At 43.3% G+C, this 57,671-nt stretch carries 51 protein-coding genes (1 of these 51 only partly in view); 22 read left to right on the plus strand and 29 right to left on the minus strand.

All coding sequences use genetic code 11. The features are described from left to right. Positions 1 to 257: 257 nt before the first annotated feature. The 8 genes from rpiB to GO495_RS26310 all read right to left on the minus strand — a co-directional run bounded on the left by rpiB (position 258) and on the right by GO495_RS26310 (position 8,015). Positions 258 to 716 carry a ribose 5-phosphate isomerase B gene (rpiB, locus tag GO495_RS26275; RefSeq protein WP_157302932.1) on the minus strand — a complete coding sequence of 153 codons (459 nt, stop codon included), beginning with the start codon at positions 714 to 716 and terminating at the stop codon, positions 258 to 260. A 24-nt stretch (positions 717 to 740) separates the two neighbouring features. After that, complete coding sequence (gene tatC, locus GO495_RS26280) at positions 741 to 1,598, minus strand: twin-arginine translocase subunit TatC (RefSeq protein WP_157302933.1); 858 nt, start codon at positions 1,596 to 1,598, stop codon at positions 741 to 743. A 684-nt stretch (positions 1,599 to 2,282) separates the two neighbouring features. Continuing rightward, complete coding sequence (locus tag GO495_RS26285; RefSeq protein ID WP_157302934.1) at positions 2,283 to 3,551, minus strand: hemolysin family protein; 1,269 nt, start codon at positions 3,549 to 3,551, stop codon at positions 2,283 to 2,285. Positions 3,552 to 3,629: 78 nt separating this feature from the next. Beyond that, positions 3,630 to 4,196 (minus strand): guanylate kinase, encoded by a 567-nt coding sequence (gene gmk, locus GO495_RS26290; RefSeq protein WP_157302935.1) that lies wholly within the window; start codon positions 4,194 to 4,196, stop codon positions 3,630 to 3,632. 83 nt (positions 4,197 to 4,279) lie between these two features. Continuing rightward, on the minus strand, positions 4,280 to 5,587 hold the full coding sequence (gene murA, locus GO495_RS26295; protein WP_338075467.1) for a UDP-N-acetylglucosamine 1-carboxyvinyltransferase: 1,308 nt from the start codon (positions 5,585 to 5,587) through the stop codon (positions 4,280 to 4,282). Continuing rightward, a complete protein-coding gene (locus GO495_RS26300; protein WP_157302936.1) occupies positions 5,584 to 6,312 on the minus strand; it encodes a DUF4290 domain-containing protein in 729 nt (242 codons plus the stop codon). The genes murA and GO495_RS26300 overlap by 4 nt, the downstream gene beginning before the upstream one ends. Before the next feature lie 229 nt (positions 6,313 to 6,541). Next, positions 6,542 to 7,468 (minus strand): tryptophan 2,3-dioxygenase family protein, encoded by a 927-nt coding sequence (locus GO495_RS26305; protein WP_157302937.1) that lies wholly within the window; start codon positions 7,466 to 7,468, stop codon positions 6,542 to 6,544. A 79-nt stretch (positions 7,469 to 7,547) separates the two neighbouring features. Continuing rightward, a complete protein-coding gene (locus tag GO495_RS26310; protein ID WP_012788686.1) occupies positions 7,548 to 8,015 on the minus strand; it encodes an Lrp/AsnC ligand binding domain-containing protein in 468 nt (155 codons plus the stop codon). Positions 8,016 to 8,422: 407 nt separating this feature from the next. Here GO495_RS26310 and trmB point away from each other — a divergent pair, with 407 nt between their 5' ends. From trmB to GO495_RS26340, 7 genes are all read left to right on the plus strand, one after another. Continuing rightward, positions 8,423 to 9,130, plus strand: a complete 708-nt coding sequence (gene trmB, locus GO495_RS26315; RefSeq protein ID WP_157302938.1) for a tRNA (guanosine(46)-N7)-methyltransferase TrmB — start codon at positions 8,423 to 8,425, stop codon at positions 9,128 to 9,130. Further along, positions 9,102 to 9,296, plus strand: a complete 195-nt coding sequence (locus GO495_RS26320) for a C1orf53 family protein (RefSeq protein ID WP_157302939.1) — start codon at positions 9,102 to 9,104, stop codon at positions 9,294 to 9,296. Before trmB ends, GO495_RS26320 begins: the two co-directional genes overlap by 29 nt. Next, positions 9,232 to 9,369, plus strand: a complete 138-nt coding sequence (locus tag GO495_RS32005) for a hypothetical protein (protein ID WP_170302728.1) — start codon at positions 9,232 to 9,234, stop codon at positions 9,367 to 9,369. Before GO495_RS26320 ends, GO495_RS32005 begins: the two co-directional genes overlap by 65 nt. A 68-nt stretch (positions 9,370 to 9,437) precedes the next feature. Beyond that, complete coding sequence (locus GO495_RS26325) at positions 9,438 to 9,881, plus strand: IPExxxVDY family protein (protein WP_089781952.1); 444 nt, start codon at positions 9,438 to 9,440, stop codon at positions 9,879 to 9,881. An 81-nt stretch (positions 9,882 to 9,962) separates the two neighbouring features. Beyond that, entirely contained in the window at positions 9,963 to 10,193 is a 231-nt protein-coding gene (locus GO495_RS26330) for a 4a-hydroxytetrahydrobiopterin dehydratase (protein WP_157302940.1), read from the plus strand. Positions 10,194 to 10,210: 17 nt separating this feature from the next. Then, entirely contained in the window at positions 10,211 to 12,289 is a 2,079-nt protein-coding gene (locus GO495_RS26335) for a histidine kinase (protein WP_157302941.1), read from the plus strand. Positions 12,290 to 12,316: 27 nt separating this feature from the next. Continuing rightward, a complete protein-coding gene (locus GO495_RS26340; RefSeq protein ID WP_157302942.1) occupies positions 12,317 to 13,072 on the plus strand; it encodes a LytR/AlgR family response regulator transcription factor in 756 nt (251 codons plus the stop codon). A gap of 34 nt (positions 13,073 to 13,106) precedes the next feature. Here the strand turns inward: GO495_RS26340 and rho are convergent, their stop codons facing one another. Next, positions 13,107 to 14,816, minus strand: coding sequence for a transcription termination factor Rho (gene rho, locus GO495_RS26345; RefSeq protein ID WP_157303129.1), 1,710 nt, complete (start codon positions 14,814 to 14,816; stop codon positions 13,107 to 13,109). 477 nt (positions 14,817 to 15,293) lie between these two features. On the opposite strand from rho, the gene asnS reads away from it, so the two are divergent. The 3 genes from asnS (at position 15,294) to GO495_RS26360 (ending at position 18,397) form a co-directional block, all read left to right on the plus strand. Further along, complete coding sequence (gene asnS, locus GO495_RS26350) at positions 15,294 to 16,733, plus strand: asparagine--tRNA ligase (protein ID WP_157302943.1); 1,440 nt, start codon at positions 15,294 to 15,296, stop codon at positions 16,731 to 16,733. Between the two features lie 142 nt (positions 16,734 to 16,875). Then, positions 16,876 to 17,412, plus strand: coding sequence for a biopolymer transporter ExbD (locus GO495_RS26355; RefSeq protein WP_157302944.1), 537 nt, complete (start codon positions 16,876 to 16,878; stop codon positions 17,410 to 17,412). 28 nt (positions 17,413 to 17,440) lie between these two features. Continuing rightward, positions 17,441 to 18,397 (plus strand): isopenicillin N synthase family dioxygenase, encoded by a 957-nt coding sequence (locus GO495_RS26360; protein ID WP_157302945.1) that lies wholly within the window; start codon positions 17,441 to 17,443, stop codon positions 18,395 to 18,397. Positions 18,398 to 18,429: 32 nt separating this feature from the next. Here GO495_RS26360 and GO495_RS26365 read toward each other — a convergent pair whose 3' ends face one another. After that, on the minus strand, positions 18,430 to 18,798 hold the full coding sequence (locus GO495_RS26365) for a hypothetical protein (protein WP_157302946.1): 369 nt from the start codon (positions 18,796 to 18,798) through the stop codon (positions 18,430 to 18,432). A 178-nt stretch (positions 18,799 to 18,976) separates the two neighbouring features. Here GO495_RS26365 and chrA point away from each other — a divergent pair, with 178 nt between their 5' ends. After that, positions 18,977 to 20,131 carry a chromate efflux transporter gene (gene chrA / locus GO495_RS26370; RefSeq protein ID WP_157302947.1) on the plus strand — a complete coding sequence of 385 codons (1,155 nt, stop codon included), beginning with the start codon at positions 18,977 to 18,979 and terminating at the stop codon, positions 20,129 to 20,131. A 2-nt stretch (positions 20,132 to 20,133) separates the two neighbouring features. Here the strand turns inward: chrA and GO495_RS26375 are convergent, their stop codons facing one another. Both GO495_RS26375 and ku read right to left on the minus strand, forming a co-directional pair. Continuing rightward, a complete protein-coding gene (locus GO495_RS26375; RefSeq protein WP_157302948.1) occupies positions 20,134 to 20,571 on the minus strand; it encodes a hypothetical protein in 438 nt (145 codons plus the stop codon). A 45-nt stretch (positions 20,572 to 20,616) separates the two neighbouring features. Further along, positions 20,617 to 21,393 (minus strand): non-homologous end joining protein Ku, encoded by a 777-nt coding sequence (gene ku, locus GO495_RS26380; RefSeq protein WP_157302949.1) that lies wholly within the window; start codon positions 21,391 to 21,393, stop codon positions 20,617 to 20,619. Between the two features lie 88 nt (positions 21,394 to 21,481). On the opposite strand from ku, the gene GO495_RS26385 reads away from it, so the two are divergent. Continuing rightward, positions 21,482 to 21,829 (plus strand): hypothetical protein, encoded by a 348-nt coding sequence (locus GO495_RS26385; protein ID WP_157302950.1) that lies wholly within the window; start codon positions 21,482 to 21,484, stop codon positions 21,827 to 21,829. A 231-nt stretch (positions 21,830 to 22,060) separates the two neighbouring features. Here the strand turns inward: GO495_RS26385 and GO495_RS26390 are convergent, their stop codons facing one another. Both GO495_RS26390 and GO495_RS26395 read right to left on the minus strand, forming a co-directional pair. Continuing rightward, entirely contained in the window at positions 22,061 to 22,693 is a 633-nt protein-coding gene (locus tag GO495_RS26390; RefSeq protein ID WP_157302951.1) for a YciE/YciF ferroxidase family protein, read from the minus strand. A 20-nt stretch (positions 22,694 to 22,713) separates the two neighbouring features. Next, positions 22,714 to 22,992 (minus strand): hypothetical protein, encoded by a 279-nt coding sequence (locus GO495_RS26395; RefSeq protein ID WP_157302952.1) that lies wholly within the window; start codon positions 22,990 to 22,992, stop codon positions 22,714 to 22,716. Between the two features lie 371 nt (positions 22,993 to 23,363). Here GO495_RS26395 and GO495_RS26400 point away from each other — a divergent pair, with 371 nt between their 5' ends. The 3 genes from GO495_RS26400 to GO495_RS26410 all read left to right on the plus strand — a co-directional run bounded on the left by GO495_RS26400 (position 23,364) and on the right by GO495_RS26410 (position 26,697). After that, positions 23,364 to 24,803 (plus strand): sensor histidine kinase, encoded by a 1,440-nt coding sequence (locus tag GO495_RS26400; RefSeq protein WP_157302953.1) that lies wholly within the window; start codon positions 23,364 to 23,366, stop codon positions 24,801 to 24,803. A 74-nt stretch (positions 24,804 to 24,877) separates the two neighbouring features. Further along, positions 24,878 to 25,255, plus strand: a complete 378-nt coding sequence (locus tag GO495_RS26405) for a response regulator (protein WP_240915339.1) — start codon at positions 24,878 to 24,880, stop codon at positions 25,253 to 25,255. A 5-nt stretch (positions 25,256 to 25,260) separates the two neighbouring features. After that, the gene (locus GO495_RS26410; RefSeq protein ID WP_157302954.1) at positions 25,261 to 26,697 is read left to right on the plus strand and encodes a hybrid sensor histidine kinase/response regulator; all 1,437 of its coding nucleotides are present in this window, start codon (positions 25,261 to 25,263) and stop codon (positions 26,695 to 26,697) included. A gap of 228 nt (positions 26,698 to 26,925) precedes the next feature. On the opposite strand, the gene GO495_RS26415 is transcribed toward GO495_RS26410, so the two are convergent. Together GO495_RS26415 and GO495_RS26420 are read right to left on the minus strand one after the other, a co-directional pair. Further along, the gene (locus GO495_RS26415) at positions 26,926 to 28,389 is read right to left on the minus strand and encodes a sigma-54-dependent transcriptional regulator (protein WP_157302955.1); all 1,464 of its coding nucleotides are present in this window, start codon (positions 28,387 to 28,389) and stop codon (positions 26,926 to 26,928) included. A 51-nt stretch (positions 28,390 to 28,440) separates the two neighbouring features. Beyond that, on the minus strand, positions 28,441 to 28,875 hold the full coding sequence (locus GO495_RS26420) for a response regulator transcription factor (protein ID WP_157302956.1): 435 nt from the start codon (positions 28,873 to 28,875) through the stop codon (positions 28,441 to 28,443). Positions 28,876 to 29,397: 522 nt separating this feature from the next. On the opposite strand from GO495_RS26420, the gene GO495_RS26425 reads away from it, so the two are divergent. Next, positions 29,398 to 29,637 (plus strand): hypothetical protein, encoded by a 240-nt coding sequence (locus GO495_RS26425; protein ID WP_157302957.1) that lies wholly within the window; start codon positions 29,398 to 29,400, stop codon positions 29,635 to 29,637. Positions 29,638 to 29,684: 47 nt separating this feature from the next. Continuing rightward, complete coding sequence (locus tag GO495_RS26430; RefSeq protein WP_157302958.1) at positions 29,685 to 31,007, plus strand: DEAD/DEAH box helicase; 1,323 nt, start codon at positions 29,685 to 29,687, stop codon at positions 31,005 to 31,007. Between the two features lie 68 nt (positions 31,008 to 31,075). On the opposite strand, the gene GO495_RS26435 is transcribed toward GO495_RS26430, so the two are convergent. From GO495_RS26435 to GO495_RS26490, 12 genes are all read right to left on the minus strand, one after another. Next, positions 31,076 to 32,605, minus strand: a complete 1,530-nt coding sequence (locus GO495_RS26435) for a SusD/RagB family nutrient-binding outer membrane lipoprotein (RefSeq protein ID WP_157302959.1) — start codon at positions 32,603 to 32,605, stop codon at positions 31,076 to 31,078. A 30-nt stretch (positions 32,606 to 32,635) separates the two neighbouring features. After that, positions 32,636 to 35,908 carry a SusC/RagA family TonB-linked outer membrane protein gene (locus GO495_RS26440; protein WP_157302960.1) on the minus strand — a complete coding sequence of 1,091 codons (3,273 nt, stop codon included), beginning with the start codon at positions 35,906 to 35,908 and terminating at the stop codon, positions 32,636 to 32,638. 98 nt (positions 35,909 to 36,006) lie between these two features. Further along, positions 36,007 to 37,011: an NAD(P)H-dependent glycerol-3-phosphate dehydrogenase gene (locus GO495_RS26445; RefSeq protein ID WP_157302961.1), complete on the minus strand. Its 1,005-nt coding sequence runs from the start codon at positions 37,009 to 37,011 to the stop codon at positions 36,007 to 36,009. 351 nt (positions 37,012 to 37,362) lie between these two features. Then, a complete protein-coding gene (locus tag GO495_RS26450; RefSeq protein ID WP_157302962.1) occupies positions 37,363 to 37,638 on the minus strand; it encodes a hypothetical protein in 276 nt (91 codons plus the stop codon). A gap of 261 nt (positions 37,639 to 37,899) precedes the next feature. After that, the gene (locus GO495_RS26455) at positions 37,900 to 39,273 is read right to left on the minus strand and encodes an efflux RND transporter periplasmic adaptor subunit (protein WP_157302963.1); all 1,374 of its coding nucleotides are present in this window, start codon (positions 39,271 to 39,273) and stop codon (positions 37,900 to 37,902) included. A 28-nt stretch (positions 39,274 to 39,301) separates the two neighbouring features. Then, positions 39,302 to 40,756: a TolC family protein gene (locus GO495_RS26460; RefSeq protein WP_170302729.1), complete on the minus strand. Its 1,455-nt coding sequence runs from the start codon at positions 40,754 to 40,756 to the stop codon at positions 39,302 to 39,304. A gap of 179 nt (positions 40,757 to 40,935) precedes the next feature. Then, the gene (locus GO495_RS26465; protein ID WP_157302965.1) at positions 40,936 to 41,598 is read right to left on the minus strand and encodes an ABC transporter ATP-binding protein; all 663 of its coding nucleotides are present in this window, start codon (positions 41,596 to 41,598) and stop codon (positions 40,936 to 40,938) included. Between the two features lie 4 nt (positions 41,599 to 41,602). Further along, positions 41,603 to 44,014 (minus strand): ABC transporter permease, encoded by a 2,412-nt coding sequence (locus GO495_RS26470; RefSeq protein WP_157302966.1) that lies wholly within the window; start codon positions 44,012 to 44,014, stop codon positions 41,603 to 41,605. A gap of 108 nt (positions 44,015 to 44,122) precedes the next feature. After that, positions 44,123 to 46,519 (minus strand): ABC transporter permease, encoded by a 2,397-nt coding sequence (locus tag GO495_RS26475; RefSeq protein ID WP_157302967.1) that lies wholly within the window; start codon positions 46,517 to 46,519, stop codon positions 44,123 to 44,125. 7 nt (positions 46,520 to 46,526) lie between these two features. After that, the gene (locus tag GO495_RS26480; protein WP_157302968.1) at positions 46,527 to 48,890 is read right to left on the minus strand and encodes an SLC13 family permease; all 2,364 of its coding nucleotides are present in this window, start codon (positions 48,888 to 48,890) and stop codon (positions 46,527 to 46,529) included. A gap of 25 nt (positions 48,891 to 48,915) precedes the next feature. After that, positions 48,916 to 49,605 carry an ABC transporter ATP-binding protein gene (locus GO495_RS26485; RefSeq protein WP_157302969.1) on the minus strand — a complete coding sequence of 230 codons (690 nt, stop codon included), beginning with the start codon at positions 49,603 to 49,605 and terminating at the stop codon, positions 48,916 to 48,918. Between the two features lie 96 nt (positions 49,606 to 49,701). Beyond that, positions 49,702 to 50,949: an efflux RND transporter periplasmic adaptor subunit gene (locus tag GO495_RS26490; RefSeq protein WP_157302970.1), complete on the minus strand. Its 1,248-nt coding sequence runs from the start codon at positions 50,947 to 50,949 to the stop codon at positions 49,702 to 49,704. Positions 50,950 to 51,237: 288 nt separating this feature from the next. Here GO495_RS26490 and GO495_RS26495 point away from each other — a divergent pair, with 288 nt between their 5' ends. Genes GO495_RS26495 through GO495_RS26515 form a run of 5 tightly spaced genes read left to right on the plus strand, consistent with a single transcriptional unit; the run spans position 51,238 to position 57,240 of the window. Further along, on the plus strand, positions 51,238 to 52,590 hold the full coding sequence (locus GO495_RS26495; protein WP_157302971.1) for a sigma-54-dependent transcriptional regulator: 1,353 nt from the start codon (positions 51,238 to 51,240) through the stop codon (positions 52,588 to 52,590). 6 nt (positions 52,591 to 52,596) lie between these two features. After that, positions 52,597 to 53,934 carry a sensor histidine kinase gene (locus GO495_RS26500; RefSeq protein ID WP_157302972.1) on the plus strand — a complete coding sequence of 446 codons (1,338 nt, stop codon included), beginning with the start codon at positions 52,597 to 52,599 and terminating at the stop codon, positions 53,932 to 53,934. A gap of 55 nt (positions 53,935 to 53,989) precedes the next feature. Beyond that, positions 53,990 to 54,700: a lysoplasmalogenase gene (locus tag GO495_RS26505; protein ID WP_157302973.1), complete on the plus strand. Its 711-nt coding sequence runs from the start codon at positions 53,990 to 53,992 to the stop codon at positions 54,698 to 54,700. 30 nt (positions 54,701 to 54,730) lie between these two features. Next, entirely contained in the window at positions 54,731 to 56,329 is a 1,599-nt protein-coding gene (gene nadB, locus GO495_RS26510) for an L-aspartate oxidase (RefSeq protein WP_157302974.1), read from the plus strand. A 14-nt stretch (positions 56,330 to 56,343) separates the two neighbouring features. Continuing rightward, on the plus strand, positions 56,344 to 57,240 hold the full coding sequence (locus tag GO495_RS26515) for a lysophospholipid acyltransferase family protein (RefSeq protein ID WP_157302975.1): 897 nt from the start codon (positions 56,344 to 56,346) through the stop codon (positions 57,238 to 57,240). Between the two features lie 13 nt (positions 57,241 to 57,253). Here the strand turns inward: GO495_RS26515 and GO495_RS26520 are convergent, their stop codons facing one another. After that, positions 57,254 to 57,671, minus strand: partial view of a BON domain-containing protein gene (locus GO495_RS26520; protein WP_157302976.1) — the 3' portion only. It continues 74 nt past the right edge of the window; 418 of the gene's 492 nt are visible here — the last part of the coding sequence; the start codon falls outside the window, past its right edge; the stop codon is at positions 57,254 to 57,256.

Raw genomic sequence — 57,671 nt, forward strand, 5'->3', positions numbered from 1 at the left:
TGGTTACTCAATGATTGGGGGTATGTACCAGTCTGTAATGACTCGCTCAGATTGTAATATGGTTCTTACTTTAAGAAAATATCCTATACTTAAACATGCCATTCACAGACAACATATATATCCGACTTAATGACTCTTAACACAATTTAACAAATTGGATTGTATTCACCAAAAAAAGCTAGTGACAACATCTAAACTAAAAAGCTGATTGTCAGATATATTCCGGCAATCAGCTCTTGCTATGTAAAGTTTCATTTTTATAAACAGGCAATCTTCCTCACCCTGTTCTCATGACGTCCTCCCTCAAAAGGCGTGTCGATAAATACATCTACCATCTGTTTTGTTACATTACCATCTACAAAACGTGCAGGTACACACAGCACATTTGCGTTGTTGTGTGAACGGGCCAGCCTGGCCAGCTCCTCACCCCAGCAGATTGCGGCACGTATACCCTGGTGTTTATTCGCAGTAATAGCTACCCCATTGCCACTTCCACATACCAGGATACCAAAAGCAGCTTGTTCCCTTTCCACCAGTGTGGCTACCGGATGGGCAAAATCCGGGTAATCTGCAGAGTCTTTAGAAAAAGCTCCTACATCTTTTACCTTCAGACCTTTGCTTTCCAGGTAGGAAATGATCTCTTCTTTATATTCAAACCCTGCATGATCAGAGCCGATAGCTACCGGCAGGGTAAGATTGAATAATGCCTGTGACATAACATTAAATTTAAAAACATGAAGTTAGGACCATTCTTCTACTTCCGGTTCATTTTCTTTATCCTCCATGCCCTTCAATGCTCTCTTGGATACATAGATACTGATCTCATACAGCGCATATAACGGTGTAAATACGATCATCTGGTCCACCACATCAGGCGGTGTAACAACAGCAGCCAGTACCAGTATAACAACGATTGCGTGGCGACGGTAAGTACGCAGGAAGGTAGGTGTAACAAAACCGATCTTGGTCAGGAAGAATATCAGGACCGGCAATTCAAACAGAATACCCATACCAAGTACTATCTGCGACAATAAATCGAAATAATCATCAATGAAGAACTGATTAACCACTTTAGTTGTAACAGTATAACCTGCCAGGAAGTTGATGGTAAAGGGCACCATCAGAAAATAACTGAAGCCTATCCCCAAAAAAAACTGGAAAGACACCCAGAATATAACGCCACGTGCTCCTCTCAACTCCCTGTCTTTCAATGCCGGTTTTATAAAACGCCAGAATTCCCAGAAAATATAAGGGAATGCTACAACCAGTCCAAAGATAAATGCCAGCTTGAACTGTAACATTACCTGCCCTATCATCTGGTGGTTCTGGAAATTAAAAACAACAGGCGTAATACACAATTTATCTCCCATGCCTACCAGTTGACTGATCTTGCATAATAACACATAAGAAGGGAAAGTTCTGTTGGTAGGCCCGAAGACTACATTATCCAGTATTTCCTGTGTGTAGATAAACCCTACAGTGCTAAATACAACAATAGCGACAAACGAGCGAACTATATGCCAGCGCAGGTCTTCCAGGTGGTCAAAGAAAGACATCTCCGCTTTCTCTCCGTTATTTGCAAAAAGTTTCTTGAACATATCTGATAGTCGGGCTGAGTTTAATAAGGATCACAAATATAGCGGATGCATACAATAAAATGCAGTGAACAATCGGATAAGTGTAAAGTTTAATGGAATTTAAAGAATAGACGGAGATTCCTTCGTGTAAAACAGATACGGGAAAAAGAGAGAAGAGATTGTGGGTTATTAAACGATTTAGCAGTTGAGGTATGTACAAAAAAAGAGCCAGCCCGAGAAGAATCAAGAGCCGGCCTTTCATCCATTGTTTGTTAACCCCAAAAAAGTTGAATTCGAGAATGTCTTTGTTTCCAGATTCACTAGCTATCCGATTGATGGCAAGCTTTCAAAATAGTTTGTGTTTCTGGTTACTTTAAATTTTCTATCACAAAAATAGAAAGAAATATGTTATTATCAATGTTGTAACAATTTTTTTTACATCCTTTTAACAAAAATCAAATCATTGTGTTACATTAACTATAGCAAATGTATAAAATTCGTGTTAATTCCCTACTACTTTTTTTAAATCGTTTTAGCAGTTGGATGCTTTTTCAACACTGCAAATATATTAAAAAAAACTTAACAATATCAACAATTGATTTCTTTTCTTTTACAGGATTTAGTAAGTTCTCCTAAATAATTGAGATCTAAGCAAATAAAATGCAGGCTTCTACGACTTAAAACGTCAAATTCTCTGTTTATTACTTATCCAAGCACTTTCATCTTCACCATTTCGATCCTTGTCTCCGTTACATTCAATACATCAAACTCGTAATCGTCGATAATTATACGCTCTTTTAACCTTGGAATCGTCTCATGATGATTTATTATATACCCGGAAAGTGTTTCACTCTCGTCCTCAGGAAAGTCAAAACCGTATTTCTCATTCAGATAATCCAGCTCCAGCCTGCCTGAGAAGATATATTCCTTCTCTGCGATCTGCTTCTCTACAAACTCTTCCACATCATGCTCGTCCTTGATCTCTCCGAATATTTCTTCCAATACGTCTTCTATTGTTACAATACCCGCTGTTCCCCCAAATTCATCCACTACCCAGGCAATACTCTTTCTTTCTTTATTAAACTTACTCAACAGATCTATCGCACTCATTGTTTCAGGCACCACCAGTATCGGATGTAAAATTACCTGCATATCTGCCGGGCTCTTAAACATGTCCAGCTGGTGAATATATCCCAGTATATTATCTATTGTATTTTCATATACGATGATCTTAGACAGCTTTGTTTCCATAAACTTACGCTGTGCCATCGCAATAGGGCTCTGAATTTCCAATGCTTCAATTTCTTTCCTGGGAATCAGACATCCTCTTATTTTCACATGCGCCAGTGATAACGCATTCTCAAAAAGTTCTGTATTCAGCTCCTGGTTCTCTGTTGCATGCTGTTGAGACTGCCGTATAAAATGTTCCACATCCACTCTTGGGAAAGAGGTCGCACTCTCTATGATCCGTACATTAAACAGGTATTTCAATATCCATTCAGACACCGATACCAGTAAACTACCTACCACAAACAACGGCTTCGAGATCGCAGAAATCGGTAATGCAAAGAAACTGAGTAGTGCTTCCGGACGGGAGCGGAATATAGCGCGGGGTATAAAAAATCCGAAAGAAAGGAGGATCAATGTTGCCAGCAATACTTCCATTAACAGCAAAAGAGGCTGATAACTGGTGTTTTCCTGGGGAGATAATACCTTGTTCCACATAGGCTGAAAAAAGCCCACAAACAGGATCCCATAGATCACTATTACGCTGGTAAGACCCAAAAGACTGGTCGCCAGGAAACGGGAAGGGTTATCATTGAAACTGGCCAGTATTTTACCTGTGGCACGGCCCTGTTTCTTTTTCAATTCGATGCTTAACTTATTCACATTGGCGAAAGCCGTCTCAAGGCCAGCGAAAAAACCAGCCAGTAATACCAGTATAGCAAGGATAACGAGTGTATAAGTATCCATAAATAAATGACAAAAGTAAGGAATTTCAAATCCACACAATAAGTTCCGACAACCTTATGCAAAGATTGAACCGAACCATTATGTGTTTTGCAGAAAGGCCTGCACCAATGCTTTCACTTCCGCGTATGCCCTTTCAAGTTCATCATTCACAACTATCTCGTCAAACTCGTGGGCAAAAGACAGTTCATATCGGGCTTTCCCCAAACGTTCTTCCAGGGAAGCCTGTGTTTCTGTTCCACGTTCACTGAGGCGTACGCGTAAAGCATCTAATGTAGGGGGGGCAATGAAAATCGTTAATGTAGAATCATGATATTTCTCTTTGATAGATAAAGCGCCCTTTACGTCAATATCGACCATTGGTACCTGGAGATTATTCCAGATCCGCTGTAACTCAGCTTTCAGGGTGCCGTAATACTTACCGGCATACACCATTTCGTATTCGGCAAAAGCATGCGCTTCTATCTTATTGTGAAAATCTTCCGGGGTAAGAAAGTAATAATCTTGTCCATCCACCTCTGTTTCCCTGGCTGCACGGGTAGTGGCTGAAATAGAAAAAGCCAGTTGAGGCATTGCTGCCAGCAACTTTTTTACGATAGTGGTCTTACCTGCTCCGGATGGAGCTGTAATAATGATGATCTTATTCATACTTAAAATAGTGGCAGGCTACTAACCGGGAAAGTCACTAAATATCCTTCCTTCAGCCCGTAGCCTGCGGCTATTAAACTAAACTATACTCTTTTTATATCCGCTCCCAGTTTTCTCAACCGTTCGTCGATGTACTGGTAACCACGGTCAATCTGTTCAATATTCTGAATAGTACTCTTGCCATCCGCACTCAATGCCGCTATCAGCAACGACACTCCCGCACGTATATCAGGCGAAGACATGGTGATACCACGTAAAGAATGCTGACGGTCCATTCCTATTACAACTGCACGGTGAGGATCGCATAATACGATCTGCGCACCCATATCAATCAGCTTGTCCACAAAGAACAAACGGCTTTCAAACATCTTCTGATGGATCATTACACTTCCCCTTGCCTGTGTGGCGACCACCAGTACTATACTCAGCAGGTCCGGTGTAAAACCAGGCCAGGGATGATCGGAAATAGTTAAGATAGAGCCATCCAGGAATGTCTGGATCTCATAAAAATCCTGGGAAGGAATATAAATATCATTTCCCCTGATCTCCAAGCGGATACCCAGCTGACGGAACTTCTCAGGAATAATCCCCAGATGCTCCACGCCTGCATTCTTAATGGTGATCTCACTCTGCGTCATTGCTGCCAGCCCGATGAAAGATCCTATTTCGATCATATCAGGCAGCATGGTATGACTGCATCCGCGTAAAGAACTAACGCCTTCAATAGTTAACAGGTTCGATCCAACCCCGTTAATTTTTGCACCCATACTGATCAGCATCTTACAAAGCTGTTGCAGGTATGGTTCGCAGGCGGCATTGTATATTGTTGTAATTCCTTCCGCCATCACTGCCGCCATTACAATATTGGCTGTACCAGTTACAGACGGTTCATCCAGCAGCATGTAAGCTCCTTTCAGCCCGCTTGTTTCCAGTCGGAAGTAATTATCATCTGTATCATATACGAACTGTACACCCAGTTTCTCGAAACCGATAATATGGGTATCCAGCCGGCGACGGCCTATCTTGTCCCCACCTGGCTTTGGAATGTATGCCTTTCCAAAACGCGCCAGCAATGGGCCGGCTATCATCACAGAGCCTCTTAAACGGCCTGATTTCTTCTTAAAGTCTGCGCTTTCTATATAAGGAAGGTCAATCTGATCGGCCTGAAACTCACAGGTATCACGGCTGGTCCTGTTTATCTTCACGCCCATATCGCCCAGCAATTCTATCAGCAGGTTTACATCCACAATATCCGGGATATTGCTGATGGTCACTTTTTCGGCGGTCAGTAAAACGGCGCTGATAATCTGTAAAGCTTCGTTTTTGGCTCCCTGGGGCACAATTTCCCCCTTAAGGCGGTTGCCTCCTCTTACTTCAAAAGCACTACTCACTTGTTCCTGTTTTTATTGTATTTGTTGTTATTGTTGTTACTGTGCTTATTGCTATTACTCTTGCCGCTGTTGCTTTTGAACTTGTTCTGCTGGAAGCTCTTGCGTTTGTTAGGACTGCTGGCATTGGCAGCAGCTCCGGCAAGGCGCTGGTATTCGCTGTTGGTATTGTAGTTAGGTCCAGCAACCTCTACGACTGGTTTGGAATATCCGGGGTGGTATTCCAGTTGTCCATTGGTAATAGTACTCAGTTCGGTCTTAATAGCATCATCATGCACACTTTCTTTGTGCCAGTTACTATAGGCCAGTTTCATGTAATTACCCACACACTGGGTAAATCCTTCTTTCTTTTCAGGATTTGTTTCACTGATCGCTTTGTCAATGACCATTTCCAGGTTCTTTCCAAAGTGACGGTTACGTGGGTATTTCTTAGGGTAAGGCAGCTTATCCGGCTTTGCCCTTAAGGTTTCACGTGTAGGAATAGGATACGGAGAGTCCACATCCAGTTTAAAGTCGGATATTAAAAAAAGATGATCCCATAATTTATGCCTGAAGTCCTCTACATTGCGCAGATGAGGGTTTAACGTACCCATCAGCTCTATCAGGGACATAGCATTACCCTGGCGAATATCCCTATCCTCAATATTCAGCACATATTCGATCATCTTCTGGATATTTCTTCCATACTCCTTCATTATCAGATGGTTACGGGTGGTATTGTATTCCATATCGCAATTTAAAAAATAATATTTAATGTAATTTTGAAAGGTAAGTCATGCTCTCGCATTTCACAAATGAAAAACAGCTAAAGAAGGACAATTATTGTACTTAGGGTAAGTCTTAATATGTGAAAGCAACCATTCTATGCAAACTTATGAAAAATAGTTTAATTATATGAATAGATAAACCCCCGCTAAAGCAGTTTTCACAAAACTTTACAGCCTTGTTTACAATACTTTACTCAAAAGCTATTTTGCCCCAGTTGTTCATCTCTTCTTCTGTCCATACTTCCGGGAAGAACACGATACGTTTATGCTTTGGAGGAAGATACTGCTGCCAGTTGGTCCCCCCTGTAGCGGCAATGTCTTCCGGTTTCCGGTTCAGGTACCTTACGGCCGACTTATAATGCATCAGTGGCCATCTCACATTAATATTCAGATCATACTCCTTCAGCAATGGTATCAGTTCTGCCTGCTCTTCCGCCTTCAGTTGCTTATAGCGGGCCTGCATATTGTAAGCCTTATAACGGGTAGCCAGTAACAGGAACTCATCCATATATTTAAGCTCAAACTGGCGGAGTGTTAACGTTTTCTTGCCTGTTGCCAGTTCAGTGGCTCCGCTGCGCCAATAGATGTTTTCAAGTATTGTGGCGGTTTCAGCGCTTCTCAATGTTTCCCGCTGTGGCTCATATACCAGGTTCACCAGCTCAGTGGAACAAATCTCTATCTTACGGAATTGTCCGCTCTGAAAGCCGCTTGCAGGCAGCAATGCCATACGGAACTGCAGGAACTGATCTTTATCCATCCCATCTACCATGATCTCAAAAGAGTTGATCAGGTTACGGAAATAGTTATTGATCCTTTTTATCTGCGTTCTGAAAATATCAACCGTTAATACAGGAGCAGTGCAGATTTGCTCTATTGCCTGTAAACTCAGTTTGAAATACAATTCTGTGATCTGATGATAAATAATGAAAATATTCTCATCAGGTATAGGCGTACGGGGATGCTGCAGGTTTAGTAATACATCCAGTTGGATATAATCCCAATAAGTAAGGAAATCCGCATATATAAGCCCGTCCAGGTATGAAGACATATCCTGGCCCATAGCGGCATACTTTTCTTCCAGCCGCTTTATTTTATCGGCAATTTCTGTTGTAACCATAAAGTAAATTAATGAATTGCCTGCTTATAGCATTCCCTGCATTGCAGGAATACTATAAGCAGACCGAAGATAGATAACCTTATTCCACAACGTTAATCGTTCTGTAGAAACTTTCTTCCAGGGATATCAGGGTCTCGGTTCTTTCAATACCTTTTATTTTTTGCAACTCATCATGCAGGATCCTCCTCAACTGGGTTATATCCTTACAAATAATCTCGGCAAACATACTATAGCTGCCCGTTGTATAGTTAAGCCGGACCATCTCCGGTATTTTACGCAGTTCTTTAGCCACAGTGTCGTACATAGAGCTTTTTTCAAGATAAATACCAATAAAGGCAATTACATCGTAGCCGATCATTTTTAAATCTACATGTAATTTTGTACCTTTAACGATACCCAGCTCTTGTAGCTTCTTCATTCTAACGTGGATAGTACCACCGGAAACGAAAAGTTTCTTCCCGAGGTCAGCGTAGGAGATTTCTGCATTATGCATCATTTCACTGATGATCTGCAAATCTAGTTTGTCAATATTCAAATTGTGGCTCATTTTTACAATTTGTTTTTGAATGTATTAAAACTACATGCAAATATTTGAAAAATTTCGAAATTTCAAAAATTTTTCTTGAAAAATTTGCAAGAAAATAGTTATGTCTTTAGATTTGCATCATAATAGTTATTCAAAACAGCGTTTTTGCACAAAGAATAACAAGCTCTTTAAAATTGTGGGGTGATGGAACTGGCAGACATGCCCTCTTGTCTCGAGGGTGGGGATCACAGGATAAACACAGCGTAATGGGTTGACCACTAATCTTATTTGTGCTGCGGCTAACTGCCTCGTGAAGGTTCGACCCCTTCCCCTACAGCTTAATAAACGGCCTGTAAGTGAGTAACTTACAGGCCGTTTTGTTTTAACCCCGGCAAAAAGAATAATCCGAAATAATTACTTTTGCGCCAATGGGACACAAAAAATTAATACGTTTCGCAGAAATCGAAACATTCCCGAATGTACTCATCTACCCGGAAAACATGCCGGGACAATGGTCTGCATTCTACAAAAACAACCACCCGCTTACCCTCGAACTGGCCTGTGGTAAAGGAGATTACACTGTAGCACTCGCCCGCAGATACCCCGGAAGGAATTTCCTCGGCGTAGACCTTAAAGGGAACCGTATCTGGCGCGGCGCCAAAACAGCCCTCGACGAATCCATCAATAACGCGGCTTTTCTCCGCACACAGATAGATAAACTCAACAATTATTTTGCTCCCGGAGAAATTGCAGAGATCTGGATCACCTTTCCGGACCCATTCCTGCGCAACTCCAAAGCAAAAAAAAGGCTCACACACCCGAAATTCCTTCAGTTATACCAGCCTTTACTGGCAACCGGAGGAACTATCAATCTTAAAACAGACTCTCCTGAACTCTACCAGTTCACCCAGGAAGTCATCGCTGCAGCCGGATGCACCCTCATAGAAGATATCCCGGATGTATATGCGCTCCCCGAAGTACCACCTCTCTTACAGATAAAGACCTATTATGAAGGCATGCATCTGGAAGATGGTCGTACCATCAGGTTCCTTAAATTTGCATTGCCAGCTGAACCGCTGGACTGGCGTACCATAAAACTGCCGTCAGATGAAGCAACCGTTGGTGGAGGGGATTGATTTCTATTATAACGAACAGGGATATGTGGTCCTGACAGAAGTATTTCACATCAAACGTGGACATTGTTGTGGAAATGGCTGTAAACATTGTCCATACGCATATGAAAACGTCACATCTCCCAAAAAAGAAGCACTCCTTGCCCGAAGAAGGCAAAACGAAGAATAGTCATAATTCATCTTTTTCCCACTCCTGCCCTTATGCAGGAAATGCCGGAGCGGAAGATATCAGCAAAGGATGATAAAATATTAAATTTTAAAGACGTACTTTGGCTACCGGCCATTGCACGAACTAAAACCACCAAATAATATGTCAGTACTCAAATTAAAGCTGGATCAGGATCAGTTGCTGGAAGATTTCTTTGAGTCTACATTTCTCATAGGTATCGTTTCCTCAGCGCGCGACTATCAGCTTTGCTGGCAGATAAACAACCATATGCATTATAATTTCCGGGTCAACAACTCACTGGAAATAAACTTGTCCAAACATCAGAGGGCCTTCTATTTCAGTGTATTTGACTACGAAGAGCCTACAAAATCAGTATCACACTACTTTTATAATAATCATTGTAAAGCGGAATTCCTGCTCCCCGAGCTAAAGAATATCGATTATCTCTGGCTCATTAAAGGTGACTACTATCAGCAACAGGACGTGAAAAAATTAATAGATCAATTGCGCCGTGTAGAGCTTGTACAATTAGTATCTTTATTAGACATCAGAGATATTAAAAATAAGATGAACCTCATCTTCTAAAACCCGGCACCATGCCGGATCTTCCTCACCGAATCACACCCATGAACAGTAACTATTGTTTCATGTATAAATTCTTTTGTTATGTGGCAGGAAAAAAACAACCAATTGTACCGTGCTTTCGAGTTTATTGATTTTAAAGATGCATTCGGATTTATGACGAAAGTCGCAATGGTAGCAGAAAAAATGGACCATCATCCTTACTGGGTCAACGTTTACAATAAGGTAGAAATATATTTGAATACACATGAAGCCGGCAGTGTGGTCACTGAAAAAGACCATAAACTGGCAAAAGCGATAGATAGTTTGTTATAAAATTTTATTCATAAACAGTGATTCGTATCCACATACTATTACTGTTGTTTTGTTACTCCATTGATGTTTTTGGGGGGATGCCGACAAAAGATACATTGAAGGCAGATTTCGGAAATCTGCCTTCCCGTATTGACTTGAGGCCCTATTTATCAAGCCTTGAGGACAATGGGGGACAGCTAACACTACAACAGGTATTATCATCATCATTTACACGCAACGATCAACTTTTCCACGAGCAGAAAAAGAACAGCGGAAAAGTACACAATTGCTGGCTGAAGCTGCATGTCCGGAATACAGGTACAAAAGATTCCGTGCTCACCCTCTTTGCAGGATGGCATGATTATATGTACTGGTACGCACAGGATTACTCCGGTAATTACCACCTGCTCATGACCACCGGTCTGATGCAGGATAATGCAAACGTGGAAAGATGGGAGCACTACGGGTTTAAAGTAATTGTTCCCCCAGGGCAATCCCGCAGCTTTCTCCTGCACATCACCAACAAATACTATAACGAAAATCCACTGATGCCCGTATTATACAACGCATTGCAATACGGGCAGTTCCGCAACAGACAACTGGAATATTACCGCAAAGAGACCGTACTTATCCAGGTACTACTCGGTATGTTACTGGTATGCCTCTGCATTGCCATTATCAACTACATACAGCTGCCAGACCGTTCCTACCTGTATTTTGCGGCTTATATGCTGGGGTTAATCCTGTTCTTTGCACTCCGGCTGGAAAGTAAACCATACCAGCTGTCTATATTCTACCACTGGCCCATGCTCAAATATTACTGGGACATCCCGGCATTATTGTTCTGCTTTTACCTCATGTACCTGTCCTTTGGTAACGCTTTCCTCAACCTACAGGAACGCTATCCCTTCATGGACAAGCTTTTTACTACGGTAGCAGCCTTCATCGGCGGCATTATTATTATTTGCTTTTATTGCATCGCACGTGAACAATATCAGGTGCCCGGCATGATTTACAGTTATGTATACCTCGCTACCCTGCTCCCTCTGCTGGCTGTATTTGCCGCACTTGCAAAGCGTTCCCGCCATCATCCGCTGGTACGCTTTTTCCTCTTCGGCTCCCTCTGTTTCTACATGGCCTGCTTTGGTTCCTTCCTCATGCTGATCCGCCCTCTGGGTCTCATCAGTGCACTGGGAGAAATCTCTGCACCTTCTCTGCTTATCATCCTGGGCGTATTGCTGCAATCCATGTTCTTCCTGGCAGGACTCAGCTACCGCAATAAACTGGTACACCACGAAAGGACCCGCACCCAGGAACTCCTGATCAAACAACTGAACCGGAACAAAGAGCTGCAACACACACTAAACGAGCAACTCGAAGAACTCGTGAAAGAACAGACCACGGAAATCCTGCGAAAAAAACAGGAGCTGGACGAACAACGTAAAATCCAGCTGGAAACAGAATACGACAAAAAACTGACAGAGATAGAGCTGAAAGCCATCCGCGCGCAGATCAATCCTCACTTTATCTTTAATTGTCTTAATTCTATCCAGCTGTTTGTTATGCAGCGCGATTATGAATATGCACAGAAATATTTATCCGATTTCTCTTACCTGATCCGTAAAACACTGGACTTCTCCCGCCGCAACTTCATTTCATTATCAGATGAAATTGCATACCTCAGTACCTATTTGGGGCTTGAAAAGATGCGTTTCGAGAATAAAATGGAATACGAGATCATTGTAGATCCGGCTATTGCTACCGCCGAACTGGAAATTCCGGCCATGCTGTTGCAGCCTTATGTGGAAAATGCAGTAAAATACGGCATGACCAACAGCGATCATCCTATTGGTAAACTGTTCATCCAGTTCAACCAGATAGAATCTGACATGCTGGAATGCCTGGTAGACGATAACGGGATAGGGATTACCCGCTCCAAAACAATGCGAACCCTGCCCAAACATCACCAGTCTTCAGGTATGGAAATCAGCTCTAACAGGGCTGAGCTGCTCAATAAAATGTATAATACCGGAATTCACATAGACATCATTGATAAATCAGAAAATAATATTGGGGAAAGTGGTACTATTGTGAGGATTCTTATCCCCCAACTTTAAAGGCCAACACTACCCACTTTATATAATATGATAAAGGCCGTTATTATAGATGATGAACGCAATAGCAGGGATATCATTGCCCTGATGCTGGAGAAGTATTGCCCGGAAGTAGAGATTGCGGCTACCGCATGCGACTGTGCAGATGGCATCGCTACCATTAAGCAGCATCAGCCGCAATTAGTGTTCCTCGATCTTGAAATGCCCGATGGCACCGGCTTTGACGTACTGATGGGCACACAGGAAGAAACGCCTTTCGAAGCCGTATTTGTGACCGCCTTCGAAAAGAAGTTCCTGCATACCATCCGTTTCAGTGAAGTGGAAATCATACTCAAACCCATAGACAGGGAAAGCCTGACAGCTGCCGTACATACAATTAAGAAGCGGATCATCACACAGGCAAGCAAAGACCGTTATAAAGTACTACTGAACAATTTCATCAGCGGACGCAGTATTTCGCTGAATATCCTGGTGCCGCTGGCTAATGGACAAGACAGTACTATTGCCGTAAATGAAATAACTCACCTGGAAGCCGGCGCAGAGAAATGCACCTTTCACTTACTTGACGGACAGCAGTTTCAAACAGAAAGGTCCTTCCGCTATTATGCGGACCTGTTCAGCACATTACGCTTTTACCAGGTGAATAACTATCAGATGGTACAGTTGTCGCAGATCAGTCAGATTAATCCAAATACAAACAAATTGTCATTAAAAAACGGGGAGAAGCTGGAAATAGCAGAGAGAAGGAAGAAAGATTTAATTGGCTATTGGAAACAATACAAATAAAAAACCGGCGAATATCGCCGGTTTTTTTATCTCTTTATCCATTCATTGAAATAAGGAATTCTTCATTATTCTTTGTGCCTCTCATGTGCTGTAACATGAAGTGCATGGATTCTTCCGTGTTCATATCTGCCAGGTGATTGCGGAGGATATGTAAACGTTTCAGGATATCTTTTTCAAGCAGCAGGTCATCACGACGGGTAGATGATGCCGATACATCGATAGCAGGGAATACACGTCTGTTGGCCAGTTTACGGTCAAGCTGCAATTCCATGTTACCAGTACCCTTGAATTCTTCAAAGATAACTTCATCCATTTTAGAACCGGTATCAATCAATGCTGTAGCCAGTATTGTCAGGGAACCACCGTTCTCGATTTTACGGGCAGCACCAAAGAACTGTTTTGGCTTCTGCATCGCGTTTGCTTCCACACCACCGCTCAATACTTTACCGGATGCAGGTGCAACGGTATTGTGTGCGCGGGCAAGACGCGTAATGGAATCCAGCAGGATCACTACATCATGTCCACATTCTACCAGGCGTTTTGCTTTCTGCAAAGCGATAGCAGATACTTTCACGTGTTTTTCCGCAGGTTCGTCAAAAGTAGAAGCAATTACTTCTGCCTTTACACTACGTTCCATATCGGTCACCTCTTCAGGACGTTCATCTATCAGTACTACCATCAGATAAACTTCCGGGTGGTTAGTAGCGATAGCATTCGCAACTTCTTTCAGCAGCATGGTTTTACCAACCTTTGGCTGTGCTACGATCAATCCGCGCTGGCCTTTACCTATAGGGGTAAACATGTCCATGATACGGGTAGAGTAGTTATTCGAAGTAGTTGTTAATCTTAATTTCTCGAAGGGGAATAACGGCGTCAGATAATCAAAAGGAACACGGTCGCGAACTTCTTCAGGCGATTTGTTATTGATCGTTTCTACTTTCAGCAGGGCAAAATATTTCTCGCCTTCTTTAGGAGGTCTTACGGAACCTTTAACAGTATCACCTGTTTTAAGTCCGAATAATTTGATCTGGGAAGGAGAAACGTAAATATCGTCTGGGGAACTTAAATAGTTATAATCAGATGAACGCAGGAAACCATAACCATCCGGCATCATTTCCAATACGCCTTCACTTATAATAATACCATCAAATTCTATATTGAAGGCAGGTTCTTTCTTCTGGAAACGCTGTTTCTGTACAGCTATGACAGGCTCTTCGAGTTCCGGCATCACAAAATCATCATCGTCTTCTTCTTCGTCGTCTTCGTCCTGTGAAGTTAAAGAAGTGATTACTTCTTCGTCATCCTCGTCAATTTCATCCTCTGTGAACTGGGGAATAATCTCATCATCATCATCATCAAATGTTAAAGATGGAATACTATCCAGGTCAATATCAAAGTCTTTTTTCTTTGCTTTAGGCTCTTGTGCCTTCTGCTCTTCCTGCTCCTGTTCTTTTGTTTTGAGTCCGGCAGCGGGTTTTCTGCCACGTTTAGGTTTTTCTTCGGATGACGTGGATTCTGCTACTGGTGCTTCTTCTGCTTCATTCTTTGCTGATTTCCGTTTACGTGTCTTTTTTTCTTCTCCATTGGCCGGGTTACCTTCTGAGGCCATTACTGCCTGCTTGTCGAGAATTTTGTAGATAAGATCCTGTTTGCTCAATTTTTTGGCGTTTGGCACATCCAGTTTCTCTGCAATGTCAAGCAGCTCAGGAACGAGCATGTCGTTCAATTGTAAGATGTCGTACATCATCGTGTGTTGTCAAATTTTAGAAGTGTTGTGAGGTGGGTACCACTACATACCAACATACACCAATTACAAATAATTGTTTTTTGAGTCCAATAAATTTAATCTGGTTATTAAATCTGATAGGGAATGTTGAGTTTAGGACTGCTGATGAAGATGGAAATTAAAACTTAATCAGGCAGATTGTAACGCAAGATTAAAACAAGTTTCGCTATTATCCAAAAAAAAAGCACGTCCCCGGCGAGTTCTGATCTAGTCCAATGTAGCCTTTCCCCCAATTCCTACAGTGCAAAATAGCCTCCCATAGCATCTTTCAGGTTCTCATTCCAAAACATACATCAACATTCCTGCCAATCAGTCATTTACGGCCGGCTATTATTTAACATTTCATTTTGAGCAATCTCCTCAACTCCCCTCGTTTTAATCCCTATGCAGTTTCCCACTTATCACTTAAATTTGCAATCCAAAATTGATACAGTTATGAGCCAAAGGGTGAAAGTCAAGCAAATACTGCTCGACGAAAACACAAACTATGATGTAGTAGTAAAAGGTTGGATACGTTCTTTCCGTAACAACCAGTTTATAGCCCTTAATGATGGCTCTACTAATAATAACCTGCAAATCGTACTGGAACCGGATTCCATTACACCTGATATTCTTAAACGTCTTACCACCGGCGCTGCTATCAGCGTGAAAGGTGCCGTAATCCCTTCCCTGGGTAAAGGACAACGTGTGGAAGTAAAAGCAGCAGAACTTGAAATATTAGGCGATTGTGACCCGGAAAAATATCCGCTGCAGCTGAAAAACCGCCCCAGTCTGGAATATCTGCGCGAAATCGCCCACCTGCGTTTCCGCACCAATACCTTCGGCGCTATCTTCCGCGTACGCCATGCACTGGCCTTCGCAGTACATAAGTTCTTTAATGAAAGAGGCTTCGTGTACCTGCACACGCCTATTATTACTGCGTCAGATGCAGAAGGCGCCGGCGAAATGTTCCATGTAACCACACTGGACATTAAGAATCCGCCACTGGGAGAAAACGGCGAAATAGATTATAAAGAAGATTTCTTCGGCAAAGCCACTAACCTTACCGTTTCCGGACAACTGGAAGGAGAACTGGGGGCAATGGCATTTGGTGATATCTATACGTTCGGACCAACCTTCCGCGCTGAAAACTCCAACACGGCCCGCCACCTCGCTGAATTCTGGATGATAGAGCCGGAAATGGCCTTCTATGATCTCGAAGACAATATGAACCTGGCTGAAGCCTTTATCAAATCCGTAATAGGGTATGTACTGGAAAACAACCGGGAAGATCTCGAATTCCTTGCCCAGCGCCTGGAAGAAGAAGATAAACAGAAACCTCAGCAGGAACGCAGCGAATTGGGCCTTATTCCTAAACTGGAGTTTGTGCTGAACAACGAATTCGAACGCCTTACTTACACAGAAGCTATCGACATTCTGAAAAACAGTAAACCAAACAAAACCAAGAAATTCAATTATATCATCGAAGAATGGGGTGCAGACCTTCAAAGCGAACACGAACGCTTCCTGGTAGAAAAACATTTCAGGAAACCGGTAATCCTCACGGACTATCCTAAAGCTATCAAGGCGTTCTATATGAAGCAGAACGAAGACGGGAAAACCGTACGTGCAATGGATATCCTCTTCCCTGGCATTGGTGAAATTGTAGGTGGTTCCCAAAGAGAAGAAAACTACGATAAACTGGTTACCCGCATGGAAGAAATGCACCTGCCCGTAAATGAGATGAGCTGGTACCTGGATACCCGCCGCTTTGGCGCCTGCCCTCATGCAGGCTTCGGTCTTGGCTTTGAAAGACTGGTACTCTTCGTAACAGGTATGGGTAACATCCGCGATGTGATTCCATTCCCACGGACACCTAAAAGTGCAGAATTTTAAATAAAAAAAGCCCCGGAAAAAATTTCCGGGGCTTTTTTTATATCTCTGCCAATCCCACTTATGGAATAGTCAAGCCCCTGCATCTATACTACTGAAAGCGCTTTCATTTCACTTATTCCTTGCATATCTTAAACTATCAGTCATGGCTGAAATGAACACTGGCTCTTCACAGAATAGCCACAAAGGCGGCATACGTTCCAAAAAATTAAGTACCCGTGTAGATATGACACCTATGGTAGACCTTGGATTCCTGTTGATCACCTTCTTCATGCTTACCACTACCTTAACCCAACCTAAAACAATGGATCTTATCATGCCCCGCAATGACGGAGACCCTTCTGCCATCGCAGATAGTAAATCTCTCACCATCCTGCTCGGCGCCAACGATAAAGTCAGCTACTATGCAGGCATGGGTAATGACCTACAGCATCCGCCCAAAATCTTGAACTCCCGTTTTGCCAATACAAATGGTATCCGTGATATCATTCTCGCTAAACGTACCGAAGTATTGAAGCGCTTTGGCAAAAACGATCTCATGGTCCTCATCAAAGCAGATAATGATGCTAACTATAGAAATGTAGTAGATATCATGGACGAAATGCTGATCGGTGATATTTCCAGGTACGCCATGGTAGATATTACACCAGAGGAAAAGGCCTTTCTCAAATCTTCATTTTAATCTACCTTAGTAAGGTAAAACATTTACTATGGCAATAACTCATTCCATTCCGGTTGTGGACCTCGCCGCCTTCACTTCAGGCGACGCCGCCAGCAAAAATGCCTTTGTGCAGGAGCTGGGAAAAGCATACGAAGAAGTAGGTTTCGTAGCAGTAAAAAATCACGGTATTCCTGATGAACTGATCGCTGATCTCTACAAGTACGTACAGTTGTTCTTTACATTACCATCTGATGTAAAACGCTCGTACGAATTGCCTCAACTGGCCGGACAGCGTGGTTATACATCCTTCGGTAAAGAACATGCCAAAGGATACGATGCACCTGATCTGAAAGAATTCTTCCAGTTCGGACAAACAGTAGAAGACAATGATCCTGTAAAAGCAGAATATCCGGATAACCTTACTGTAAAGGAAATACCGCAATTCACCCCTACTTTCTACAAAGCCTACCAGGCTTTTGAAAAGTCAGGTACTTTCCTGTTACAGGCCATAGCATTATATCTGGGATTGAATGAGCATTATTTCGACCCACAGGTACATAATGGTAATTCGATATTAAGGGCCATACATTATCCCCCCATCACACAGGAACCCGCTTCTGCCATCCGAGCAGAACAACATGAGGACATCAACCTTATTACCTTCCTGGTAGGTGCTTCCGCAGATGGCTTGCAGATACTCGATAAACAGAATAACTGGGTGCCGGTAACATCCCTGCCGGAACAGATCGTAGTAAATGTGGGAGATATGTTGCAGCGTTTAACGAATAACAGGTTGAAGTCTACGACCCATCGCGTAGTGAATCCACCCCGCGAAATGTGGAACACCAGCCGTTATTCCATTCCGTTCTTCCTGCATCCCAGATCAGCGATGCCGCTCAATTGCCTGGAAAGCTGTATCACAGATACACATCCCCGCGAATATGAGCCTATTACTGCCGGTGAATACCTGGATGAAAGATTAAGAGAAATAGGATTGAAAAAATAAAAGATAAAGGCTCCTGCATCAAACAGGAGCCTTTACTTATTATTGGTAGTGAATATCTTACCCATTCCCTCCGCATACACCACGATATCCCTTTTCTCGGGCAACAGATGCATAGCATCCTGTAAACTTGGCGCCTGGTATACATACCACTTTCCCGCATTCTTCTGAAGAAAGAAATATTTAAGTCCGGCCGTATCCACATATTCATCTACAAAACGCAGACTGTCCGGGTGCAGGTGACGGTTGCTCACAAATACCAGGCAGGTATCTGTCGCCGCCGATTCTATACAGGAAGACTGTAAACAGAGGTTAGACCAGTAAGCATCGCTATTGTAAAAAGATAGCTGTGCCTGCGCTGTAGAAGATAAAGCCAGGAGCAGTAGAATCATAAGTCTCTTCATATATCATAATTTTGGAGTAAATCATAGGTGGGCCTGAAAAAAAACAATCACAAGTATTATGCCCGTATATTTGCTTTTTTTAATAGTTTGCTATCTTTAATTTTTTGTTGAAATTCGGACACCGAATAATCTCTCATCAGTGTTTCTACGCCACATTCCTTTTCTAAAAGCAGTCTTTATGCACAGCATAACGGCATATGGAGGCCCTCAGGGGCACCTGGCCATGATGTTGAAAACATTCGTGCAGCAACGCAGGGATGTGACGGAACAGGAGCTGATGGAGTATAATGCCTTCTGCCAGTTACTGCCAGGGGCATCCTCTTCTCAAACACTCACTCTCATTGGCTATAAGCGCGGCGGCGTTCCACTCGCCATCGTTACCCTGTTGATCTGGATCTCACCTGCCTGTCTGCTGATGGGCTCATTGAGCTTCCTGTTGCAGTATTTCGACCAGAAAGCGCTGAATACCGATATCTTTAAATACGTACAACCTATGGCGGTAGGGTTCCTGGTATATGGCAGTATCCGGGCTTTCCGCATCAGTATACGCAGTAAGGCCACTACCGCTATCATGCTTGTTGCCCTGCTGGCAGCGTTTTTCCTGAAATCACCCTGGACTTTCCCCGCCCTCATAATCCTGGGGGGAATTGTATCAAATTTCAGTGACAAACGTATCCCGGACATTGCTGATAAACCTAAAAAAATCCAGTGGACCAACATATGGTTGTTCGCCCTGTTGTTCATCCTGGCAGGATTCTTCTCCGAGCTGGCCCGTACAAACGACTGGATCACCCGTCGTCCCTTCAACCTGTTTGAAAACTTCTACCGTTTCGGCAGCCTTGTATTCGGAGGCGGAGATATACTCATTGCAATGATGCTGGAGCAGTATGTTACCCGTGCCAAATCATCCTTTATGAGCGCAGAAGAACTGCTCACAGGTGCCGGTATCATGAGGGCTATGCCTGGCCCCACCTTCTCCATTACTGCCTATGCAGGAGGAATGGTGATGCGTAATCTTGGCCCGGGCTACCAGCTTCTGGGTTGTATGCTGGCGCCAATCGCCATCTTCTTACCCAGCCTGTTACTTGTACTGTTCTTCTTCCCAATATGGCATAATCTGAAGAAATACGTAATTATTTACCGTGCGTTGGAAGGTATCAATGCTGCCGTGGTAGGTATTATGTGGGCCGCCACCATCATGCTTTTTATGGCTATTCCCACCAACTGGTACAACATATTAATCATGTTGTCCACCCTCTCTGTGCTTTGGTTTACAAAGCTGCCCTCTCCCTTTATCGTGCTCGCCTGCCTGATATTAGGCTGGCTGATATAGCATCAACGCCCTGGTTTTGTAGTTTTCTGATTCTTTTTAAAAGCCATGGCAGCAATTAAGGATGCCAGCAAGCCTAATATAAGGGGTATAAACAATACATTTCCTACCAGGGATATCCAGAAATTACTGCTATCCGTTCTCTCAGGTTCAAAGAAGTGAAATACCAGAGAGAACATGGAAAAGATGATGACTGACCATAATGTTGTGCGGAATCCCATGCCAAACAGTGCAAGCATTGAGGTCTTTTCATGATGCTGACTGTTATAATGAATAACGGAGAACAATACCCCAAGGAACACAAGTAATGCTCCGAAGTAGCCTGTCCACAGATTGTCTGAAGTCTTTGTTACATTAAAAATAATAGAGAATACGATAGATATAACGGCAATGGTAATACCATATCTGGGTGCCAGATTAACGGTTCTATGAGCTGTTTCCATAACTGGTCCGGTTTAAGTTAATAATAGATAAATGGAATAAAACAATTAGGATGCCCGCTTTTTATTCCCGCCCAAACTGGCTTTCAGCTGACTGAACAGATCAGTACTCTTTGTATGCGCTACGGTCATCTTCTTCACACTGCGGCGTTTTCCACTCGCCTTTGCTTTAATAATTTTCATCAGCTCTGCTGTATATTCATCCTTAAACTGCGTGATATCAAAATCGGTGGTATACTGTTCTACCAGTTGCACCGCCATGTCCAGTTCTTTCTTCGCAATCTTGGAATTGGCAGGGAGTACAAGATCTTTAGGTGAACGTATTTCCTGTTCAAAACGTAGCTGATGCAACAGCAAATAATTTTCACGCGGACGTATTACTACAAGATGTTCACTGGTGCGTAACACAAAACGCCCCAATCCCGCTTTCCCCGTTTTCTCCAGTGTCTTCAACAACAACTCATATGCTTTTGCACCGGCCTTTTGCGGCTCTATATAATACGGTGTTTCAAAATAGATATCATCTATTCCCGCTTCATCTACAAAAGATTCGATGGTGATGATCTTGCTCTTCTCAGGACTGGCATCCTGAAAATCATTGTCATCCAGTATAATGTATTCATCATTGTATAAATACCCTTTCACAACCTGCTCCCAGGGGACTTCTTTCCCCGTATCCTCATTTATACGCTGAAATTTAATATGCGCATGATTTTTCTTATCAAGCATATCCAGGTCCAGTCTGCTATCCTGCACCGCACTGTACAACTTTACAGGGATATTCACTAACCCGAACCCGATTGTTCCTGACCATACTGCTCTCATAATAGTAGGATTTAATGTTTTAATTAAATTCAAAGTACATGCCATGGCATGGCTTTTGGACTTTACGTTATCATAAAAACCTTTGTTTATGGAAAAGCCTGGTGAAATGACAACCCTAAGCAGGGTGTTAGAAAAATTGCATGAGAAAGGCCTTGATCACGAATTAAAAATGAGTGACCATGGCAGGATGCAGAATAAAGAAAAACAAAAGATCTACAACCCTGATGAGTTGAAGATCATTAAAACCTATCGGTTTGAAGGAGAGTCTGATCCGGGTGATACGTCCGTATTATACCTCATTGAAGACAAAGAAGGAGAAATAGGCTACGTACTGGATGCCTACGGCATGTACAGTACGCATGAAGAGGCAGGTTTTGACGAATTTATCCAGAAAATACCGGTAGAGGACAGAGAAGATCAGTTGCTTTTTGCGTAATTAAATCATTACAGCGAGGGGATTGCATATAACATGCAATCCCCTCGTTTCTTTATCCAGGTTCTTTTACGCAAAGCCACTGTTATCCGCTCTCTTACTTGCGGTAGTTTCTCCCCAACATGTAGCTATTGCTCTGGCAAGCATATCCATAACCTACATACTGATTTGCAAAAAAAAGGCCTCCTGCATTTTTACATGCAGAGGCCCCGAGGTTTTTATTGACGAATGATATTATTCAGCAGAAGCCTCTTCATTTACAGAAGACTCAGCTATTTGTGTCAGCAGACTGTCTGCATCCTTTTCTTCAGTTAACGTTTGTGAGAAAATATCAGCAACATCAGTATGTCCCATTACATTCGCAAGCGTACGTAAACTACCATAGGCAGAAATTTCGTAGTGCTCGATCTTCTGTGCACAGATGATGATACCGGCATCTCTTACCGCAGTATCTTCCTCAGTATCATCTACCACTTCCTGTCCTTCTGCTATCAGTCCGGACATTGCTTCACATTTCTTTGCCTTAGGCTCCTGACCAAGCAGTTCAAATACCTGTTCCAGTCTTTCAACATGCCCTTTTGTTTGTTCCTGGTGGTCAGTAATCGCTTTCACCAGTTCTTCAGACGTTGCTGCTTTTTGCATTTTACCTAATGCTTTTACCAGCGCTTTCTCCGCCCAGTAAATATCTTTCAGTTCATCCATAAACAATTTATAGAATTTGGATGATGATTCCTGTCCTTTATTGCCTGACTTTGATCTGGAAGCAGGACGGGTAACAACGACAGTTTTCTTAGCAGTAGCAGCCGGGCTGCTTTGTTTTGTGGAAGCGGCTGATTTGCCGTTTTTTACCTGAATTTTAGTTGCCATTTTATTCGGAGTTTATGTAATTAGTAAATCATTTTTTCTTTAACAGGTCCGGAGATCTTTCCTGTACATCTTCCCTGTTCTGCGATCATCGCCTCTTTATCGCTGTCCTCTGCTTTAGGATCAGGAGGTGTACGGTGGATATCATGGTCCGGCACTTCGTTGGGCACCGGTGGTGGTGGGCCAAGTGGTGAAGGCGGAGGCGTAATTTCCGGCCCGGGACTAGGGGGTTGTTCTCTTACCGGAACCCCGATAGGTTCAGGATCAGGATCACCTGTTGATGAATGAGTATGGTGTTGCATGGCTAAATTCTTATTTGAGTGAGTAAACAAATCCGTTGACCATTGCTGTTTATTGTCTGTGTCTTTCAGCCTTTCCGTAATTAAAAAGGACAAAGTTCATTCCATCAAAGAAATAATCAGAATACTATCAGTGAAATGCATAAAATATATTCCGCTGCAAGTTGGCGACAATACAACCTCCCGGTAATTTATTATTCACGTATATGCCTATATGAATCTATACAGCGATCACAACTTTAATGCACTTTCACAGTGTAGAAATTGTTGCATACTTTATCAGCTATTCCCCACATTACCTAAGAATAATTCATGCTGATTATTAATAATATAGTAAATTCGAATGCGTACTCTCTATCTAATAGTTAAGGCACATGCACATTCCAGTACAGAAAAAGGTAAGGTTAGGCTTTTTTATAGCATGCACTGTAGTAATCGCCGCATCCATATGCTCTTATCTTGTAACAAAAAAACTACTCGACAATGCAAAATGGATGAATCATACCATTGAAGTATCCAAACGTCTTGAAGTAATCACCCGGCAGCTCAAAGATGCTGAATCAGCTATCCGCGGTTACAACATCACAAAAGATACCTCCTTCCTGGAGCCAAGTATGCAAAAACGCAGTATCAAAATAGAGGAACAATACCTGATCCTTCGACGGGTAACTGCCGATAATCCTCAGCAGCAACTACACCTGGATACACTCAAATCATTGCTGGATAAAAAATACCGGCAATTAATGGAAGGAGAACAACAGAAAACTTCTTTACAGAAAGATACCTCCGCCGTACAACAGGGAGAAAAATCCATGTCTAAAATAGAACGTAAAGTGCAGGACATGATGTTGATAGAAGAAGCACACCTGCATCAGAAATCAGAACTCTACGATTTCTTCTCCGCCATCTGGGTACCCGTAATATTCATTTCATCACTCGTAGCTATCCTTATTGGCATTTACTCTTATATTACTCTCACCCGGGAATTCCGTTTACAGCTACATATAGAAACAAGGCTCAAATCTTACCAGCGTAATTTGCAACAAAACATTCTCCTTTTAAACAAATCGAATGAGGAATTAGAGCAATTTGCCTACGTTGCCTCACACGATCTGCAGGAACCTCTACGCAAAATATCCACCTTCAGTGATCGCCTGCAATTGAAATACGGGGAACAACTGCCACCCGAAGCCAGCCAGATGCTGGACCGTATGGTAAGCGCAGTATCCAGGATGCGCGTGCTGATCAATGACCTGCTGCTCTTTTCCCGCGCAGGACGCATCACACCTGAAAGCATTACTCCCGTAGATATGGACACCCTGCTACAGGAAGTAATCAGCGACCTTGAAGTAAGTTTACAGGAACATAACGCATCCGTAACAGCAGGGCCACTCCCTGTTATTGAAGGCAGCGCCACATCCTTCCACCAACTTTTTCAGAACATACTGGCGAATGCTATCAAATTTGCACATCCCGACCGTCAGCTGGTCATCAATATCACCAGTCAGGTACTCAAAGGGAAAGAACTTGAAAATCTAATAAATGAAAACCGCGCGGAAGATACCTTCTGCCGTATATATATAGAAGATAACGGGATAGGGTTTGACCCCGTTTATGCTGAAAGGATCTTTCAACTCTTTCAACGCCTGCACGGTATGAGTGAATACTCCGGAACCGGTATAGGACTTGCGATATGCAAAAAAATCGTCGATAGCCATCATGGACAGATCATGGCTTACGGCGACCCTGGCAAAGGAGCGGCCTTTGTTGTCATCTTGCCACTCACCCAAACCCAGCAGAATGACTCAAATTAAAACTGCCTGAAAGATTAGCATCCTTATTGCTGATGATGATGCATATGACAGAGAATTAATTAAGGCAGCTTTTGATGAAAACAGTACAAAACAGTACACAGCACCACATTAGCTTCGTGGAGAACGGGGAAGAATTGTTTCATTATCTGAAATGTAGCGGGCATTATGCGGACGAAACGCTACACCCATTTCCACAAATTATCCTGCTGGACCTGAATATACCTGAGAAAAACGGGTGCGAAACGTTAAAGGATCCGAAAACTGACCATGTACTAAAAAGCATACCAGTAATCATCCTGACTACGTCAATGAAAGAAAAAGATGTCATTAAAACTTACGAGCCGGGCGTAAACAACTTTATTATCAAACCAGTCACATATTCGGGGCTGGTAGAATTTACCCGTGCATGGGGGAAATACTGGTTTGAAATTGCAGAACTGCCAAATGTATAAATGAGATGACCGATTTACCTGTTCACATCCTGATGATTGATGACGATGAGGATGACTTTTATCTGGTGAGCCAATTATTACAGGATATTTCTCCTGGACAATATCAACTCGACTGGGCTCCTACCTATTCCAAAGCATTAGAGGAAATAGATAGAAAAGAACATGATATTTACCTGGTAGATTACCGTCTCGGCCCTTACACAGGTATTGATATACTCCACCATTTCCAGCAATTACAATTCAACGCCCCCGTAATTATGCTTACGGGTAAAGGCGATTATACAATAGATAAAGAAGCGATGCAGGCAGGCGCCTCTGATTACCTCGTAAAAGGGGAAATCAGTGCAGATCTGCTGGAACGATCTATCCGTTATGCGCTGGATGAAGCGCATCACCTGCGTATTATCGAAGAAAAAGAAAAGAAATATTTCAGTGTCTTCGAAAAAGCACACGACCTTATTATACTGGCAGACTGTAATAAAAATATCATAGACGCCAACCCGTCTGCTATCAGATCTTTACAATACAGCAAAGACGAAATATTACAACTGAACCTCAGACAACTCTTTTTCCAGGAAGAACAAAGCAAACACTTCTTTGATCATATCTGCGGAGAAGATTCCAGTCTGCAAACAGAATATAACTTCCTTACCAAAGAAGGCAAAAAGCTGGACGTACTGGTAAGCGCCGTTACACTGGATGAAGAGGAACAGGTATTCCTCTGTGTGGTACAGGATATCACAGAGAGAAAACGCGAAGAGCTGGAGAAACAACAACAACAAAAGTTTGTAATCACCGGCCGTATCGCGCGCGTGATCGCACATGAAGTAAGAAATCCTCTTACCAATATATTACTCGCCGTAAGCCAGTTCAAAGGCGAACCGGTAAGTGTGGAAGAAAGCCAGGTATACGTTGATATCATTGAACGGAATTGTACCCGCATCAATCAGCTGATCACAGAACTGTTGCATTCTACCCGCATGATAGAATTGAATATCCGTCCTCATGGTATCAATGAATTAACAGATAAGGCATTGGTACTGGCACAGGACCGCCTGCAACTGAATGAAATAAAGGTGCAGAAGGATTATGTGAAACCAGATGTAATGATCCCTGCGGACGATGAAAAAATAGCGATCGCACTGCTGAATATCATCATCAATGGAATAGAAGCAATGACTCCGGGCAAAGGCTTACTGACCATCAGAACAGAACGTCAGAAAGATAAAGCCATTATTATGATCACGGATAATGGCCCGGGTATTCCTGAAGATACAAGAGCCCGGTTGTTTGATCCGTTCTTTACGAACAAACCTAAAGGAACAGGGCTGGGACTTACCAGTACTCAGAATATAATCATGAATCACAAAGGAACAATACACGTAGAAAGTGAAATAGATAACGGCAGTACATTTACAATCGTATTACCCGTAAACTTATAAAAACAGAAAGAGGTTGTATCCAAAATAAATAAAGGACCTGAGAATCGTCGCCCCATACTATGATAGTCGAAGGGAGAACCGCTCAAATATATTTACCTTTTTATGTTGATATTTTTTGCCGGCCTGACGTAGATCGTTTGATATACAGGAATGCAAAATACATACCGTGCAACAAAAAGGGGCGCTATAAAGCGCCCCCGTAAATAAAACATTAATATCGATCTCGTTCTAATAATTTATATTCAGTAAACGCAATTTATTGTACAATGTTTTGCGGTCTATGTTCAATAACTGCGCAGCTTTTGTCTTATTATACTTCACCTCTTTCAGCACATTAATGATCTTATTATACTCTGCCTGTAAAGCAACCGTTTTAAGATCATTCTCGTTGGTAATTGAAATCAATTCACCTGTCATATTCACCTGGTGATCTTCTTCATAAGAAGGTTGTGAGAATGACTCTTTCATTTCCAATGGTAGTGTCGACAATGTAATATCTTCATGTTCTGGTGTAAGCAAACAGGCACGACGTATCACGTTTTTCAGCTCACGTATATTACCTGGCCAGTTGTACTTGTTGAAACATTCCCACACATCATTATCAATCTTTCCGCAGTTCTTTTGCAGTTCTCTTTCCACCTGCCTCATAAACGCATTTACAAACAACGGAAGGTCAAGCACTCTCTCACGCAATGGTGGAATATAAATAGTGAATTCGTTAAAGCGATGAAATAAATCCTCACGGAATCTTCCCTTCTGTACAGACTCTGACAACTTTTCATTAGATGCCACGATAATTCGTACATCAATAGGAATCTCTTTCAGACTACCTACACGACGGATTACTTTTTCCTGTATAACTCTCAGTAACGCTATCTGTATGTCGTAAGAAAGATTGGATACTTCATCCAGGAACAAAGTACCACCATGTGCCTGTTCAAAAGCCCCGATTTTGGTGTTGATCGCTCCTGTAAAAGAGCCCTTCTCATGACCAAACAACTCACTTGCTGCCAGTTCTTTGGAAAGGCTACCGCAATCCAGTGCAACAAAAGGTTGCGACTGACGTTTACTATGATGATGGATTAAGTGAGCTACCGATTCTTTACCAGTACCCGTTTCTCCAAAGATAATTACACTGTAATCAGTAGGAGCAACCAGTTTGATCTGACGTAACAGTTCCTTTGCGCCAGCACTTTCCCCATATACATATTTATGGCTTTTATCAAGCACTTCACTCCCGATATCTTCTGTTTCCTGCGGACTATTGCTTCTTTCAGGTCCGTTGCTCACAGAACGCATGGGCATAGATGATTCTCTTTCTCTTTCCGCATCCATATGTGCAAAGGCTTTATGGACCAGGTTCAGGATCTCATCCGGATACAATGGCTTCGAAAGATAATCGTATGCACCATTCTTCACCATATCAACAGCAACTCTTACGTCCGTATAACCGGTAATGATAATAACAATTGTACGCGGGTTGATCAATCGTATGTCCTGAAGCAGTTGAGCCCCATCAGTATCTTTTAAACGGTAATCACACAACACCAGATCAAAAGTCTTTTCCTTCATCATTTTCAGCGCTGTAGCACCGCTCATGGTAGTATCTACCTTAAAGCCATGTTTACTTAAGAACTTACTCAGTAACGTACAAATATTGATCTCGTCGTCAATAATCAGGATATTTCTCATAATATTTATATGTGGTGTTAGACAACAGCTAATTTAAATTTAATAATAGTATTACTTATTACTCAACATAGTACCCATCAGTTCGTCAAGATTCTTCACGTTAAAAGGTTTAGCCAGGAAATAACTGGCGCCTGCTTTTAATGCTTTCTGCTTCTCCATCCCATTGTCGTACGCACTGATTGTTATTACTGGCAGCGCAGGGCACTGCATCTTTATATCCGGAATTGCTTCAAGACCTGAACCATCCGGCAGGTGAATATCCAGGAAAAGGATATCGGGCTGCTGATGTTCCTGTAGGTATTGCATGCCTTCCGTAAGAGCATGTACATACTTTACACTATATCCATGTTTCACCAGGCTCAATTGCAATAGTTTACAGATATCGGGTTCATCGTCGATAATCAGAATAAATGGCCCTTTCTTCCCCCTGTTTGTTAATACTGAGTCGGATGGAAGTTCCACATCCGGTTTTATATCTTGTGACATGCTTACACTTATTCCATTAAGAAATTGATTACCAAGTATTAAAGAAGTACATTTTCCTCACTTTCAATCTATCTGCACTCAATATGCCGATATACCCCGTAAGTACATGTAACCAATCATTACTTTCAAATATCAATCCATTATAAATGTATTGATTTCCAGAACCCGAACCCTTAGAACCGTGGAATAAATTCCACAGCCCTTATAAAATCTCCACACTCAGCAGTATTACATATGAGAAATTATGCTCTTGGACTATATGGTATACTAATTGAAACGCTATATATCGCAGGATTTTTTTTCATTCATAACTGTTGTTTAGTTATTTGTCCCGGAGTAGTAGCCGGGACTTTTTTTTACCATTAACAATTCATTCACACTTTTGTTGTTATTACCTCATACATTTGAATGACAATATATCAGCATTTCATATTACAGTCTATACTTAGGGAATATGCCACACACTTGCCACTAGCCAGCATAGTCGTGCGATTTTTAACTTCATGTCTAAACTAAACCATCATGCGTACGCTTGCTTGTACCTTTCTGATCAATGGCGTAAATACTAAAGTTGCACTAAGAAAAAGAGGTCGGGAAAAGAGATTCCAGATAGTTGTAAGGGGACAGGTACTGGAATACACCTACACAAATGAAAGTGAAATCCAGCAGGTAGATGGGCCAGAACTGCCAGAAAGCGCCCTCCTGCCTCACATAGAATGGATGATAAGACATTACTTTACAGATGCAAAAAAAGAACAATAAGCAGGCTTCTTTTGTGTAGCTTAGGGAACTCCCGTACTTTTGCCCCAATGCAAAACGAATCATACACTCTTACAAACATCCTTTCTGCTTTAAAAATCGATGCGCTGAACGAGATGCAACTGGCATCCATCGAAGCAAATAAGCAGGCAGACAACGTCGTACTACTCTCTGCCACAGGCTCGGGCAAAACATTAGGTTTTCTTTTACCCGTACTGGACCTGCTGGATATCAATAATCCTACAACCCAGGCACTGATAGTAGTTCCTTCCAGAGAACTTGCGCTCCAGATAGAGCAGGTATTTAAAAGTATGGGAACGGGCTTTAAAGTAACCTGCTGCTATGGCGGACACCTGAGAGAAACAGAGGAAAACAACCTGATAGAAGCTCCTGCAGTCATCATAGGTACACCAGGCCGCCTGTGTGATCACCTGCGCCGGGAGAATATTAAACCAGATGGTATCCATACCCTCGTACTGGATGAGTTCGATAAGTCCCTGGAACTCGGCTTCCAGGAAGAACTGGCGTTCATCCTTCACTCTCTTAAATCCCTGAAGAAAAGGATCCTTACTTCCGCTACCGATGCTGTCGAGATCCCCGAATTCGTAGGACTCACAGAACCGGTTGAACTCAACTTCATCACAGAAGATACATCCAAAGCCCTCGCTATTCAATACCTGGAAAGCGATGGTAAAGATAAACTCGATACCCTCTTCCGCCTCATATGTATGCTGGGCAACCGCTCTACCATCGTATTCTGTAACCACAGGGAAGCGGTAGAACGTACCAATAACCTGCTCAAAGAAAACGGACTGGTGAGCGTATTTTATCACGGCGCTATGGAACAGCAGGAAAGGGATGCTGCCCTCGGCAAATTCAGGAACGGCTCTTCGAATATCCTGGTAACAACAGACCTCGCTGCACGTGGATTGGATATCCCGCACATCCGCTATATTATCCATTACCACCTGCCTAATACAGAAGATACATTCACCCACCGTAATGGCAGAACTGCCAGAATGGATGCAAGTGGTACCGCCATTCTGATCATAGGGCCGGAAGAAAAACTCCCTGCTTATGTTTCAGAAGAAGCGACTCCCATTACCTTACCGGACGAGATAGAACTTCCCGAGAAGCCAAAATGGACGACCTTCTTTATCAGTGCCGGTAAAAAAGATAAAGTAAATAAAGTAGATATCGTAGGCTTCCTTACCAATAAAGGACAGTTGAAGAAAGAAGAAATAGGGCTGATAGAAGTAAAGGATTTCTTCTCCTTTGTGGCTATTCGCAAATCAAAAGCCAGCACAACATTGCAGCTTGTACAAAACGAGAAGATCAAGAATAAAAAAGTAAAGATTGATATCGCTAAATAAATTGTTAAAAATATCCAGCTGAATAAAAGAAGAAAGCTCTTTACAGAGCTTTCTTCTTTATAATAATATTACTTTATCAGCCAGGGTTTCGTATTCAGATTATCTGCCCCTTGTCTTTCAACAGCAGCAGTTCTGTTCACCCCATTCAGCGATTGTTCTTTCAACGGATAAATAAATCTTACAGGCACTCTTCCATCGTTCAAATTGGAAGGACCAGGCACTATTTCAGGCATACCCGTGCGGCGCCAGTCGAACCATGCTTCCAGCCCGTTGAAATAATATGCTATCCACTTTTGTAAAGCGATCTTCGCCAGTCTCTCACTTTTATCTCCACTGTAAACTACACCCGCCTGGGTAAGATACCCCGCCGGCATGCTTACATCAATTCCATATACGGAAGGAACGACCGCTTTCCAGTAATCAAAGTTAGCAACTACCCCATTTGTATAATAAGTCTCCGCAGTCTCATTTGTGATCAATCCCATTTCAGTAGCTTCTGCCAGGGAAAATTCCAATTCTGAATAGGTCATCAGCAATCCTCTTGCAGCCGCAGGATCAGGCGCTGCCTGTCCCTGATCATTACATACCAGGCAGGCAAAAGTGTAGCCTATCCTGGAAACACCCTGTACACCACCATTATAGGCCAGTGCATCTACGTCGCTCAGGCCATTGGGGATCCCTGCTATTACAGGAGTACCTGCTGCCACAGACTTCTGTGTAGGACGGCCGAATACTTTTAACCGTGGATCACCTAAAGCCGTTAAGCGGTCGCTGAGTGTTTTACTCACACGGAACTCATCAATGGACCCTACACGGCTACCATATAATGGCCATTGGTTAGGTGCGGCAGACTGATATTTCAGTTCTGCATTATCACTGTTGTTTTCAAAAACGGGGTTGTTGATGCGGTCACTGACAATGGCTTCCATCGCAGCACTTACGTCTTTCCTTTTAGACATACGCAGCAGGTAGCGGATGCGTAACGAATTGGCCAGCTTGCGCCAGTGAATAATAGAAGAAGCACCACCACCATAAAGAATATCCCCATCCAGGTTGATAGTACTGCCACCTGTAGCCAATACCTTATTAGCCTTTTCAAGATCTGCCAGTATACCTGTATAAATATCTTCCTGTTTGTCATATACCGGCTGGTACAACCCTTCCAGCTTAGCTTTGCCTGCCTCGGAATACGGAATATCCCCATATGCATCTGTTGCCTGCGCAAACATCCACGACTTTAATATCAGCGACACACCATAATAAGGATTGGTTTCATCAGTCCCCACAGCAGCAAAAATATTCTGGAGGTTGCGATAGTTATCATACACATCGTCCCATACGCTGTTTTGCTCTCCCCACAGGTAGCGGTCCTCATTCACAAACTGGATCTTTGCATGATGCTGCACAACGATATTACCAATACCCCAGGCAGTATTCACCTGCCTGTTCATCATATTACGGATCACGCCACTCAGCAACAGATCTGGTGTTACATTGGTAGGATTATTTTCGTCTGTATTCGTCTCACTGAAATCGCGGGTACAGGCAGACAAAAGTCCGGCAATCAAAACAAACGTTATTATATTAAATAGTCTCATTTTTTTCTTTTTTTAAAACGTAAGGACTCATCATAATTTGAAGCTCAGGTTCACTCCATAACTACGCGCTGTAGGCAAGCTCATATACTCTATACCAGGTAATGCTGTACCACCTGAGTAAGACATATTCTCCGGGTCCACATGCGGAACATGATCCCATAAAAGAAGGTTACGCCCTACCAGGGAAACACTTAATCCTTTAATCAGCCGCTTCCCAAAAACACCCGGAATAGTATAGCCGATCTGCAATTCTCGCAGCTTCACAAAAGATGCATCATACATTACGCCTTCAGCAATACTACGGCCACCTGTCCATGCACTGTGCCACTCACGTACAGCAACCTTGGTCGTATTGGTGCTGAAACTGCCGTCTCCGTTTTGTACAGCTCCTGTACCGATCACACCATTTCCCGGCTTGCTCATGTCATATCCGTCTGCACGTCCTTCCAGCGTTTCTTTTATAATCCCCCCTTCACGTCCTACTGTTTGTGTATGAGAATATAATTTGCCTCCCTGACGGATATCAAACAGGAAACTCAATCTTACTCCCTTATAACTAAAGTTGTTGCCGATCCCCATCAGCCAGTCTGGATTATAATTACCCAGCCTTATTCTTTCTGTAGTAGCTACAGGGCGGCCATTCGCAGCAAATACCATCTGTCCCGTATACTTACCGGATTTATCATAATAAGCAGCTGCCGGGTCAGTATTTTGCACCCTCGCAAAACCAATTCCGTATAAATCACCCATACGCTGACCAACCCTTGCTTCCACACTTACACTACGATCTGCCATCACATAATTATCCAGGCCATCACTCAGTTCAATTACTTTACTGCGGTTTGCAGAGAAGTTCACGTACGCACTCCAGGTGAAATGTTTTTTCTGAACAGGCGTTACGTTCAGCATTACTTCCACTCCACTGTTCCTGATAGATCCTGCATTGATCACACGGGTTTCATACCCACTGGTATTGGAAAGAGGAATATTGAGGATCTGATTTTTAGTATTACTCTGATAATAAGTAATATCAATACCTGCACGGTTATTTAAAAACCGCAGATCTGTTCCAAATTCATAAGCAGAACTTATTTCCGGTTTCAGGTTAAGATTGGAAAGACGGCTGGTTTCTCCGTATACCTGCGATGCACCATATGGATCACTCCTGTTGTAGGTTTGTGTAAATGCAAAGGGATCTGTATCATTACCCACCTGTGCAAAACTGGCTCTTACTTTTGCAAAGCTGATAGCAGCAGGCAGTTTTATCATATCACTGATGACAGCACTTAATGCTACGGAAGAATAGAAATAAGAATTCTTCTCCGTACCTAATGATTTCAGGGCTTCAGGTAATGTAAGTGCGCTGCTGCGGTCATTACGGCCTGTTACATCCAGGAACAGTTTGTTATCATAAGACACTCCGGCAGAACCGTAAAAGCTATTAATACGTTTCCCTACATTATTCTGATTAGCCACCAGTGCAATGCGTGAATTCGTTAACCGATAAATGTCCGGGATATTCAATTGTCCCGCAACGGCTTCATTAAAACGGGAAGTCTGACGCATCTGGTTACCACCCAACGTAGCATTCACAGAAAACCTGCTATTGATTTCTTTATCTGCCGCAAACAGGAAGTCTGTATTACGCTCTTCATTGATGATATTTACCTCACGGTATTCTCCATAAGGGAAACGCTGTGTACTGAATGCACGGTGATATTCCCTGCGTTCACTACTCCAGTCAGTAGCAGAGCGTAACTGTACATTTAACCAGCTGGTAAGATCATATCTTAAGATCACGTTCCCGATCAGACGATCATAATACTGTCCGTTCGTATTTTGAAAAACGGTCATGTAGGGATTATCGTGATAATTATAATTCCAGTTGTATTGTTGTTTGTTGTCTAAACCCTTTTGCCACAGGCGGCGCAGGTCACTCACTTTTACGGATGATGGCAGCCAGCAGTTAAACAGGTACATAATACTTTCCGTACCATAACTGATAGATGGACGATTATCACTTTCACTTCTGATATAAGAAGCATAAGATTTAACAGTAAACTTAGGCGTGAGATTATAACTACCGGAGAAGGTAGTGGTATTCCTTTTTAAACCCGTATTAGGCACCATTCCCTTCTGATCCAGGTTCGTGTAACTTACACGCAGGTCTCCTTTGTCATTACCACCAGTGATCGCCACATTATTAGTGAATGTGCGGCCTGTTTCCAGGAAGTTCTTCAGGTTATCATTATCAGCTTCCCATTTGGTTGGAGTGATTACACTCCCTGCCGGTGCATTCATATCACCGCCTGTATACGGGATAGCCGTTCCGTTTAATGTACGGGGGGAATTAAACTGAGGGAACAACTGTCCTTTATAGGCTGGTCCCCAGCCTTCATCTGTACCATCAGACAAACCGCTGCCGGCGCCATTTACAAAAGCAAAATCTCCGCCACTGCTGTTCCCCTGTCCGTACACTTTCTGATACTCAGGTAATTTAAGTGGTGTTTCCAGTGTAAGATTGCTGTTTACTTCAACCCCCAGCCCCTGTTGTTTCTTACCGGATTTCGTCTTGATCATCACTACTCCATTAGCGGCCCTTGAACCATATAATGCAGCTGCTGCAGCGCCTTTCAACACTGTCATACTTTCTATATCATCAGGGTTGATAAAGCTGGCGCCATTCCCGAAATCCACTTCCAGGTTATTACTGCCGGACCCACCGTTAATGGCATTACTGATAGGTACACCGTCAATCACATACAATGGCTGGTTCTTGTTCAGGTCTACTGAACGTTCCCCACGGATAGAGACCCTGGAAGAACCACCTACACCGGATGGACTGCTCACTACAGTTACACCGGCAACTTTGCCAGCTAACTGGTTCACTACATTCGTTTCACGGGCAGTAGTGAGTTCATCCCCCTTCATTTCCTGCAGGGCATAACCCAGCTTCTTTCTCTCTTTTTTAATACCCAGTGCAGTAACAACTACCTCACCCAGCCCTTTTGTATCTATAGCCAGTGAAATAACTGCAGCCTGTGAGGCGGGCAGCTGTAGTGTAGCAAAACCGATATTACTGATGATGAGCACATCACTGTTCTCTGCCGCTACCGTAAAGTTCCCGTTAGTATCAGTAACGGTCTTTTTAGAAGTGCCCTTTACCTGGATAGTAGCTCCCGGTAAGGGTTGTTTATCATCGCCGGACAATACTTTACCGCTAATGGACTGAGCCATCGCTGCAAATGAAAATAAAATCAGAAAAACACCTGTCGCCAGGCCTTTGAGGCATAAGTTGTGCATAGCAGAATATAGATTGATTGATAGGTTACATCGATTCTGCTGCGAAGATTACAAACTTATTTTATGCCCGTTTTAACAGAAGGTTAACAGTTGGTTAATTATATAAATCCCTTCTCCAATGCAAGGAAGGCTTCTCTCGGATTCAGTTGCTCCCACAGTATAGTATACACGGCCTGTGCCACCGGTATATAAGCGCCTACTTCCCGGTTCATTTCAAACAGGCATTTACTGGCATAATAGCCTTCCGCTATCATGCTCAACTCCAGTTGTGCGGCCATTACACTATATCCTTTGCCAATCATATTACCGAAGGTACGGTTACGGCTATGCAAAGAATAGCAGGTTACCAGCAGGTCTCCCAGATAAGCACTGGCATTGTAATTATGTTCTGAACCGGCTTCAATATGTTCCTGCCCGTAAGTTTCAAGGAAATGCTGCATTTCCCGGAAGCAGTTGGTAATATAAACACTCAGGAAATTATCTCCGTATTCCAGGCCATGTGCAATACCGGCCCCTAATGCATAAATATTCTTTAATACAGCGGCCAGTTGCACTCCTATTACATCCCTGTTAACGATTGTTTGCAAATAGCTGTTGCCAAACATGTTGGCGATCTCCTGTGCAGGTTCTTCCTGTAACCCCGAAAATGTAAGGTAAGAGAGCTTTTCATTGGCTACTTCTTCTGCATGGCAGGGCCCTGTTATAGTGAAATACCTTTCCAGCGGAAGGTCAAACATCTCAGACAGGTATTCATTAATCAGGAGGTTATTACCGGGAACCAGTCCTTTGATAGCATTCACAACTTTCTTCCCGTTCAATGCACCGGGAGGTAACAACAGCATCACTTCTTCCAGGAAAGCAGAAGGTACGGCCAGCACCAGCAAATCACTGGCGGCTACCACTTCTTCCAGGTTACTGCTTAACTGTAAAAGGTTAGTATCGAAATATACAGAGGTTAAATAATGCTTGTTATGATGGCGCTGCTGCATATACCGGATCGTGTCGTCATTCCTGATCCACCACATGATCTGTTCCCCGTTATCCGTTAGTATTTTAGCTAATGCTGTAGCCCAGCTGCCGCTGCCTATAATGCCTGCTTTCAAGTATCTCTTTTTCTTGCAAAGTAAGGAATTTTACCATGCCAATATTACCATATCGTTTGGCCCCGTCTACAGGAGCCAATGACAGGAACGTAAAATATAAACAGGTGAATATTTTGCAGCCGGCGGGTTATGGGACCAGCGTTACAATACACAATTGCAGAACAGTGCTACCACAAGCTTCCTCAGCACCGTAGGAAGTGGCGGAGCAAATACTTCAGAAATCCCGGCACCTTCGACATGAACTATATTCTGACAAGTACAAAGGTATTAACTGATAATGGACACCGGGCCGGAAGTAATAACGTTAAAAGCAGCGGGAGTTACGGAGACTTCTGCTGCTTTTAAACTATATTATTTTTCAGTGTCAGGTGTAGCAGCAACGGCAGCTTTCTTAGTAGATACTTTTGCTTTTTTTACAGCCTTTTTCTTTACCGTTACAACCTTCTTCTTTGTTTTGTCCAGTCCTTTGCTCAACAATTTCGCAGCCTTCTTAATCCTGTTTTTGAATTTGCCTTCCCCCAATTCTTTTTTCAGATCAACTAACAGAAGATTCAACTTTTCTTCTATTGTATTGCGGGCATCTTTACGGGAAGATTTAGCTGCCTTTGGAGCATTTGTAGTAGCCATAATATTAATGAGAGTGGTTTAATGTGATAACATAAAATTAATGGTAATTTAACATAGGGCAATGTTAAGTTTTGCAAAAACGGCCCTAACAATCTATAAAACAACCATTTAGAGGAATATTAAATATAAAAACCTGTTATATTATGTTGCCCCGTATTTGTATTTTGATAAAATAAGCTTGTTAAGCCTGCCGGCATATAAGAAAAGAGCTACCTGCTGATCAGCAGGTAGCTCTTTTATATTTAGCTTGCCATATGTCTCTTACTTCTTCGCCGAGCCTTCAAACAGCTCTTTCTTTGGTACAATGATCACTTTCTTCTTCTCATCCAGGTCCTTAGATACCGCGGAATAAGGCGCACTGATCACCTCATCTCCCAGCTTCAAACCGGAAAGCACTTCAATATTAATATCGTCCTGCACCCCCGTTTTCACTTCCACCATCTTCACAGTCTTATCCTGCTGTAATACGAAAACAACTTCCCTGGTCACTTTGTTTTCAGTTTCTGCAACTGAACCATCATTGGTCACTTTCTTAGCTTCCCCAACTTTCCTGCCAGAGCCGGTACTATCAATCACTTCCCTGGTAGTAACTGCGTTGATAGGTACAGCCAGTACATTATTTTTCCTGTGCGTTTGTATATCCACACTGGCACTCATACCCGGGCGGAAAGGGAAATTCTTTGGATTTTTAGGATCGAGAAGGTCCTGATAGCTTTCCTGCAAAATGCGGATATGCACAATATAGCTGGTTACCTGTTCTGCAGAAGAAGTGGACGTAGAAGTAGCAGTAGCAGATCCTTTACTGGAACTGGCAATCTGTGTTACAATCCCCTTAAACTTACGGTTATTGTAGGCATCCACTTCCACTACGGCCGTATCATTATACTTTACACGGGGAATATCATTTTCTCCAACGTCTACCTGTACTTCCATCACATTCAGGTCCGCAATGCGCATGATCTCTGTACCTGTCATCTGACCGGTACCTACTACCCTTTCACCCCTTTTAACAGGTAACAGGGAAACCACGCCGCTCATAGGAGAAGAGATCGTGGTACGAAGCAGGTTTGTATTCGCTTCTGTTAATCCCGCTTTGGCATTCTGTACAGCAAACTTATTACTGTTCACCAGTTCTGCAGCGGCATTATAATCTGCCAGGGCTGCACGGTAAGTACCTTCTGCGGTTTCAAATTCACTGCGGGATACCACCTTTTGTGCCAGTAGTTCCTTGTTTCGTTCGTAAGCAGCTTTATTTTGTTCCAGACGGGCTTTGTAAGAATTCAGCGCCGCCGCAGTATTGGCCAGTTGTGCCTGGGCCTGACTGAGAGACGCATTCGCCTTATCTCTTACAGAACCATACACATCCGCATAAATGCGCACCAGTACCTGTCCCTTTTTTACAGAATCGCCTTCCAGCACAGGCAGCTCTACTATTTCACCGGAAACGTCGGAGCTTACCTTTACTTCTGTTTCAGGATATATCTTCCCACTGGCAGACACTACCTCTATAATATTCTTTTCGGCAGCTCTGTCAACAGCTACCTTAATTCCCTCTTTTTTGTTGGCATTAAGAGCGAATCCTACAATAATTATTACCAGGAGAATCCCTAATATCCAGAAAAGCGTCTTTTTCATACAGGTTAATTTCTATGGGTAGGAGCAGCTACAAAGTGATCTTCTGATCCCTGTAAAACTCCAGCAGCTTCATTTTAAATATATAATCATATTGGGCCGATACTTTATCTACCTGCGCCTTAAATAAGTTACTTTGAGTTGTAATATAATCAATCGTATTCATCAATCCCAGATCAAACCTTTTAGTGGCAAAATCATATGCTCTCTGGGAAGCCAAAACTCCTTTTGAAGCGGCGGAAAATTTCTGAATGGCCGCTATCGCATTTGCATGAGCAGTATAAATATCCTGCCGCAGCTGCTGATTGTCCTTTTCACGCACCAGCTGCTGGGTAGTAATATTCAGTCTTGCCTTCTGCATATTGGTACGCGCCTGCCAGCCATTTAAAATAGGTATACTCAATGATAAACCTACCGACTGCCTTAAGTTGTTATTAATCTGGTCGTTGAAAGGGATCGTTTTCAGTACCGTATTGTCCTTGTAGCCGCTCTGCGTTACATCATAGGTTGTTCCATTCACTACTACCTGCCCAACAGTTACAGTATAAGGAGTCTGCCCTACCACAAGCGCATTATTCGCACTGTTCGCATAACTGGTATTCACATTGGCCGATGCTGATAATTTGGGATATAACTGCCCCTTCGCTGAAGCATAGGAACGCTGCATGGATTTAACCAGCAGCTCGTCGGCCTTTATCAGAGGGTTAGTACTCAGCGCCGCACTGTATACCATCTCCGGATCGACTTCGTCCAGGCGGGGCAAAGGAATATCTGCTATCTTCTCCGGTATCTCGGGTACGTAAGGAACGTCAAATCCAAGGTTCAGCAGGGCCTTCATCTGCAAAGTGGAAATAACCACCTGGTTCTGGGCATTCACCAGGGTTACACTATCACTGGCCAGCTTCGCTTCCAGGTCGGCCTGATTGCTCTCTGGTACAGAACCGGCAATCACCAGCTTTTTGGTATTCTCCAATTGTGATGTGGTCAGCTTTACCTGTAGCTCACTGATATGCACCTGTTCATTATTCAGGAGGATCTGCAGAAACGCATTGGCGATATTAAAAGCCACGTCATTCTGGGCCTTGACAAAAAGGCTACTCTGTGCGGCTGACTGGTACTTATTAGCTGCAATGATGTTCTGCTGGGAAAACCAGTTAAAAATGGTTACGCCTGCGGTCACACCGGCACCGGAAGTAAAGTAAGACTGGGTAATAATACTATTGGTGTAAGGGTCAATATTACGGCCGGAACCAACAGTTCCGTCAACACCTATATTTACAGAAGGGACCTGCGCCAGCTTACTCTGCTTCAAAGTGAGATCAGCTAAACGCCTTTGTACGTCCTGTTGCTTGATCGTTATATTATTAGCCAATGCATAATCCACAGAACGTTTCAGGCTCCAGGTATCCTGTGCCTTTACGGTAACTACGTTAGCAAACAATAAACAAAGTGCCAGGACACATCCGGGCTTTTTGGATAATTTCATGACATTCCAAAAATATAATAATTGTAATGATAACATAAACATTTTCTTTAAGAAAGGCGAAAAATAATGTCAGGGATATGCTACTGGTTTTTAAGTTTGAGGTTTGATCTCTACGGATGAGCCATTGCACCCGTATTGATCAAACCTCAAACTTAATTCATCAAACCCGTAAATTGAAATTATGCGATTTTCCCGTCCCGGATCTGTATAATCCTGTGACCGTACGTTGCGTTTAACTCGGAGTGAGTTACCTGTATAATCGTAATCTTATCCTTCTCATTCAGGTGCTTGAAAAGTTCCATGATTTCTTTCGCCTGATCAGAATGCAGATTACCGGTAGGTTCATCTGCCAGTATCACACGGGGTTCAGCCACAATAGCACGGGCAATACCTACCAACTGCTGCTGACCACCGGATAACTGACTCGGGAATAAATCTTTCTTGGCAACAATGTTAAACCTATCCAGTACATCCGCCACACGGCTTTTGCGTTCTGCCGAAGGCATATTTTTATACAACAGCGGCGTTTCTATATTCTCATATACCGTCAGTTCATCGATCAGGTGATAAGCCTGGAAAACAAAACCGATAGTCCCCCTGTGCAACTGTGTCCGTTTCTTCTCATTCATCCTAAACACCGACTCCCCCTCAAAAAGATATTCTCCCTGGGAAGGTTCTTCCAGTAATCCCAGCACATGCAGCAAAGTGGATTTACCTGAACCGGATGGCCCCATGATAGACACAAATTCCCCTTCAAATATAGTCAGGTCAATATCTTTTAATATTTCATTCTTCCCAAATCCTACCGGATAATGCTTTGAGATGTGTTTGAGTTGTATCATTTTATTATTCTGTTTTTAGAGATTTTACCGGGTTCATTAATGCGGCCCGTATAGATTGAAAACTGATGGTAAAAAAAGCAATGATCACTGCTGCCATACCGGATAATACAAATGTCCACCACTGAATATGAATCCTGTAGGCAAACTCCTGCAGCCAGGTGTTCATTAAATACCAGGCTACCGGTGTGGCTATCAGAATAGCCACTGCTACCAGCTTCAGAAAATCTACGGAAATCAATGTAACAATACTGGCTGCAGATGCCCCCAGTATTTTACGTACCCCTATTTCCTTATTCCTTTGTGCAATCACCAGTACCGCTATCGCAAACAATCCCATACAGGAAATAATGATAGCCAGTACCGCACTGCTGATAATGATACCCGCCAGCCTGGATTCAGCTTTGTACATACGATTCGTATTGTCATCCAGGAAAGAGCCCTGGAAAGTACCCCGCGGATTAATTTCCTTCCAGACTTTTTCTATTATCGCCATAGATCCCGGAAGATCTGCAGGCTGTACTTTGATGAAAATGTAAGATACCTGTAAAGAAGGTACCAGTTTCATCGTCAAAGGTTCAATATCCTGGTGTAATGATTTAAAATTAAAGTCTTTTACAACACCAACTATCTTCACCGGAGGCTTTTCATCCCACTGCAGCTCCTTCCCTATCGGGTCCTTTTCCCCAAGTTGTAATGCCATCTTTTCATTGATAATAACCACTTGGGAATCTACATAGCCTTTAGTAAAATCTCTCCCGGAAACCAATTGCAGGTCCAGTGTTTTTGCATAATCATAACTCACCTCCTGCATAGCCATTTTAACCCCATGTCCCTTGTAGTCAAAGCCAATATGCCAGTTAGCCTCTGACCCGTCCAGGCCCTTCCCGAGATTCATACCGGAAGCACTCACTGCCAGCACATGCGGGTTTCCATCCAAACGGCTACGCAGTGATCCCAGGGCCTGTGCGGCATTTACATTCCCATTTACCGGCAGACTGATTACCTGATGCTGATTGTATCCCAAAGGACGGGAACGCAGGTACTGTAATTGCTGCCACAAAACAACGGTACAACTGATCAGTAATACGGCTACAATAAACTGTACAATAATAAGTGTATTCCGCATAAAACTGCTTTTCCCCAAACGCAGTTTACCCTTCAGCACTTCCACTATATTAAACCCTGATATCAGCCAGGCGGGATATCCTCCTGCCATTAAGGTTACAAAAAGGAAGATCGATATTATGCCTGTTATTACACGCACATCTTTCAATATGTTCAGTGTAAAATGATATTTAAACATGGCATTAAACCCGGGTAATAATAACCCTGCCAGTGTAAGACTCATCAGCAGTGCAATACTGCAGATGATAAATGCCTCACTCCAGAACTGAAATATCAGTTGCCCCCGCAATGCACCCAGCGCCTTTCTCAGTCCTATCTCTCCGGCACGTGTAAAAGAACGGCCCATAGACAGGTTAATGAAATTAATGGCTGCAATAGATACGATCATAAAAGCCATAATCACCAGCATCCAGGGATAAAACCGGCTGATGGCACTACCTATTTTACTAACTTCATTAAAATGAATATCCCGCAATGGAATAGTATGGAGAGATAATACCTCACCGCCTTTATCAGGCGTTGCCCCATCCCTTACCATATCACTTATACGGCCCGTATAATATTTATGCATCACAGCTCTGCTCTGCTTTTCAAACGCCGCTGCCGATGCATTCTTTTGCAACTGAATAAGCGTACGGTAAGATTCATTGCTCCAGGAATCCGGCTCATCAAGCATCTGTATTACATTCCCGAAACTGGTCAGTATCTCAAAATCAAAACTGGAACTGCCGGGTACATCTGCCATTATACCACCCACTGTAAATGGCTTTAGCTGATTGTTCATTTTTATCTGCACAATCTTTCCTATCGCATTACCATTATTGAAAAGATTATGTGCTGCCTTTTCTGTGAGCAATACCTGGTCTGCTCTGTGTAAGGCATTCACATCTCCCTTTAGTACCGGGAAGTTGAACATGGATAAAAAAGAGGGGTCTACAAATCTCACCATCAGGTCCATGCTCCGCTCCCCGTATTGCACATTTTCTACTTCTCCCACATAACGTGCCACCTGCTGCACAGCAGCACACTCCTTTTGTAATACAGGGGCTAGTGGGACAGCCTCGCTTGACGACGGAAGCGACTTCCCCCCAGGCAAACGTTCTTCTGTATATATCTGGAATAAACGATCACTATCCTTATGAAAGTTATCATATGTCCATTCATGATAAGCGGCTATTCCCAGCAATAATGCAGCACAAAAAGCCACTGTCATCCCCGTGATATTCACGGCAGCAAACACCTTTTGCCTTCCCAGGTTGCGCCAGGCTATCTTTAAATAATTGCGGAACATATGTAAAATATTATGTTGATTACCCTAAAATCCGTAACTTAAAAGTGCGGGCCGGTCGATACCAGCCCACAGTATCATCTTTCACTTGTCATTTTAAAACGTAACATCTTATTCTGTTTTCAAAGAGCGGACTGGATTCATCAGCGCCGCTTTTACCGATTGAAAACTTATAGTCAGCAATGCTATAAATATCGAAACAACACCCGCCATCAACAACATCCACCACTCTATCGTAATGCGGTATGCAAAATTCTCCAGCCATCTGTTCAGAACGAACCAGGCCAGCGGAGTAGCCAGTAGAATAGCTACACCTATCAGTTTCATAAAGTCTTTGGATAACAGCGTTGTAATACCAAATACAGAGGCGCCCAATACCTTGCGGATACCTATCTCCTTCATACGCTGACGCGATATCAGGATAGATAATCCAAACAATCCCATACAGGCAATAAAAATGGATAACATGGAAAAGACGCCAAATAACTTAGCCACTCTTCCGGCTTCCACATACTGTTTGGCCAGATCGTCTGCTACAAAGGAAGTTTCAAATGGATAACCGGGAACAAGCTCTTTCCAAAGTTTCTCCATTTCCGCCATCTGCTTAGATACATCTCCCGGATTTAACCGTACATTAATCACGCTACTCCTTTCCACCGGAGCTACAAAACAAATAGCGGGAGATACAGGCACCACTAACGTCTGGAAATTAAAATCTTTCACCACGCCAATGATCTCTCCTTTGCGTACTATTCCGCCAGGTTCCCATTTAATAACGGTCCCTACCGGATTTTTCAGTCCCATAGCCTTTACAAAGGCCTGGTTAACAATAAATGTATTGTTGCTGTCCATAGAAAAAACAGGAGAGAAATCCCGTCCTTTCATCAGCTTGATATCCATTGTTTTCAACAGGTCAAAGTCTCCTGTAATAATGCTGGAGGTAACAGATTTGTCATCTGTATCCCCATCCTTTACCACCGGGTTCATGGAGTTACTGATGCCCATCGCCATATTCGACAACGTTACACTCTTTACATTATGAGAGCGCAGCAATTCTGTCTTTAATACAGAAGCCACTTTCCCCGTTTCTTTATAATTCAGATAAATATTTACAAGACGGTCCTTATCAAATCCAAGATCTTTATGTTGCCAGTAACGAAGCTGGGATTCTGTAACAATAGTCGCAATGATCAATACAACCGTTACAAAAAACTGCGCGATCACTAACCCCTTACGTATCCAGATCCTGCTGCCGGAAGATTTAAAGTTTCCTTTCAGCACGGCTATCGGCAAAAATCCGGACAAATAAAATGCAGGGTAACTACCCGCTATTACGCCCACCAGTAAGGTGACAATAAATAATCCTCCCAGCATAGGCAACTGTTGCCAGCCAAACAGGTACAGGTTTTTATCTGCAAATGCGTTGAAGAAAGGTAATATCAGTAATGCCAGCAATACAGCAATGATAAAAGACAATATACTTAATAAGATAGATTCTGACAGGAACTGAGCTATCAGCGTTTTACGTGCGCCACCCATCACTTTACGTAAGCCTACTTCCAGCGCTCTTTCATTTGCCCTTGCAGTAACCAGGTTCATAAAATTGAAACAGGCTATCAGCAGAATAAAAGCTGCAATGATCATGTAGAAATAAATGAGTTTAGATTGAGCGCTCCTATCATTTTCACCATGTGGACGCAGATGCGTATGTAATAAGGGCTGCAACTCATATGCAAATCCTAATCCCAAACTTTTTGCAATCTTGTCAATATGCCGGGCCTTTAGTTTTACCAACTCCCTGTTTGCTCTTCTTAGATCAGCATGTTCGTTCAACTGCACATAAGTAGCCGTATTTGTAAAGTAGAACCATGCCTGATCGAAGTTGTTCCCACCTGCTTCTGCTATATACGTAGCAAAAGAGATGATTACATCGTGTTTCACATCAGAGTTCTGCGGCATGTCTTTAGCCACACCTGTTATCTGGCAGTCAAACTTGGTGCTGACTCTCATCATCTTTCCTACGGGATCTTCTGATCCGAAATATTTCCTGGCAATCTTTTCTGTGATCACCATTGTATAAGGCGCTTTCAAGACTTTAGCAGGATCTCCTTCCTTTAAAGGGAAACTGAACATCTTGAAATAGTCTTCATCTGCATACACAACATCCTCTATGATCTGTTTATCCTTATAGGAAAGCAACGTACGTCCATCCGCCTGGATCCGTACTGCACTTTTAACATCTCCCAGCTCCGCCTTCATTGCGGGCCCGGCAGGCAACTGTGAACCGCCCCAGAAATCACCCTCATTATCTTTTATAACAGCACTGTTTAACCGGTAAATACTGTTCGCATTCACGTGAAAAGTATCATAACTGCGCTCATCTTTTACAAACAGGATGATAAGTATACAGCAGGCCATCCCGATTGATAACCCGGCAATATTAATTGCCGTAATTACTTTTTGCTGACGCAGGTGACGGATAGCTATTTTTAAATAATGTTTTAGCATATAGGATCTATTCAGATTTGAGTGATTTTACGGGATTTAACAAAGCCGCTTTTATAGCCTGAAAACTCACCGTGAACAACGCTATCAATACAGCAAGACTACCTGCCATTACAAATATCTTCCAGTCGATGCCAATTCTGTAAGCGTAATCTTCCAGCCATTTATGCATCATATACCAGGCAATGGGTACAGATAAAAGAATAGCGATCATCACTGTTTTCAAAAAGTCAGAGGATAATAATGTAACAATGTTAGTGACAGAAGCCCCCAGTACTTTGCGGATACCGATCTCCTTCACTCTTTGCGCTGTAGCAAAAGTGGCCAGTCCAAAAAGGCCCAGGCAACTGATGAAAATGGCGATGCCTGCAAAGTAATTAAACAGGCGACCGGTACGCTGGTCTGTACGGTATAATCTATCCAGTTCTGCGTCCAGAAAAGAATAGTGAAATGGATGATCCCCGTTATAGCGGGCGTATATTTTTGTTGCAGCATCTATGGCCTTCTGTGCATCCTTACCACTAGTTTTTACATACATTCTGTAACCGGTAGGTACATGGGTACCTCCACCATAATAGAACACCAGTGGCCCAATTCTTTCATGCAATGATGCAAAATGGAAATCCTTTACTACGCCAATGATGATACCTTCATTCTCCCACAACGAGAAACGTTTACCAACAGCATCGTTCATCCCCATCAGCTTCGCAGCCGTTTCGTTAATAATATAATGCCCCGAATCTGCTTTGGAGTCTGTAAAATTGACACCACCCACCAGCTTGAAATTCATAACATTAAAAAAGGCTTTGTCACTGCCAATCGCATGTATGACCATAGATTGATCTGCTGTCTTTCCATCCCACTTGGTATCACCGGTACTGTTACCGATATCCAATAAATTCTGAGTGGCCCCTCCAACACCATGCACACCGGGCATCGCGGCCATTTCCTGCTCCAAACTGGCAAAATGCGGTTCTGCATTTCCCAGATCGAACTGGAATACATTTTCCTTATCATACCCTAATGCCTTTGACCGGATATACTGTAACTGCCGGCCAACAACCAGCGTACTGATGATCAGTACTGTGGCAATTACAAATTGCAATACCACCAGCGCCTTACGGAAAGAGATATTACTTCTGCCCAGCGTGATGCGGCCTTTTAATGTTCTTAAAGGATCAAAGGATGATAACAATACTGCGGGATAAATCCCTGCGACCAATAGCGTCAGTAACATAGCCATTCCTATAGCTATGATCATCTGCATATTATTTGCACTTAAAGAAAGTTGTTTATCAGTGAGATCATTGTAGAATGGGATCACTACCAGCATAATCAGCACAGCCAATGCTAATGCCATTACAAATACCAGCACAGACTCCCACAGGAATTGCAGGAATAACTGACGGCGTGCGGCACCTACCATTTTCCGGACACCTATTTCGCCGGCCCGCTGCATAGCTCTGGCGGTAGAAAGATTTACATAATTTACACAGGCGATCAGCAATATTACAATAGCCACTATCAGGAAAATGCGCACTATTTTAATACCGCCTTCACTCTGATCGGGATTATACAAATGTACATTATACAAAGGCTGTACATTATACTGTACCTTCGGATCAAGCTTACTTTCAGGACGTAATAATGCAAGCTGCTCTGCAACTTTATCAGGCCGGGTACCGGGCGCCAGTTGCAGATAGGTGGCATAATAAAAATCACCCCAGTCTCCATCCAGAGATTTCCAGTTATCTCCTGCCCCGAAATTCTTTTTAAGAATATCAAATGGGAAAAGGAAATCACATTGAATACTTGAATTCCGCGGAAAATCTTCTATCACACCATTGACAGTGTAATTATCTTTCCCATTAGCCTGAATCATTTTACCAACAGCGTCTTCAGTACCAAAATATCTTTTAGCTGCGCTGCGGGTAATCACAATCGATTGATTATTTGAAAACAGGCTTCCCTTTAACAAAGGGAAACTGAACATCGAGAAAAAGGCAGGATCCACATAGGCGCCTTTAATATCATAAAAATCCTTGTTATCATAGGTATACTTGGATATCTGCCATGCATCACTCATCCTTACCGCACTCTCTACTCCAGCAATCCTTTTTACAGCAGCAGGTGCCAGCGCACCGGGCATCGCACCCCATGTCTGCACATCACTACCGGATTTAAACGTAACGCTTAAACTGTAAATACTTTTCCCGTTCTTATGAAACCTGTCAAAACTCAATTCATCCTGCACCCATATCAGTAATAAAATGCCCACAGCAAGCCCCAGTGCCAGCCCGCCGATATTAATCCCGCTATACAGCTTATGCCGGCGAATGTTGCGCCAGCCGATACGCAGATAATTACTGATCATGATGACTCATTTTAAATTGACGTTTCTAAATATGGAACTGCTCCTTGATATTCTCAGTGACTACTCTGCCATCAAACAGGTTGATTACACGATGTGCAAAACCGGCATCATAAGGACTATGTGTTACCATGATCATCGTAGTACCCGCCTCATTCAGCTCCTGTAATAACTTCATTACTTCTTCTCCATTGGTAGAGTCCAGATTACCTGTAGGCTCATCCGCCAATATCATTTTAGGTTTGGCTACTACGGCACGGGCAATCGCCACACGCTGCTGCTGACCACCGGATAACTGCTGCGGGAAGTGATTACGGCGATGCATGATATTCATACGTTCCAGCACTGCTTCTACTTTTTCCTTACGCTCACCGGCCGGAACTTTCAGATATAACAGCGGTAACTCCACATTTTCAAAGACCGTCAGTTCATCAATGAGGTTAAAACTCTGGAATACGAACCCAATAGATCCTTTCCTTAACTGTGCGCGCTGACGTTCACTCATACGTGCTACTTCATGCTCCCAGAAATGGTATTCTCCTCCACTTGGATTATCCAGTAATCCAAGGATGTTCAGTAAAGTAGACTTTCCGCAACCGGAAGGTCCCATGATAGCTACAAACTCCCCGTCTTTCACTTCCATGTTAATGCCATTCAGGGCTGAAGTTTCAATTTCCTCCGTGGTAAAGATCTTTTGCAGATTTACGGTACGTATCATTGATTTGAGTTTAATAAATTTAATGTATGATGCTGGCCCTCGCGCACCTTCGTCCGTAGACGAAGGATGGGCGACAGGACTAAAACAACTGTAACTTTAGAATACTAAAACTTCTTTATCCCCGAAGTTCTCATAAGAGGAAGTGATCACCTGCTCACCTTCCTGCAAACCTTCCAGCACTTCAAAGAACTGAGGGTTTTTCTGACCCAGGGAGATGGTACGTTTCACCGCACGTTTGCCACTCTTATCTACCACATACACCCAGTTTCCGCCTGTATCAGAGAAGAACCCGCCTACAGGAAGCAATACCGCTGATGAAGACTTGCCCAGTTCCAGGCGGATAGGGGAAGACTGCCCCCTGCGGATGCCATCCGGTGTTTCTCCTTCAAATTTCAGGTCTACATTAAAGCGGGCATTCTTTATCTCAGGATAAACCTTTATAATTACTAACCCATAGGTCTTATTGTTGAACTCGAACGAGGCTTTTAATCCTGCAAATACACGGGAGACATAATGCTCATCTATCTCTGCCCGCATTTTAAAACCGTTCAGGTCATCTATCTGACCAATATTCTGACCAGCCGTGATGCTTCCTCCTACTTCCGCGTCCACAGAAGACAGCTGTCCATCTATCGGCGCCCTTAACACCAGGTTGTTCAGGTTCTCTTTCATCATCTGCAGGTTACGCTGTGTACGGGCAATGGTAGATTCCAGGCGTTCTATCTGTATAGCTGCATTTTCCATCTGGAACTGCTGACTTTCCACTTCAATCTGTTTCTGCTTTACAAGCCGTTCGTAATCGATCTTGTACTTTACATAGTCCTGACGGGCAACGATCTTCTCATCCACCAGTTGCTTGTTACGGTCGTACAGGTCTTTTGCCTGGTCTATCTGGTAATCCAGGGTGGCAATCGTCTGCTGCATAGTGAACTTATTCTGTTTCAGCGACTGCCTGGTATTCTGCAGTTCATTGATCAAACGGTAAATTTCTGTTTCGTGGTTGACGAAGTCCATCATAAGGTTCTGGTTTTCCAGCCGCAGGATGCTATCTCCCTTTTTCACATTACTCCCCCCTTCCAGGTATTTCTGACTCACATATCCTCCTACTATCGCATCCAGACGGATGGTCTTCAGCGGAAGCACAACTGCTGTTACAGCTATATACTGATCAAAAGTGCCTTTTGTAACTGTAGATATCGTGATCTTGTCTTTTTCCACGTTCAGCCTGGAACGATGATCCGCAAATATGAGGTTATACCCAAGCAGCAATACCACCAGCACTCCTCCACCAATCAGTGAAATCCGTTTCTTAGACCAATACTTCTTTTCTATTTTCTTGTCCATAGGTTATATTAATAACTTTGCTTCTCTGGTTAGGCAACCTGCATGCCAAAGCGCAGAAACAGCCACCATAAAGGAATTACAAGGATTACCATGCATTTAAAACGTCCTGTACCGCACACCGCACGTCCATTTCCGGACACTTCTCCCTGCCGCAATATCCGTTCAGAGAAAACCGAAATCTTTTTATAATATTGCCTGTGGCCGCATTCACTACCTCCATAAACATCTGCTACCCCGTCAGGAACGTTGTTTGCAGCTACCGTTACAAATTATATATAAGAAGTTGTTATGACCACACAGTTGCCAGGAAAAATTTTGATCGTAGACGATGATATGGACGTACTTCGTGCTGCCCGTCTATTACTGAAAAGGCATTTCGGACAGGTAGACTTTGAACGCAATCCCCAGAAGATCCCTTACCTTGTATCCAACTTCGACTACGATGTGATCCTGCTGGATATGAACTTTACCCGCGACCTTAACACCGGTAAGGAAGGCTTCGAATGGCTGGACCGCATCCTGGACCTGCAACCAACAGCTGCTGTAGTCATGTTCACCGCCTATGGCGATGTGGAAATGGCCGTACGCGCTATCAAAGCCGGAGCAGCCGACTTTGTACTGAAACCCTGGGAAAATGAAAAGCTGCTGGCAACCATGCAGACTGCTTATAACAAAAAGAACAGGACCCAGGAGAAACAGGTAGCTCCTGCCACACAAACACAAGCATCTTCTTCTATCATAGGCAGCAGCCCTGCCATGTTACACGTTCTCGATACCGCACAGCGGGTAGCGGCCACAGATGCCAATATCCTCATTCTGGGAGAGAACGGTACCGGTAAGGATATGCTGGCCCGGCACATCCACCAGCTGTCGCACCGTACCGCACATCCTTTTGTAAGTGTAGACCTGGGAGCCATCAGCGAAACGCTTTTCGAAAGTGAATTGTTCGGCCATGTGAAAGGCGCCTTTACTGATGCCCGTGACGACCGTTCCGGCCGCTTTGAAGAAGCCAGTGGAGGTAGCATTTTCCTGGATGAAATCGGGAATATCTCCCTGCCCTTCCAGGCCAAACTGCTCACCGTGCTGCAAAACAGGGCCGTTACCAAAGTAGGCAGCAATAAAGCCATCCCCCTGGATGTACGCCTCATCTGTGCTACCAACCGTAACATAGAACAAATGGCGGCACAACATCTATTCCGTCAGGATTTACTCTATCGTATCAATACGATCGAAATACAGCTGCCTCCTCTGCGCGAACGTGTGGAAGATATCATTCCGCTGGCAGAACATTTCCTGCAATTATACCGCGAACGATATAAACGCGCCACTACCACTCTCCACGAATCACTGGTATCGCAGTTACAACAATATGAATGGCCGGGTAATATCCGTGAACTGCAGCACGCCATGGAAAGAGCGGTTATCCTTTCACAGGGAAAAGTACTGATGCCTAAAGACGTATTCGTTAAAACGCCCGCTCAGGATCAACAGCTCAACACAGGTTATAACCTGGAAGAGATGGAACGTAATATCATCACCCAGGCGATGAAAAAAGTAAACGGTAATATCACTGAAGCCGCCAAAGAACTTGGACTCAGCAGGGCCGCATTGTACAGAAGACTGGAAAAATACAATATATAGCTCCCGATGAACAATTTCAGTGTCACCATTTTTCTACGCATCATACTGCTTACAGCTACCACCATAGCGGGTGTATGGGTGTGGGATAAACTGGGGATACTGCCCGGCCTGGCCCTCATTGTGCTCATGGGTATCCAGATATATGGCATGTATTATTACATCAACAGGGTAAACCGTAAACTCACCCTGTTCCTGGAATCCATCCGTTACGAGGACTTCTCCATCCGCTTCAGTGCAGACAATAAACTGGGAAAAAGTTTCCAGGCGCTGAATCATCAGTTCAACGAAGTATTGGAGGCCTTCCGGCAAACACGTGCGGAGAAAGAGGCCAACCTCAAATACATTGATACCATCGTTCAGCATATCAGCATCGGTGTATTGTCTTTCGATTCCGAAGGCAGAATAGAACTGATCAATCCCGCGGCCTTCCGTCTACTGGGAATTTACCGCCTGCGAAATATTGCAGAACTTAAAAACGCACACCCGGGTTTATCTGAACTATTACTACAGATACATTCCGGTAACAAAATCCTGTACCGCACCCGGCAGGAGCAGCAGTTGTCCATTCATGCGGCTACAGTCAGATTACAGGGTCGCCTGGTGAAACTGCTTTCTATCCAGAACATCCACGCAGAACTACAGGAAAAAGAGCTGGAAGCATGGCAGAACCTTACCAAAATATTACGGCATGAGATCATGAACTCTGTTACACCTATCGTATCACTGATCAGCACGATGCAGGATATTGTGGAGCAGGATATCTTACCGGAAACACAACAACAGGAAGCTATCACAGACTTACAGGAAGCACTGCAAACCATCAAGAGCCGTAGTAAGGGTATCATGAATTTTGTGAATGCCTATCGGGATTATACTACACTGCCAAAGCCACAGTTTACTAATGTAAATATAAAAGAACTGGTCACCAGCGTAAGCAACCTGCTGCAACCGGAAATGAAACAGGCTGGTATTTATTTCCATCACCAGGTTGAATCTTCCAGTACAGAGATTCATGCAGATGTGGCCCAGTTGCAGATGGTGCTGATCAATCTTATTAAAAATGCGATGGATGCACTGGAACAGTCACAACAGCCTGCTATCCGTGTTAGCGTTACCCTCAATAATAACAGCCAGGTAAGTATAGAGATAACGGATAACGGGCCTGGTATTGATACGGATGCTATGGATAAAATCTTCATCCCCTTTTATACCACCAAAAAGAAAGGTAGCGGTATTGGGCTTAGTCTGTCACAACAGATCATACAACTGCATGGCGGACAACTCAAAGTCAGCAATACGAATAACAACGGTACTACCTTCCATATTTTACTCCCGGTTGTTTAGCCCTCTTCGGGAAAGAATGCGTAATTTACTACTACCATTAAACAACCGTTCACGGATGAAAAAACGTGTATTGATCATTCTGTTTTTCCTTTTCTTTCTTATATATCTGATTTCCATCGCCTGCAACAGGGAAGTAGTCTCTTATGTGGCGAAGCCAATGCTCACCATTCTACTCGCGATCTACTTTCTAAACAATACAAAACAGGTAGCCCGCATATTCAGAATACTGATGTCTGCGGCCTTGTTCTTTTCATGTACAGGTGATGTCTTTCTTTTATTTGAAGATAAAGGAGAAGCGTTTTTCTTAGCCGGTATTGGTTCTTTTCTATTCACGCACTTAGCCTATATAGGTTTCTTTCTGAAGATCAGATACAGTAATTACCCGCTACCCGGTTGTCAGTGGCCGTTCATTTTTTTAACGGCAGCCGCATTACTGTTATTCATCTTTACCATGTTACCCTACCTGGGAAATATGAGTATTCCCGTAGTCATTTACGCGATATTCATTTCCCTTACCCTGCTAACGAGTATGCATGCTTTCCGGCTGAAAGAACAGACGATGGGGTGGTTTGCGGTTACCGGGGCTATCCTCTTCATTGCCTCAGATACGCTCATCGCAATAGATCACTTTTATCATGCCGTACCGGCAGGCGACTTCCTGGTTGCATTAACCTATGGCCTGGCACAATGGGGACTTTGTACCGGAGGACTCAAATATTTACAGATCCGGCAGGAGTATGGCACGCGGAGTATGAGAACAAATTAAAGCGTACATTTGGTGCTTGCTAAAGTAACTATGCAACAGACAGACTTCTTAGTGATTGGTTCAGGCATTGCAGGCCTTACGTACGCCTTAAAAGTGGCAGCGGAATGTCCTGATAAAAAGATTACCATCATCACCAAAACACGTGAAGATGAAACCAACACGAAATACGCACAGGGTGGTGTAGCCGTGGTGAACGACCTGGAAAATGACAGCTTCGAAAAGCATATTGATGATACCCTCATTGCCGGCGATGGCCTCTGCAATAAACATATCGTTGAGATAGTTGTTAAAGAAGGACCGGAACGTGTAAACGAGATCATTGAATGGGGCGCAAAATTCGATAAAAATGATGCCGGCGATTTCTCCCTTGGCCGCGAAGGCGGACATTCGGAGTTCAGGGTCATCCACTATAAAGACGTTACCGGGAAGGAAATAGAACGCGCATTGCTCGATGCCATTCACAAAAACCCGAACATAGAACTGGTTACCCACTGCTTTGTGGTAGACCTTATCACCCAGCATCACCTGGGTTACCTCATCACAAAATCAACACCGGATATTGAATGTTACGGCGTATATGTCCTGAACCTTCTTACCAATAAGATCGAAAAGATCCTCAGCCGCATTACCGTGCTGGCTACCGGTGGTAATGGCCAGGTATACCGTAGCACGACCAATCCCACCATCGCTACAGGCGATGGCGTGGCGATGGTATACCGTGCCAAAGGCAGGATAGAGAATATGGAGTTTATCCAGTTTCATCCTACGGCCCTGTATCAGCCCGGTGTGAACAATGCATTCCTCATCACAGAAGCCGTACGCGGCGATGGTGGTATTCTTCGTAACATTCACGGAGAGGAATTCATGCATAAATATGACACACGCCTTTCTCTCGCACCTCGTGATATTGTTGCCCGTGCAATAGATAGTGAAATGAAGATCGCCGGTACGGAATATGTGTACCTCGACTGCCGGCATATGGATATGGAAAAGTTTGTACATCACTTTCCAAACATTTATGAAAAATGTCTTTCTGCCGGTATTGATGTAAGAAAGGATATGATCCCGGTATCACCTGCGGCACATTACAGCTGTGGTGGTATCAAAGTAAATGAATGGGGACGTACTTCCATCAACAACCTGTACGCATGCGGAGAATGCTCCAGTACCGGTTTGCATGGTGCAAACCGTCTGGCATCCAACTCCCTGCTGGAAGCAATGGTATTTGCACATCGTTGTTATTTAGACGCTGTACTGCGGATTGAATCCATTTCTTTAAAAAATGATGTACCCGACTGGAATACAGCCGGTACTACTGCTCCAAAAGAAATGATCCTGATCACGCAGAGTTTAAAAGAACTCAAGCAGATCATGAGTGATTATCTTGGTATTGTACGCACCAACGAACGTTTACAGCGTGCTATACGCAGACTCGATATCTTACACGAAGAAACAGAATCACTATACGAAAGAACAGAAGTTTCTCCCCAGCTTTGCGAACTGCGTAATCTCATTACCGTTGGTTACCTGATCGTGAAGAGCGCCTCGTTCCGTAAGGAAAGTCGTGGTTTACATTTTAATACTGATTATCCGCAGAAGAGCGCACTGGTACAGAATATTGTGTTATAGAAATCGTAGCTGACATGTATTATTTTTTGCTGGCATTCACATATGGAATTTCCATATTGCCTTTATGGCTGTTATACCTCATTAGTGACGGAATATATCTGATCATCTACTACGTTGTGGGCTATCGCAAAAAAGTAGTGTTCGCAAACCTGCGACAGGCTTTTCCTGATAAGACAAACAAAGAGATCACACTGCTGGCAAAAAAATACTACCTCAATCTTACGGATATGATGGTAGAAACGATCAAGCTGTTAACCATCAGTCCTGAGAACCTGGAACGCCGGTTTATCTGCGACCTTACTGTTTTACATGAACTTTACGCAAAAGGAAAAAGCTGCCAGTTGCACCTGGGGCATAATTTCAACTGGGAATGGGCGAATCAGTTTTGTATGCAGGGTGTACGGTTCCCGTTCCTGGTCGTGTATATGCCACTGACCAACAAAACAGCCGACAGGCTGTTTCGCCATTTCCGCGAGAAGTCCGGCAGTACCTTATTGCCTGCTAATGATATCAGAGAAGCCATGCAGCCCTGGTATAGTAAGCAATACCTCATTGCCCTGGTAGCAGATCAGAATCCAGGCAATCCCCGTCGTTGTTACTGGTTTCCTTTCTTAAATAAAATGACTGCTTTCTATAAAGGCCCGGAGATGACGGCCAAACGGAACAACATTCCTGTTGTATTTGCAGACATCCGCAAAGTAAAACGAGGCTATTATCACGCCACTCTTAAACTGGCTTTTGAAGAACCTCAGCAAGCCCCTGACGGTGCTATTACAGAAGCATTCGTACATTTCCTTGAGAAGAACATTCATGAACAACCCGAAGTATGGGTTTGGAGCCACAGACGCTGGAAGCATGAATATAAAACACCAACTCCGCCTTTAGCCGGAACCAAAGACGGAGTTGATTAGATTAATACATTCTCTACTTCACAGTAAGTTTATTATTCACTTTTGTGGCCTTGGCATTTTCTGCCGTTTTCAGGATCTTCTTAACATCGGCTTTCTTTGCATTCCCTTCCAGGGTAGCTTCGCCATTCACAACTGTTACAGTTACCTCTGTAAACCCATCCGCTTTATAAGCAGAATCCAGGGTATTCTTCAGTATATCATCAGGGCTCAGTGCCGCTGCAGGAGGTGGTGGTGGCTGAACTGCAGCCTGTACCATTACATTGTTGGTCACTGATTTCACACCGGCTACACTCTTCACAGATTCCTCTGCAGCAGTCTTAGCTGCATCATCAGAAACCTCTCCGCTTAAAATAACTACTCCCCCTTTTACTTCAGCAGTAATACCAGGAGTACCCGATAATTTTTCATTAACGCCCTGTTGAATAGTAGTG

It is taken from the genome of Chitinophaga oryziterrae, assembly GCF_009758125.1.
Lineage (GTDB): Bacteria > Bacteroidota > Bacteroidia > Chitinophagales > Chitinophagaceae > Chitinophaga > Chitinophaga oryziterrae.

Excerpts from the sequence above, each read along its gene's own strand:
- GO495_RS26400 (WP_157302953.1), top strand. The coding sequence starts at position 23,364 with ATGCACATTCCAGTACAGAAAAAGGTAAGGTTAGGCTTTTTTATAGCA.
- GO495_RS26415 (WP_157302955.1), bottom strand. The coding sequence starts at position 28,389 with ATGAGAAATATCCTGATTATTGACGACGAGATCAATATTTGTACGTTA.
- GO495_RS26460 (WP_170302729.1), bottom strand. The coding sequence starts at position 40,756 with ATGAAATTATCCAAAAAGCCCGGATGTGTCCTGGCACTTTGTTTATTG.
- GO495_RS26425 (WP_157302957.1), top strand. The coding sequence starts at position 29,398 with ATGCGTACGCTTGCTTGTACCTTTCTGATCAATGGCGTAAATACTAAA.
- GO495_RS26435 (WP_157302959.1), bottom strand. The coding sequence starts at position 32,605 with ATGAGACTATTTAATATAATAACGTTTGTTTTGATTGCCGGACTTTTG.
- nadB (WP_157302974.1), top strand. The coding sequence starts at position 54,731 with ATGCAACAGACAGACTTCTTAGTGATTGGTTCAGGCATTGCAGGCCTT.
- GO495_RS26300 (WP_157302936.1), bottom strand. The coding sequence starts at position 6,312 with ATGGAATACAATACCACCCGTAACCATCTGATAATGAAGGAGTATGGA.
- GO495_RS26360 (WP_157302945.1), top strand. The coding sequence starts at position 17,441 with ATGGCAATAACTCATTCCATTCCGGTTGTGGACCTCGCCGCCTTCACT.
- GO495_RS26515 (WP_157302975.1), top strand. The coding sequence starts at position 56,344 with ATGTATTATTTTTTGCTGGCATTCACATATGGAATTTCCATATTGCCT.
- tatC (WP_157302933.1), bottom strand. The coding sequence starts at position 1,598 with ATGTTCAAGAAACTTTTTGCAAATAACGGAGAGAAAGCGGAGATGTCT.
- GO495_RS26485 (WP_157302969.1), bottom strand. The coding sequence starts at position 49,605 with ATGATACGTACCGTAAATCTGCAAAAGATCTTTACCACGGAGGAAATT.
- rpiB (WP_157302932.1), bottom strand. The coding sequence starts at position 716 with ATGTCACAGGCATTATTCAATCTTACCCTGCCGGTAGCTATCGGCTCT.
- GO495_RS26440 (WP_157302960.1), bottom strand. The coding sequence starts at position 35,908 with ATGCACAACTTATGCCTCAAAGGCCTGGCGACAGGTGTTTTTCTGATT.
- GO495_RS26450 (WP_157302962.1), bottom strand. The coding sequence starts at position 37,638 with ATGGCTACTACAAATGCTCCAAAGGCAGCTAAATCTTCCCGTAAAGAT.
- GO495_RS26480 (WP_157302968.1), bottom strand. The coding sequence starts at position 48,890 with ATGATCAGTAATTATCTGCGTATCGGCTGGCGCAACATTCGCCGGCAT.
- GO495_RS26355 (WP_157302944.1), top strand. The coding sequence starts at position 16,876 with ATGGCTGAAATGAACACTGGCTCTTCACAGAATAGCCACAAAGGCGGC.
- GO495_RS26420 (WP_157302956.1), bottom strand. The coding sequence starts at position 28,875 with ATGTCACAAGATATAAAACCGGATGTGGAACTTCCATCCGACTCAGTA.
- GO495_RS32005 (WP_170302728.1), top strand. The coding sequence starts at position 9,232 with ATGAAAACGTCACATCTCCCAAAAAAGAAGCACTCCTTGCCCGAAGAA.
- GO495_RS26505 (WP_157302973.1), top strand. The coding sequence starts at position 53,990 with ATGAAAAAACGTGTATTGATCATTCTGTTTTTCCTTTTCTTTCTTATA.
- GO495_RS26285 (WP_157302934.1), bottom strand. The coding sequence starts at position 3,551 with ATGGATACTTATACACTCGTTATCCTTGCTATACTGGTATTACTGGCT.
- GO495_RS26330 (WP_157302940.1), top strand. The coding sequence starts at position 9,963 with ATGTGGCAGGAAAAAAACAACCAATTGTACCGTGCTTTCGAGTTTATT.
- GO495_RS26475 (WP_157302967.1), bottom strand. The coding sequence starts at position 46,519 with ATGCTAAAACATTATTTAAAAATAGCTATCCGTCACCTGCGTCAGCAA.
- GO495_RS26465 (WP_157302965.1), bottom strand. The coding sequence starts at position 41,598 with ATGATACAACTCAAACACATCTCAAAGCATTATCCGGTAGGATTTGGG.
- GO495_RS26305 (WP_157302937.1), bottom strand. The coding sequence starts at position 7,468 with ATGGTTACAACAGAAATTGCCGATAAAATAAAGCGGCTGGAAGAAAAG.
- GO495_RS26500 (WP_157302972.1), top strand. The coding sequence starts at position 52,597 with ATGAACAATTTCAGTGTCACCATTTTTCTACGCATCATACTGCTTACA.
- GO495_RS26490 (WP_157302970.1), bottom strand. The coding sequence starts at position 50,949 with ATGGACAAGAAAATAGAAAAGAAGTATTGGTCTAAGAAACGGATTTCA.
- GO495_RS26495 (WP_157302971.1), top strand. The coding sequence starts at position 51,238 with ATGACCACACAGTTGCCAGGAAAAATTTTGATCGTAGACGATGATATG.
- asnS (WP_157302943.1), top strand. The coding sequence starts at position 15,294 with ATGAGCCAAAGGGTGAAAGTCAAGCAAATACTGCTCGACGAAAACACA.
- rho (WP_157303129.1), bottom strand. The coding sequence starts at position 14,816 with ATGTACGACATCTTACAATTGAACGACATGCTCGTTCCTGAGCTGCTT.
- GO495_RS26385 (WP_157302950.1), top strand. The coding sequence starts at position 21,482 with ATGGAAAAGCCTGGTGAAATGACAACCCTAAGCAGGGTGTTAGAAAAA.
- GO495_RS26455 (WP_157302963.1), bottom strand. The coding sequence starts at position 39,273 with ATGAAAAAGACGCTTTTCTGGATATTAGGGATTCTCCTGGTAATAATT.
- GO495_RS26365 (WP_157302946.1), bottom strand. The coding sequence starts at position 18,798 with ATGAAGAGACTTATGATTCTACTGCTCCTGGCTTTATCTTCTACAGCG.
- GO495_RS26320 (WP_157302939.1), top strand. The coding sequence starts at position 9,102 with ATGAAGCAACCGTTGGTGGAGGGGATTGATTTCTATTATAACGAACAG.
- GO495_RS26325 (WP_089781952.1), top strand. The coding sequence starts at position 9,438 with ATGTCAGTACTCAAATTAAAGCTGGATCAGGATCAGTTGCTGGAAGAT.
- GO495_RS26375 (WP_157302948.1), bottom strand. The coding sequence starts at position 20,571 with ATGGAAACAGCTCATAGAACCGTTAATCTGGCACCCAGATATGGTATT.
- GO495_RS26410 (WP_157302954.1), top strand. The coding sequence starts at position 25,261 with ATGACCGATTTACCTGTTCACATCCTGATGATTGATGACGATGAGGAT.
- GO495_RS26405 (WP_240915339.1), top strand. The coding sequence starts at position 24,878 with ATGAAAACAGTACAAAACAGTACACAGCACCACATTAGCTTCGTGGAG.
- gmk (WP_157302935.1), bottom strand. The coding sequence starts at position 4,196 with ATGAATAAGATCATCATTATTACAGCTCCATCCGGAGCAGGTAAGACC.
- GO495_RS26430 (WP_157302958.1), top strand. The coding sequence starts at position 29,685 with ATGCAAAACGAATCATACACTCTTACAAACATCCTTTCTGCTTTAAAA.
- GO495_RS26470 (WP_157302966.1), bottom strand. The coding sequence starts at position 44,014 with ATGTTCCGCAATTATTTAAAGATAGCCTGGCGCAACCTGGGAAGGCAA.
- GO495_RS26340 (WP_157302942.1), top strand. The coding sequence starts at position 12,317 with ATGATAAAGGCCGTTATTATAGATGATGAACGCAATAGCAGGGATATC.
- chrA (WP_157302947.1), top strand. The coding sequence starts at position 18,977 with ATGCACAGCATAACGGCATATGGAGGCCCTCAGGGGCACCTGGCCATG.
- GO495_RS26395 (WP_157302952.1), bottom strand. The coding sequence starts at position 22,992 with ATGCAACACCATACTCATTCATCAACAGGTGATCCTGATCCTGAACCT.
- GO495_RS26310 (WP_012788686.1), bottom strand. The coding sequence starts at position 8,015 with ATGAGCCACAATTTGAATATTGACAAACTAGATTTGCAGATCATCAGT.
- ku (WP_157302949.1), bottom strand. The coding sequence starts at position 21,393 with ATGAGAGCAGTATGGTCAGGAACAATCGGGTTCGGGTTAGTGAATATC.
- trmB (WP_157302938.1), top strand. The coding sequence starts at position 8,423 with ATGGGACACAAAAAATTAATACGTTTCGCAGAAATCGAAACATTCCCG.
- GO495_RS26390 (WP_157302951.1), bottom strand. The coding sequence starts at position 22,693 with ATGGCAACTAAAATTCAGGTAAAAAACGGCAAATCAGCCGCTTCCACA.